This window comes from Oryzihumus sp., assembly GCF_054325275.1.
Genome location: NZ_JBTCWL010000028.1, coordinates 1 through 45,028, shown reverse-complemented (window position 1 = coordinate 45,028; position 45,028 = coordinate 1). Strand labels below are relative to the sequence as shown.

The following is a 45,028-nucleotide window of genomic DNA, read 5'->3' as shown; positions in this document are numbered from 1 at the left end:
CGGCTGCCCGTCGGCGCCGCACCACGGCAGCGGCCTGACCAGGCCGACCCCAGCAGCGCCTGTATGCCGGTCACGTGAGTCGCGCACCAGTCGCACCTTGGCTGGCTGGAGCTGCGGGGCGAGACTGGAGGCGTCGGTGGAGCCGACGTCGGAGGAGGCGGAGATGCTCGTGGACGGTGCCGCCGTGGCCCTCGCCCTCCTGCTGGCCTGGAGCGTCCTGTTCGACCACGTGCGCAGCGCCCGGGAACGGGCGCGGGAGTCGTCACCACCCCTGGCGGCCTTCCCGCCCGAGGCGCTGGAGCGGTATACGGCCAGCGGCGGCCTGACCTGCCCGGGCTACACCGGCGCCATGAGCATCTGAACCAGCCCAACCCTGTCGGCGCGCAGCCCTACAGTGCGAAGGACAAGCCGACGGAGGCAGCCATGACGTCCCTGGAGAACCGCCCCCACACCGCCCTGCTCGTCGTCGACGTGCAGAACGGCGTCGTCGGCAACGCCTACGAGCGCGACCGCGTGGTCGCCAACATCCAGTCCCTCGTGGCGAAGGCCCGGGCCGAGCACGTCCCGGTCCTGTGGGTGCAGCACTCCGACGACGAGGGCCTGACCCCGGGCTCGGAGGCGTGGGCCTACGTCGCCGGGCTCGAGCGCCACGAGTCCGAGCCGCTGGTGCCCAAGACCTACCCCGACGCCTTCGAGGCCACCGACCTCGAGGAGCACCTGGCCGCGCTCGGGATCGGGCGGCTCGTCGTCACCGGCGCGCAGACCGAGGAGTGCATCCGCTCCACCCTGCACTCGGCCCTGGTGCGCGGCTACGACGCCACCCTCGTCGCCGACGCCCACACCTCCGAGGACATGCGCGAGTGGGGCTTCCCGGTCAGCCCGGAGCAGTCGATCGCCTACACCAACACCTACTGGAGCTGGGCCAACGCCCCCGGTCGCAAGGGCACGGTGACGCCCACCGCGGAGGTCGACTTCGCCGCGACCTGAGGGTCGTCGGGCACGCGCAGCGCCGCGGACGCGCAGTCAGTCCGGCTCGCCCCCGCCGTCGAAGTCGACGCGCATGACCACCCGCCGCAGCGTCGGGTGGCTGACCTGCACGAAGCCGGCCTCCTCGAACACCTGCCGGGCACCCACGTGCAGCTCGCCCCAGGTGATCTCCTTGCCCGGCTGGGTGATCATCGGGTACGCCTCGAGCGCCCGGGCACCCCGCTCGCGGGCAAAGTCGACCGTCGCCCGCGCGAGCGGGTACATCAGCCCCCGGCCGCGGTAGCCCTTGCGCACCACGAAGCAGGTCACCGCCCACACCCCGTCGTCGTCCTTGTCCTCGTCCCGCCCGGTCCACGGGATGCGGGTGGTGCGCAGCTTCGGGTATGCCGTCCGCGGCTCCACCGCGACCCAGCCCACCGGCTCGTCCTCGCAATAGGCGACCAGCCCGCTGGTCGCCTCCGCGTCCGGCTCACCGCACGCGGTCTGCTCCTGCTGCATCCCGGTCCGCTCCTCCAGCGTGGAGTCGCGCCAGATCCAGCCGCGGACCTTGAACCGCTGGCACCGGCACTGGCTCGCGTAGTCGGCGGTGCCGAAGACCGCGGCGAGGTCCTCCCAGGACGCCTCGTTGGCGGGGACGACGCTCAGCTGCTCGTCCCGGAACGGCTCGCTCACGGGCGCCAGCCCGCCGGAGGGTCCTCCCCCACACGGCCGTCCACGGCCTCGCGCAGGAGGTCGGCGTGTCCGGTGTGCCGGCCGTACTCCTCGACCATGTCGCAGACCAGCCGGCGCAGGCTGGCGTGCTGGCCGTCCGGCGACGACGCGTGGACGGGCTGGTCGAGCCCGCCCTCAGCGAGGGCCGCCGCGACGCGCGCCCGCGAGCGCTCGACCGCGCCGTCCCAGAGCGCATAGAGCTCCGCGGGCGAGTCATCGGCGGCGGAGGCGAACTCCCAGTCGTTGCTGCCGTCCCAGCCGTTGGCGTCCCACGGGGCGCCGATGGGCTCCCCGCGCATCTTGGTGGTGAACATGTAGTCCTCGCACGCGGCCAGGTGCTTGAGCAGCCCGCCGAGAGTCAGCGTCGAGGCGCCGATGCGGGCCTGCAGGCCAGCCGCGTCCAGGCCGTCCGCCTTCCACCGGAAGGTCCAGCGCAGGCGGTCGAGCGCCCCCAGCAGCTGCTCGACGTCGGTGCCCGCGATCGGCGGCTCCCAGGGGGTGTCAGTCGTCGTAGTCGTCATGGCGTCACCGTAGGACCCATTGCGGACGCATCGCTTCCGCAAATCGTGAGACGCTCCGGGAATGGACGAGTCGAACCCCACCGCGCGGGCGCTGATGTGCCTGCAGCTGCTGCAGGACAGCCCGGGGATCACCGCCGAGAGGCTGGCCGCCAGGCTCGGCGTGTCGGACCGGGCCGCCCGGCGCTACGTCAGCATCCTGCGCGAGGCCGACATCCCGGTCGAGTCCACCAGGGGCCCCTATGGCGGCTACCGCCTCGGCCGCGGGCTGCGGCCGCCGCCGCTGATGTTCAGCCCCGCCGAGGCGCTCGGCCTCGTCATGGCCGTGCTCGACGGCCACCACGACGCCGGCGACGCCACCGGCCCGGTCGGCAGCGCGCTCGGCAAGATCGTCCGGGCCCTGCCGCAGGCGGTGGCCACGCAGGTCGAGGCGGTCCGCCGCACCGCGGCCCCGGCCCCGGACCGCGGCGCCGCCCGGCCCGACCCCGCCACCACCACCGAGCTCGTGCGCGCCTGCTCCGAGCGCCGCCAGGTGCGCCTGGGCTACCGCACCGAGGCCGGCTCGGAGTGGCTCGTCGAGGTCGATCCGTGGGCCGTCGTCGTGCGCCACGGCCGGTGGTACCTGCTGTGCCACTCCCACGCGGCCGACGCCCGGCGTGCCTACCGGGTCGACCGCGTGCACGCCGTGGAGCTGTTGGACGACACCTTCACCCCACCCACCGAGCTGGACCCGGTGGGCATGCTCGAGGACCACCTCGCCGTGGGTTGGGAGTACGACGTCGAGGTCGTCATCGACGCCGCCGCCGAGACCGCCGTGCGCTGCCTCCCCCGCGCCCTCGGGCGGGTCGAGGCGCTCGATGAGGGCACCTGCCGCCTGGTCGGCAGCACCAGCAACCCCGCGTGGTACGCCCAACAGCTCGCGGCGGTGCCCGCGGCATACCGGGTCGTCAGGTGCCCCGAGGTCCAGGAGGCCGCGCGCGTCCTCGGACAGCGGCTGCTGGCCGCTGCGACCGGCGAGGCCACGCTCCCCTGACCTGGCGGCCTCAGGCCTCCACGTCCAGGCGCACGGTCACCAGGTCACCCAGCTCGAGCCCCTCGGCGCGCCGCACGTGCGCCTTCACCGGCACGACGTAGCGCCCGTCCTTGGGGAAAAGCGAGGTGCGCCAACGGGTTTCGCCGATCCGGGCAGCGACCGGGATCATCCCCCAGCCGTAGCTGACGAGCGCGGCGCTCTCCTCCAGCGCGTCGCAGCCCTCCTCCGGCACCGTGATGAAGTGCCACGGCGCGGGGCCCTTCCAGAACCACATCTCGCCGCTGAACTCGAAATTCATGGGCTCAGGGTAGGGGCGGCGGTGTTTGATCAGGGGTGTGTCGATCGTGTTGAGCAAGCCCGGAGTCGATGGGTTCAGTGAAGTCGTGCGGGCGCTGCGGGAGTGGCAGCACGACGGGGCACCGGTGCAGCTGCACCCGGGGGACCTCGGCTGGAACTGGCGGTTCGGCGCAGAGGCGACGGTCGCGGCCGTCCGGACCTGGAGCCGCGACGGACAGGTCCTGGCCGTCGGGCTGATGGACAGTCCCGAGCTGATACGCCTGGCGATCGCGCCCGAAGCCCAGCGCGACGAGGAGCTGGCCCAGCAGCTGGTCGCCGACGTGAGCCAGCCAGAGCGCGGCGTCCTGCCGCAGGGGGACGTGGACGTCGAAGCGCGGTGTGGCGCGCTGTTCCGTGAGCTGCTCCTCGATGCAGGCTGGGTCGCCGGCGAGCCCTGGACACCGCTCCGGCGCGACCTCTCGCAGCCGGTGGAGGACTGCGGCCTGCGGATCGAGGTGACCGGTCCGGAGCAGGCCCACGCGCGGGCCGCCGTCCAGCGCGCGGCGTTCGAGCGGTCGACGTTCACGGAGGAGCGCTGGCAGACGATGGCCGCCGGGTCGCTGTACGCCGACGCCCGGTGCCTGGTCGCGTACGACGGCGAGGACACCGCGGTGGCGGCGGTGACGGTCTGGTCGGCCGGTCCGGGCAGGCCGGGGTTGCTCGAGCCGATGGGCGTGCACCCCGACCATCGCGGACACGGCTACGGCACGGCGATCACCGTCGCCGCAGCAGCCGCGCTGCGGGAGCTGGGCTCGTCGAGCGCGACCGTCTGCACCCCGAGCGCCAATGTCGGTGCTGTCGCCACCTACACGTCGGCCGGCTTCCAGCAGCTCCCGGACGTGCCGGACCTGCACCGGAGCGCCTAGCGCCCTGGTGAACCGACTTCGGCAAAACGCCGCAAACGCCTGACCTGCTGCGTCATCATCGCCGGGTGACGCTCTGGGGGGACACCGCGGCATACACCGTTGCGCCCGGAGCCCCCCGTCCCGCCGTCGACACGGCACACCGCGGTGCGCTCCTGGCGCTGGTCGAGCGTCTGGAGATGGTCAGCCTCGAGATCCCCGGTCGCGGCCCGTGGCCACCCGAGGTCGCCGAAGCCGTCAAGGCAATGCTCCCGCGGCGGCGACGGCTCTCGCCGCGACGTCGGGCACCTGTCTGCACCGACCTCGTCCCCGCGGACAGCCGCGAGCTCGCCCTGGCCGTGGCCGTGGCCCCCTACGCCGACTACGTCGTCGGGATCACCCACGACGGGACGGTCGCCTACGACACCGTGGACCAGGGCACGGACCCGCGGTTCGAGCTGACCGCGACCGAGCTGCAGGCGGCCCAGGACTACATGACCGCCCAGGGCGTCAGCCCGGACCTGCTCGTCCCCGACACCCGCCGGGACACCCACGGCTGACCGACGCCGCCGACGTTGCCCCGGCGCCGGATGGTCAGCTCCCCCAGGCGTCAGCCCGGGTCAGGCAGAACGGGTGGCCGGCCGGGTCCAGCAGCACCCGCCAGCGGCCCTCCCCAGGCTGCGCCTCCGGCCGCGTCGCGCCGAGGTCGAGGCACGCCTGCTCGGCGGCATCGAGGTCGTCCACGGCAAGGTCGAGGTGGAACTGCTTGGTGCCGTGGGGGTTCGGCCACACCGGCGCCTCGTAGCCCTCCACCCGCCCGAACCCGAGCGCGTGCTCCGGCCCGGTGAGCATGGCGTAGTTGTCGTCACCGTAGGCCTGCTGCCAGCCGAGCAGCGCGCTCCAGAACGCGGCGCTCGGACCGGGGTCACCGCAGTCGAGGGTGACCATCTTCAGGGTGGCGACAGGCGGCGGCGTGGCCATGGGCGACTTCTCCTCGCGGTAGGGACCAGGTGTCCGCCCACGCTCCTACGATCCGGCGTATGGGCGATTGGACAAACGCGACACCGACGTCGACGACGGCCGGGATCCTGCGCCCGGAGCAGCTCGCGCAGCGCACGGCCCTGGAGCGGTATGCCGCGGGGCCGGGTCTGCAGCGCTGGGTCGAGAACTACTGGGTGCTGCGGTGGGACCTGCCATCGGGGACGACCCATGCGAGCCAGGTGCTGCCGCACCCGGCGTGCACGCTCAGCGTCGAGTGGGGCAACCCCCGGCCCGAGGCACAGGGACAGCCAGTCGTGCTCACCGGTGTGGTGACCCGCCGTTTCGACGTCGCCCTCACCGGGCGGGCATGGGTCTTCGGCGTGAAGCTCCGGCCCGGTGGCCTGGCCTCGCTCACCGGCCAGTCCGCCCGCCCCTGGCGCGACGCGGTGCTCCCGGCCCGGGCGGCCGTGCCCGACAGCGTCGTCAGCCGGCTGGAGCAGGCCGGACCGGACCTGGCCGGGGAGGAGTGCGTCGCCCTGGTCGAGGACGCGCTGGCCTCCCTGGTCGCGCCGGACCGCCCGGTGGATGACCGCTACGACCGGCTGCTGACCGTGCTCGACGACATGCTCACCGACCGCAGCATCGTGCAGGTGGCCCAGCTCGAGGACCGGCACGCCATCTCCTCGCGAGGGCTCCAGCGGCTGTTCCACCACTACGTCGGGGTCGGGCCGAAGTGGGTCCTGGCCCGCTACCGCCTGCACGACGCGGTCAGTGCTCTCGACGGCGGCTGGACCGGTTCGCTCACGGACCTGGCCCACGCCCACGGGTGGTACGACCAGGCGCACTTCATCCGTGACTTCACCGCGCTGGTGGGCGTCGCGCCCAGCCAGTACCGCAGCCGGCGGGCCTAGCGCTGGAGGCGCTTGCGGCGGGCCGCCTCCACCCTGGCCGCCCGCTCCCGCCGCAGCCGCGAGCGTGGGTCGTCCCGGTCATCCAGCTGCGCCGGGCCGAACACCGACAGCCCGATGACCTTGATGCGGTAGAGCAGCCGGTAGCCCCAGGACAGCCCCTCGTGGTCGGCACTCGTGTTCACGGTGCCCACTTCCCTTGCTTCTCGTGTCCACCCCGACACCTCGACGGTACGCCCGTCTCGCCGCCTCAGGTCCGAACGCGGCTACGCGCTGCGCTGCCCGCGGGCGAGCACGACCAGCGCCACCGCGCAGCCGGCCGCAGCCAGGACGAGCGCGGCGGGGAGCGCCTCCACGGCTCCGTAGCGTCCCCCCGAGGCCACCAGCACCAGCAGCGCCACACCCACCGCCGTCCCGAGCTGGGCTCCGGTGTTGAGCACGCCGGTCGCCGTGGACACGTGCTCCTCGTTCACCGCGGTGCCCAGGTCGTTGCATCCCACCGATGACAACCCGAGGCCCAGGCCCAGCAGCCCGAGCCCCAACCCGGTCAGCACCAGCGTGCCCAGCGACACGGCGACCACGACGTTGCCCGCCGCGAGCAGGGCGGTGCCCACGAGGATCGAGGTGCGCGGCGACCAGCGCCGGGTCACGGACGCAGCCAAGGCGGATCCGGGGACGACGGCCACGCTCAGGGCCAGCAGCACGAGCCCCGCACGGAAGGCGCTCAGCCCCTGCGCCCGCTGGAGGTGGATCGCCAGCAGCACCGCCGTCGAGCTGGTGGCCGCCGTGTTGACGAACGAGCCAAGTGCCCCTGCCGCAAGCCGTGGGTGACGCAGCACGGCCGGGGGGATCGCCGGATCGGCAGCCCTGCGCAGCCACCAGCGCAGGACCCCACCCACCGCCAGCGCACCGACCAGGCACAGCACCGCCGGCACCCGCGACTCCGGGTCCTGGAGCAAGGCCGCGCCGACGACGACAGCCATCACGGCCACGGTCAGGAGCGCAGCGCCGGGCAGGTCGAGCCCCACGGCGCGGTCGCGCTGTGGTCGTGCGCGAACCCGGAGCAGCGCGCCCGCGCCCAGAGCCAGCGCAATGGGGACGTTGATCCAGAACACTGCCCGCCACCCGATGGTGTCTGTCAGGGCACCGCCGACGAAGAGCCCGCAGGCCCCGGCGGTCGCCCCGGCGGCGCTCCACAGCGCCAGGGCGCGACGCCGGGCCGTGGTCTCACCGGCGGTGGCCAGCAGCAAGGTCAGCGCCGCCGGCACGGTCATCGCTGAGGCCACCCCCTGCAGCCCGCGCGCGGCCACCAGCTGCCAGCCGCTGTGGGCCAGCGCGCCGAGCCCCCCGGCCACCGCGAACGCAGCGAGGCCGGCCAGCAAGAGGCGCAGATGACCGTACCGATGCCCCAGCCGGGCCCCCAGGACCAGCAACCCTCCGAAGAACATCGCGTAGGCCGTCGCAAGCGGACCGGCCAGCGCGGGACCGGCATGCACGCCGGCCAGCATCGCCGGGATCGCGACCACCGCGCTGGTGACGCCGAGCACGTCGACGAACTGCACCAGGCACAGCACCACGACGGCCACGGGCATGCGGCAACGCTAGACGCGGCCGCCGACAGCCGCCCGACGAGCGGGACCACGACCCGCCGCGGCTCGGCCGGTGATCGCTGGCTCGTGTCGAAACCGGCCCTCCTCGCGCGACGTACTGGTGAGGCGCGCGCACGACCGGCGGCGCCACGCGATACCGGGGAGGATCAGGACATGACCACACACGAGGGCGCGGCACCGCGCGCCGGGTACGCCGACGTCAACGGCCTGCACCTGTACTACGAGCTGCACGGCGAGGGCAGCCCGCTGGTCCTGCTGCACGGCGGGATGCTGACGATCGACCTCAACTTCGCCGGGCTCATCCCCACGCTGGCGCAGCGGCACTTCGTCATCGGGGTGGAGATGCAGGGCCACGGCCGCACTGCCGACATCGACCGCGAGATCACCCCGGCCGCCCTCGCCGGGGACGTCGTCGCCCTGCTGGACCATCTCGGCATCGACCGCGCCCACGCCCTCGGGCACAGCCTCGGCGGCGCGGTCACGCTGGAGCTCGCGGTCAGCCACCCCGACCGGGTGCGTTCGGTCGTGCCGGTCTCGGCGAGCGTGCGCCCCGACGGCATGCACGAGGACCTCACCGACCCGGCCAAGCAGGCCACCTCGACCCGGATGCCGACCCAGCAGGACTTCATCGAGTTCCGCGACGCCTACCTGCGGCTGTCCCCGCACCCGGAGCACTTCGACGCCTTCCTCGCGTCGCTGTCCCGGTCGGCGGCGGACCTGAAGGGCTGGTCGGACGAACAGCTCGCCGGCATCACCGCGCCGACGCTGATCGTGCAGGGCGACCATGACTTCGTCACCATCGAGCACGCCGCGCTCATGCAGCACCTCATCCCCGGCGCGCACCTGGCCGTCCTGCCCGACACCACCCACATGACGGTGACGCGTCGCGCCGACCTGCTGCTGCCGATCCTCGCCGCCTTCCTCGACTGAGCCCGCGAGGCTGCCGGCACGCGACGATCGTCGCGTGCGGTATGCCGCGCGCTCACCTGCGTGGCACACCACCCGCCTGCGCCGGCGACGTGGAAGGCTGGGGACAGTGAGCCCAGAGCACCCCGAACGACCCCCGCGTCCTGCGTCGAGCCCGGTCGAGCTCGTGCCGGCCACCCGCTCCGACCGGGCGGTGCTGGAGAACCTCGGCCAGCTGTTCCGCCACGACCTGTCGGAGTCCTACGGCCTGCTGCCGAACGCCGACGGCACGTTCAACAACCGGCCGCTCGACAAGTTCCGCACGGGCGCGGACCCGGAGCACCGCGCCTGGCTGATCACCGCGGCCGGAGGGCTCGGCGGCTACGTGATGACCCGGCCCCTCGAGCCGGGGGTCATGATGATCGACGGCTTCTTCGTGGTCCGCGCCCTGCGCCGGACGGGGGTGGGCAGGGAGGCGGCGCGGCAGGTGATCGCGATGTTCCCCGGCCGGTGGGCGATCGGCTTCCAGGCCTACAACCCCGGCGCCCAGCGGTTCTGGTCCCTGGTGGCCACCGATGCGGTCGGCGACGCGTGGTCCACCCACGACGACCCGCCGGTCGAGGGACGCCCGCCGGACAGCTGGGTCACCTTCAGCACCTGAGGGACGGTGTCAGCGCGACGATCGTCGCGGCCGTTTCGGCCGCTTTTCGCGTCGAAACCGTCGAGATGATCGTCGCGTGGGCCGGTATGCCGGTGCCTCGCCTCCGCGGGACCCGCAGCGGCTCTCACAGGTGCGGCGCCCATCATGGGGCGATGCCCCGCATGTCCCGCACCCTGACGGCCCTGCCCCGGCACGGCCTGCCTCGGCACGTCCTGCTGCACCACCTCCCCGGCTTCGTCACCCCCGGGCCGCAGCACGCCATCGGCATCCCCTTGGCGTTCGGTGCCCTGGTGACCTTCTTCGGCGTCGTGCTCGGGCTGATGATGCTGACCGGGCACCTGCGCCACCAGCGCCGCAACAAGGACTGACCCCCGACCCGACCCGGCGAGTCCCCCGGCTGTCGACGTCGTCGCGCGGTTGACTGCTCCCGGGATCCGCGAGTGGTCGGAGGGGGCGACGATGAACGACAACGGTGCCGCGTTCGGATGGGGGACGCTCGCGCTCATCAACGCGGGGCTGGCCCAGACGAAGGGTCGCAGTGGCGTGGCGTGGTTCCTGGTCTCGCTCCTTCTCGGCCCCTTGGCGACGCTGGCCATCGTGATGATGTCGCCGCCACCTCCGCCCCGGCCTGCCGGGCCGCCCGCCACCACTCCCGGCCCACCCCCGGCAGCCACGCCCGGGCCACAGGACTGAACGACGTAGCGCAGCTCCGCGCTGGCCTCGCCGACGGCGGCGGGATCGCGCAAGGATGGGGTGCACCCCTCGGGAAGGAGCACCCATGCCGGAGTTCGTCGGCGCCGTCGACCAGGGCACGACCAGCACGCGGTTCATGATCTTCGACCACGCGGGGCGCGAGGTGGGCAAGCACCAGCTCGAGCACGAGCAGGTCCTGCCGCGGGCCGGCTGGGTTGAGCACAACCCGCTGGAGATCTGGGAGCGCACGCAGACCGTCATCGGCACCGCGATGTCCCGGCACAACCTCTCCGCCACGGACCTGGCCGCGCTCGGCATCACCAACCAGCGCGAGACCACGGTGGTGTGGGACCGGCGGACCGGCCGGCCCTACTACAACGCGATCGTCTGGCAGGACACCCGCACCGACCGGATCGCCTCGGCGCTGGACCGGGACGGCCGCGGCGACGTCATCCGGCGCAAGGCCGGCCTGCCGCCGGCGACGTACTTCTCCGCCGGCAAGATCCAGTGGGTGCTGGAGAACGTCGACGGCGTGCGCGCGGCCGCCGAGCGCGGTGACGCGTTCTTCGGCAACACCGACACCTGGCTGCTGTGGAACCTCACCGGCGGCACGCACGGCGGGGTCCACGTCACCGACGTCACCAACGCCAGCCGCACCATGCTCATGAACCTCGAGACGCTGGACTGGGACGAGGAGCTGCTGTCCTTCTTCGACATCCCCCGCTCGATGCTGCCGGAGATCCGCCCCTCCTCCGACCCCGACCTCTACGGCCGGACCTCCGGGCGGAGTGCGATCCCGGAGGGCATCGCCCTCGCCGGCATCCTCGGCGACCAGCAGGCCGCCACGGTCGGCCAGGTCTGCTTCGCCCCCGGCGAGGCCAAGAACACCTACGGCACCGGCAACTTCATGCTGCTCAACACCGGCACCGAGATCGTGCGCTCGAAGTCCGGCCTGCTGACCACGGTGGCCTACCGGCTCGGCAAGGACCGCCCGGTCTACGCCCTCGAGGGCAGCATCGCGGTGACCGGGTCAGCGGTGCAGTGGCTGCGCGACCAGCTCGGCATCATCAGCGGCGCCGCCGAGGTCGAGCAGCTCGCCGCGCAGGTGCAGGACAGCGGCGGGATGTACTTCGTGCCCGCCTTCTCCGGCCTGTTCGCCCCGCACTGGCGCTCGGACGCCCGCGGCGCGATCGTCGGGCTGTCCCGCTACAACACCAACGCCCACCTGGCCCGGGCCACGCTGGAGTCGATCTGCTACCAGTCCCTCGACGTGGTCAAGGCGATGGAGAAGGACTCCGGGGTCCGCCTGGACGTGCTGAAGGTCGACGGCGGCGTCACCGCCAACACGCTCTGCATGCAGATGCAGGCCGACATCCTCGGCGTGCCGGTCTCCAAGCCCGTCGTCGCCGAGACCACCGCGCTCGGCGCCGCCTACGCCGCCGGGCTGGCCACCGGTTTCTGGTCGACCACCGACGAGCTGCGCGAGAACTGGCAGGAGGACCGCAGCTGGGAGCCGCAGTGGTCCGACGACCAGCGCGCCGAGGGCTACGCCGGCTGGACCAAGGCCATCGGCCGCACCCTGGACTGGGTGGACGTCGACTGAAACGACCGCGGATACAGGCGAAGGAGGCCGTCCCAGGGACGGCCTCCTTCGCTGGTATGCCGGGTGGCTCAGAGCGTGGCCATCTGCCGGACCTGGGTGAGCCGGATCGAGTTGCCGGCCGGGTCGCGGAAGCCGCAGTCGATGCCGTAGGGGCGCTCCTCGGGCTTCTCGGTGAACTCCACGCCGCGGCTGCTGAGCTCCTCGTAGGAGGCCTGGCAGTCCTCGGTGGTGAGGAACAGCGTGCCGGCGAAGCCCTTGCCCATGAGGTTGGCGATCTCGCCCTGGGTGCCGGCGTCGATCATCGGCGGCCCGGGGATCGCCATGAGCACGACGGCGATGTCCGGCTGGCCGACGGGGCCGACGGTGAGCCAGCGGAAGTTGCCCATCTCCGGGACGGTGACGTCCTCACGGACCTCGAAGCCGATCTTGCGGGTCCAGAAGTCGAGCGCCGCGTCCTGGTCGTGGACCCACAGCTGGCAGGTGCTGAGCTTGATCATGATGTCTCCCCGGTGGTGGATGTCGTTGTCCTGACTGGATGCTCACGACGCTAGGTCCGCGGTCGGCGCCGCGTCTTCTCCAAACGTGCTGCGTTGCGGACGGGTGTAGGCGCGCATCACGCAGGTCGGCACCCGGGCGTAGACCATCGGGTCGGGGTAGCGCCGGCGGTAGGCGGTGGGCGACTCCCCGAAGGTGCGGGTGAAGCTCGACGTGAAGGACCCGACGCTCTCCAGCCCGACCAGCATGCAGATGTCGGCGACCGACCGGTCGGTGCTGCGCAGCATCGCGGCGGCGCGTTCGAGCCGGCGGGTCAGCAGGTACTGGTGGGGAGACTCCCCGAACGCCCGGCGGAACTCGCGGCTGAAGTGCGCCCGGGACAGCCCGGCGGCGCGGGCCATGTCGTCGACCGTGATCGGCTCGACGTAGCGCGCGTCGGCGAGGTCCTTGGCCTTGGTCAGGTGCCGGACCGGCGGGACAGCCACCATGACCAGCAAGTATGCCGTGCCGGTCGCCCTCCGTCGCCGGCTTCGCCTCCAAGGCCGGCGCGCCGACGATGTTCATCCCGCGGGGAGGGTGCGGCCGGGCGAGGCCACGGACGAGGGTGCTGGGGTCCCCATCCGGAGACGGTCCCCACCCGGGGACGGCCAGAGGAGGTTCTCGTGCCGCGATACATGTACATCGCCCAGTACCAGCCCGAGGGTGCCAGGGGGGTGGCGTCTGCCGGCGGCGTGGCCAGGCGGACGGCCATCGAGAAGTCGTGCGCCGACGTGGGCGGGCGCCTGGTGTCCTTCGACTTCGCCTTCGGCGAGGACGACGTCTACGCGATCACCGAGCTGCCGGACCACAAGACGGCCGCGGCGCTCGCGCTGGCCATCAACGGCGCGGGCACCACGAAGGTGCGCACCGTCGTCCTGCTCACCCCCGAGGAGGTCGACGACGCCTCGCACCTCTCGGTGACGTACGTGCCGCCGGGACGCTGACCCGACCCACGCCAGGCCCCCGGTGCTCCCGGGGGCCTGGCGCCGCGCTACTGGGGGCCCGGCGCCGTCATGCGGGTGCCGGTGCGACGCAGCGGGAGCGCGATGTCGATGTCCTGGACCGGGGTGCCGAGCGAGGCGTGCCACTGGACCACGCGCCACTGCCCGTCGGTCTCGAGCCGCACGACCCCGGTGAACCGCCCGATCACCCACGCGTCGCCGCCGGCGCCGAGTATGGGTCTGTCGTCGAACCAGCAGACGTCGCCCTGTCGGTGCACCTGCAGCTCGACGCTCTCGCGCACGTCGAGACCGAGCCCGTCGGCGAAGCGCGTCGCGAACCCGGCGCAGGCCTCCTTGTAGCCGTTCCAGATGATCGCGTCGTTGACCCCGATCACGGTGGACAGGTCCTCCGACAGCAGCTCGCCCATCCGGTCGGCATCGCCACCGCGCATGGCGGCATAGACGTCGTGCACCAGCCGGGTGACCTCCGGAACCTCCATGACCCGCTCCCCCTGACGCTCGTGCCCGTACCCGCAGCAGGCCCAGGCAGACCTGCACGGTAGTCCCGGGGCGCTCACGCGGTCAGGCGGTTGCAGCCAGTCACAGGTTCGGCACAGGCCTGGGCGTCCGTGCCCCCGGTGGTGAGGGGCACGGCATACGTCCCGGACAGGGGTCAGCCGGCCGGCTTGGCGTAGGTGGACATGCCGGTGTCGTAGAGGATGCAGGGCTCCTCCCCGACCACCCAGGCGTCGTGGCCCGGCTCCATGAGGAAGGCGTCGCCGGGACCAATGGTCATCTCCGTGCCGTCATCCGCGCGGACGGTCATCTGGCCCGAGATGCACACGCCGGTGTGGCGGACCTGGCAGGAACCGGTCCCGGCGATCGGCCGGACATCCTCCGACCACTTCCACCCGGGTTCGAACGTGCCCTTTCCTATGGTGAAGTCGCCGAACGAGATGACGTCCAGGGCACCGTGCGCGCGGAACTTGCGCGTCTCGTCGGGTGAGTCGAAATGAGTCTTCTCGAGCGTGGCCATGGTGGCTCCTCCTCGCTCGGACGGGATGCGGACAGTGCCGTCCTACACCCGGACCGGAACGACCGGAACCGCTGTGCCGCGTAGGTTTCCGCTCACCACACGGGCTCGGCGGCGGCGTAGCCCCCCACCCGGTGCGGCCAGGCCAGCGGCCTGCCGTCGAGAGCCCCCGCAGGGGCGATGACGTCCAGCCGTCCGTCCGGCGACTCCACCGGGCGCAGCCACGCGTCCACCTCCTCGACGTCGGTCGGCAGCTGACCGGACGCCTCCGGGCGGGGCTGGCCGAGCAGCCACCGGGCGGTGCGGGCGAGGGCGAGCTCGCGGACCTGGGTGCCGCCCTCCCGGGACTGGGCGGTGAGCGCCTCGAGCACGGCAGCGACCGCGAGGTAGCCGGTCCCGTGGTCGAGCAGCTGGCACGGCATCGCGCCCGGCCGGTCCTCGTCACCCTCGACCACGGCGATCCCCGAGGCGGCCTGGACGATGGAGTCGAAGCCGCGCCAGGCGCCCCACGGGCCGGTCGGACCCCACGCCGACAGGGCCACGACGGCCAGCCCGGGGTGGCGCTCCGCGAGGTCGGCGGGGGTCAGGCCGAAGGCGTGGAGCGCGCCGGGGCGGTAGCCGTGCACGAGCACGTCGGCCTCGTCGAGCAGGGTGTGCAGTCGGGCGAGCCCCTCGCGGGTGCGGGCGTCGAGGACGGCGCTGCGCTTGCCGAGCACGGTGTCCCACGTGCCGTCCGGCTCGGGGCGGTGCGGCGGGTCGAGCCGCAGCACGTTCGCGCCCAGCGCGCCCAGGTAGCGGGTGCAGACCGGGCCGGCGATGACCCGCGTCAGGTCGAGCACCCGCAGCCCGTCGGCGGGGCGGTCGCCGGCGGTGCGGGTGCGGGTGCGCGGCTCGGCTCCCGGGATGCTGGTGCGCTCCACGAGGCGGCGGCCGGCCACGGCGCGGCCCTGCGGGTGCCCGTGCCACTCCTGCTCGCTGCGCACGGCGGCGGCGATGCCGCCGGCCCCGACGATGGTCGCCTCGGCCTGCTCTCCCGGCAGCTCCCGTATCGCGCGAGCCACCGACTCGGGCTCGTCTCCGGCTCCCAGCGCGCGCACCAGGGCGTCCCGGTGCCAGGGGTAGTTGGCGTGGGTGCGCAGCCAGCCGTCGGCGGTGGGCCAGAACCGCGACAGCGGGGCGAACGTCGCCGACACGGCGGGCACCCCGCCCACGCGGACGTAGCGTTCGCTGCGGACCGCGGCGGCGACGTGGCCGGCATCGAGGGTGACGGTGAGCGGTGCGCGGCCGCCACGCTCCTGCTGGAAGGAGGCCGCCGCGAGCAGCGCCGTGCTGACGGTCGCGAGGGCGGCCTCGCGGACCGGCAGGTGTGACGGCAACAGCTCGGGGCGGTCGGCGACGCGCACGCCGACCGCCGGAAACGCTGAGGGCACAACGGATCCGCTGTGCACGGCATCCCACAGCTCACGGGTCATCGCACGGCGCAGGTCGGTCACGGCTCGATCATGGACCACTCCGGCGCCGGTCACGAAACGGGACCTTCGGACCGGCGGCCGGGGCCGGGCTTCCGCTGTGCTGGCAGCGGAGGTGGGTCCCATGTCCCGTGCTGTGTCACCGGCCCGACGGCGGGTCGTCCTGGTCGCGGTCGCGGTGGTCACCGCCTTCGCCCTGAGCTCTTGCGCCGCCCAGGCCGACCCGGCAGCGCAGGCTCCCGGACCGGACGCTGCCGGCTTCTGGCTCGGCGTGTGGCAGGGGATCATCGTGCCGGTGGCCTGGGTGGTGTCGCTGTTCAACCAGAAGGTGGGGATCTACGAGGTCCACAACAACGGCGGCTGGTACGACTTCGGCTTCGTCATCGGCATCGGGCTCGGCGCCGGCATCGGCCGCGGGCTGGGGTGGGCCGGCGGCAAGCGACGGTCCTCCTGAGCGCCGACCGCTGAGGCGACACCGCAGCCGGTGACGCCTCAGCCGGCAGCACCTCAGCTGGTGACGTCCTTGCCCGCGAACCGGGCCCAGGCCGCGAGCCAGAACACCACGGCATACCCCAGTGCGAGGGTCAGGCCGCGCAGCGGGCCGTCCCAGGAGATCGGGTCGCGCAGCAGGTCGCCGAAGGACATCCACCAGTGGGTGATCAGCCACGGGTGCAGCCACCCCAGCTGCGGGATCGAGTCGGCGATGAAGCTCGCCACGTTGATCACCACGATCGCGATGGTCGCGCCGATCGGCTGCTCGGTCAGGGTCGACACGAACAGCCCGACGGCGCCCAGCGCGGCGAAGCCTGCGGCGAGGTAGAGCGAGGCGAGCACCACCCGCCACAGCGCGTCACCGAAGCCGATCTGCGTGCCCGACAGCAGCGTCATCGGACCGCCGCCGAACAGCGCCAGGCCCATGACGCAGCCGACGAAGCTGACCCAGAGCGTGGCGATGACGGTGAAGATGACGATCGCGGCGTACTTCACCGCGAGCAGGCGGGTGCGCTGCACCGGGATGGTCAGCAGGTAGCGCAGCGTGCCGATGTTGGCCTCGCCGGCCACCGCGTCGGCGGAGATCGCCGCGACGGCCAGCGGCAGGAAGAGCCCGAGCTCAATGCTCAGCGAGGCCAGCGCGACGAACAGCCCGTTGCCGGTGATCGCCGAGAGGAAGTCCGGGCCGCGGCCGTCGTTGCGCGGCGTGGAGACCTTGACCGCGACGGCCAGCAGGATCGGCACCGAGGCGAGGACGGCCATGCCGGCCAGGTTGCGCCGGCGGCCGAAGATGAGCCGCAGCTCGGACCCCAGGAAGCGCAACGACGCCCGCCGGTGCGGCCGGACGACCGACGCACCCCCGATGGCCGACTCAACCACTGACATCGAAGCCCTCCCCCGTGAGCGAGACGAACAGGTCCTCGAGGCTGGGCGCCTCGGTGGTGAAGCCGCACACCGGCACCCCGGCGCGCACCAGCTCGGCGACGACGTCCTCGGGCCGGACGGTGCCGATGAGCCCGCGGGCGTGGCCGTGGTCGACGGCGACCTCGGCCAGCCCCAGCCGGCGCAGCACGGCGGCGGCGTCCTCGGGCCGGTCGGTGTCGACCCGGGCCCGCGGCTGGGCGCCGGCCCGGACCTCCCCGACCGGGCCCTGGGCCACCAGCCGGCCGACGTGCATCACCCCGATGTGGCTGCACATCTGCTCGACCTCGGAGAGCAGGTGGCTGGACACCAGCACGGTGGCGCCCTCCTCGGCCAGTGAGGCCACCAGCGACCGGACCTCGCGGGTCCCTTGCGGGTCCAGGCCGTTGGTGGGCTCGTCGAGCACGAGCAGCTCGCGCGGGGCGAGCAGCGCCCCGGCGATGGCCAGCCGCTGGCGCATGCCCAGCGAGTAGGCGCGGTAGCGCTTGCCGGCCGCGGGGAGCAGGCCCACCCGGTCGAGTGCCGCGTCGATGCGGGCGGTGGCGGTGGCCGGGTCGGCGCAGCGGTCGGCGGCGTCGAGGCGGGCCAGGTTGGCCCGGCCGCTGAGGTAGGGGTGGAACGCCGGCCCCTCCACGAGCGAGCCGACCCGCGGGAGCACGTCAGCGGCCCGGGCCGGCATGGGCAGGCCGAGCACCTCGTGGCTGCCTGCGGTGGGCTGGATCAGCCCGAGCAGCATGCGGATCGTCGTGGTCTTGCCCGAGCCGTTCGGCCCGAGGAAGCCGTAGACCGCGCCGCGGGGCACGAGCAGGTCGATCTCGTTGACGGCGACCTGGTGGTGGAACCGCTTGGTCAGGCCGGACGTGCGGACGGCGGCGTCGAGGCCCGGGGCGTCACCGCCCCGGGCCTCGGCACCTGCCGCGCGCGACGCGACGGCGAGGTCACTCACTTCGCCGCCAACGCGGCATACAGCGCCTGCGGGGTCACCGCGCCGGCCGCGACCCGGCCGTCGTCGGTGAGGACCACCGAGAAGAGCTTGCCGGCGAGCAGCCGGCCCGAGCCCCAGGAACCGGAGACCTTCGGCAGCGCCTTGAGCAGGGCACCGAGCTGGCCCTGGTCGAGCTTGGCGGTGCTGCCGGCCGGGGTCTGGGCCACGACGACGGTGGCCCAGCCGGTGCCGACGACCTTGGGCCGGTTGGCCGGGGTGGCCTTTGTGGTGGCGTCGGGGTTGGGCTGAGCCATCCCCATCTTCTGCGCGGCCGAGGCGGTGGCGTCGGTGACCTTGGCCCCCGGCGGCGGGTTGAACGCGAACTGCGCCGCGTCCGGACGGGAGAAGTCGACCGCGGTGAAGCCGACCTCGAAGGCCGGTTCGGCCGCGCCCTTGGCGAAGACCTGCACCCGCAGCGGGACGTGCTTGACGCCGTCGACCGCGATGCGCACCTGTGAGATGAGCGAGCGGGAGTCCTTCGGCGCCAGCAGCAGCTCGTAGGCCGAGCGCCCGGCGACGGTGGCAGTGCCGCTGGTGGTGACCCTGGTGGTCGGGTCGAGCGCCGCGAGCGCCTTGTCGGCCGCCTCCTGCGGGGTCTTCGGGATGTCCGTGGCGTCGGGCGCCTTGTGCGCCGACGCGTCCTTGGACAGCGTCCGGTGGGTCGCGGTGTTGTCGCGACTGGACCAGGTCCACAGGTCGGTGCCGTTGAGGATGACGTCGGACTCGCCGAGCTCACCGAGCAGTGCCAGCCGGGCCTTGTCCGGGCCGGCGTACCAGACCCGCAGGGTGTGGGTGCCCGAGACCATCGAGGCGAGGTCGGAGCTGCCCTGACCGCCGGCGCCGGGCAGGGCAGGAATGCCGAGGTCGGAGCGCTGCACGACGGTGCCTGAGAGGCCGTCGAGCCTGGCCTGCTGCACGTCGACGAGCAGCTGGGCGGCGGTGCGGGGCTGCAGGCCGGCGTCGGCGTTGGCGGAGATGGTGCTGACCAGTGCGCCGCCACCGACGAACGTCACGGCGGCGACCCCGGGCACGGCCCAGCGCAACGCGGGCCTCTGGCTGAAGATGCTCATGAGCACATCGTGGCCGGGGCGCGCTGTGAGGCACCTGAGAAGTCACCACGGACCTGCCTCGCCGGCGTGGCTGCTCGTGACAGGCTGGGGCCGTGCGGCTGCTCGTGGTGGAGGACGAGGTGCGGCTGGCGACGGCACTGCGGCGTGGCCTGACCGCCGAGGGCTTCGTCGTGCACGTCGAGCACGACGGCCTGCTCGGCCTCGAGGCCGCCAGGCACGGCGACTACGACGCCGTCCTCCTCGACATCATGCTCCCGGGCATGTCGGGCTACACCGTGGTGAAGACCCTTCGCGCAGAGGACAACTGGGTCCCGGTGCTGATGCTGACGGCCAAGGACGGGGAGTACGACGAGGCGGACGCCCTCGACTACGGGGCCGACGACTACCTCACCAAGCCGTTCTCCTACGTCGTGCTGCTGGCACGGCTGCGCGCCCTGCTGCGCCGCGACGTGCGCGCCCGGCCCTCGGTGCTGTCGGTCGGTGCCCTGCGCCTGGACCCGGCCACCCGCGACGTGAGCGTGGCCGAGGAGCCGGTGCAGCTCACCCCGCGCGAGTTCGCGCTGCTGGAGTACCTCATGCGCCACGCCGACCGCGTGGTCAGCAAGACCGAGTTGCTCGACCACGTCTGGGACACCGGCGACCTGACCGACCCGAACGTGGTCGAGGTCTACATCGGCTACCTGCGGCGCAAGATCGGCCGCGAGCACCTCACCACCGTGCGGGGTGCGGGATACCGGCTGGCCTCATGAGGACCCGGGCGTCGGGCCTGCGCCGGCTGAGCCTGCGGGCCCGGCTGCTGCTCATCGGCGTCGCTGGCGTCGCCGTCGCCCTCGCCCTCGGCAGCGCCGCGCTCTACGGCGTGCTCGTCGTCACGGTCAACCACACCATCGACGCCGAGGCGCGGGCGAGCGCCGCCGACGTGGTCGCGCTCGTCGACAGCGGCCGGCTCTCCAGCCCGATCCCGGTCGCCGGCGCCCAGGTGGTGCAGGTGGTCGACGGGTCCGGCCGGGTGGTCAGCGCCTCGGTCAACGCCGACCGGCTCACCCCGCTGCTGCGGCCGGCCGAGCTGCGGCAGGCGCTGGCGGGGCAGACCACCGAGGTGCCGGGCGCCCGCGCCGGGGTCAACGGCCCGCTGCGCGCGGTGGCGGTGCGGGCCGGACCGGCCGCCACGCCGGTCTCGGTCGTCGTCGCGCTGCAGGTCGGGGACGTGACCCAGAGCCAGCGGGTGCTGCTGCGGACCCTCGTGCTCACCTACCCCCTGTTGCTGCTCGTGCTGGCCGTGATCGCCTGGCGGGTCATCGGGTCGGCGCTGCGGCCGGTCGAGGAGCTGCGCGCCGGCGCCGAGCGGATCAGCGGCTCCGGCCACGACGAGCGCCTGCCGGTGCCGGCCTCCGCCGACGAGATCCACGCCCTGGCGTTGACGTTGAACACCATGCTCGACCGGCTCGACGCGGCCCGCGAGCGCCAGCGCGGGTTCGTCGCCGACGCCGCGCACGAGCTGCGCAGCCCGCTGGCCTCCATGCGCACCCAGCTCGAGGTCGCCGAGCGCCTCGGCGAGGGCGGTGACCTGCCGGCCGAGCTGCTGGTCGACGTCGCCCGGCTGACCCGGCTCGTGGAGGACCTGCTGCTGCTCGCTCGCGTCGACTCCTCGGTGGCACCGGCGCAGCGGGAGTCCTTCGACGCCGTCGCGCTGCTCACCGAGGTCGCCGACCGGTATGCCGGGTCGCGGGTCCCCGTGTCGGTCACCTCCGATCCCCGGCCGGTGCCGGTCCGCGGCGACCGCGAGGAGCTGCGCCGCGCGCTGACCAACCTCGTCGACAACGCCGTGCGGCACGCCCGGTCGCGGGTGGTCCTCGCGGCGACGGCTCCCGCCGGGGTGGCCGTCCTCACGGTCACCGACGACGGTCCCGGGATCCCCGAAGCGTTGCGCGAGAACGTGTTCGAGCGGTTCACCCGACTCGACGACGCCCGCGACCGCGACGCGGGAGGGACCGGGCTGGGCCTGGCGATCGTCCGCGAGCTGGTTCGCCGCTCCGGCGGCACGGTCTGGCTGCTGGACGCCGACCCGCCGCCCGGCCTGCGCGTCGAGGTGCGGTTGCCGCACGCGCGGTGAGCGGCACGGCATACGCTCCGCGCATGGACGGGGGGACAGCGACGGTTGATGCCACGACAACCTCAGCCAGGACGGGCACGCTGCTGCGCGCCCTGGCGTGGCTGCTGCTGGCGGGTTGGGCGGTGACGCTCGGGCTGACGTTGTGGACCCGGCCGGGCGAGAGCACTCCGCAGCAGCTGCGCGCCGACGTCGCGGCCGGGCGGGTCGACCACTACGAGGTGGTCTACGGGACGCGGACCGGGCATGGGCCCTGGAACGTCTCGACGACCGACTTCAACCTCTCCCCGATCGGGCCAGGGATCGCCTGGTCGCTGCACGACGGCCGGCGCCGCTGGGCGAGCATCACGGGGGTGCCCGTCGACCTCAACTCCTCCCCGCCGCAGGCGCACGCCCCGCTCAACCCGGACGGCACACCGACCGGTGAGCCGCTGACCGACCCGTTGGTGGCGCCGCTGGTCGCCGCGCTGGACCGTGACGGGGCGACGTCGCCGGTGCCACAGCCGGAGCTGCTAGAGCCGCTGGTCGTCGTCGTGGGCCTCACCGGCCTGGTCATGCTGGTGACCGGGCCGCCGCCGCACCGGGGCACGAAGTGGTTCTGGTTCTGGCTCCTGGGAGTCTCGGCGGGCCTGGGCCTCGTGGCCTGGCTGGTGCTGGAGCACCTGTTACCACCACGGTCCAAGGTGACGAGGCGGCAACGCGGGCTCACCGGGTTCGCCCTCAGCTTCGTCGCCGCGAGCCTGGTCAACATCGGGCTGAGCTTCCTGGTCTAACCCCACCGAACGCACGAAATCCGTCGAATCGAGGCCGTGAACGGCCCGATTCGACGGATCTGGTGCGTTCGGTCGAGGTGCGGGAGACCTCAGCCGGCGGTGAGCTCCGCGGCGACCAGCTCGGCGATCTGCGCGGTGTTGAGCGCCGCGCCCTTGCGCAGGTTGTCGCCGCACACGAACAGGTCGATGGTGTTGGGGAAGTCCAGCGCCTGACGCAGACGACCCACCCACGTCGGGTCCGTGCCCACCACGTCGGCCGGGGTCGGCCACTCGCCGGCCTCAGGGTCGTCGAGGACGACCACGCTCGGCGCCTCGATGAGGGCCTGACGGGCGGCGTCGACGGTCAGCGGCTTCTCGAAGACCGCGTGGACCGCGAGCGAGTGGGTCGTCACGACCGGCACGCGCACGCAGGTCGCCGACACCTTCAGGTCGGGGATGCCGAGGATCTTGCGGGACTCGTTGCGGACCTTGAGCTCCTCCGAGCTCCAGCCGCCGTCCTTGAGCGAGCCTGCCCACGGCACGACGTTGAGGGCGAGCGGCGCCGGGAACGGGCTGTCGTCGCCGAGCTTGTCGGCGACCGAGGCGCGCACGTCACCCGTGTGCTGCCCGACCTCCCGGTGGCCGGCCACGACCTCGAGCTCGTCGTAGAGCCGGTCGACCCCGGGCTGCCCGGCGCCGGAGGCCGCCTGGTAGGAGGCGACGACGAGCTCCTTGAGCCCCCAGCCGGCGTGGAGCGCCCCGAGGGCGTCCATCATCGTCAGCGTCGTGCAGTTGGGGTTGCTGATGATGCCCTTGGGCCGGTTGCGGACCTGGGCGGGGTTGACCTCGGGCACGACGAGCGGCACCTCGGGGTCCATCCGGAACGCCCCGGAGTTGTCGACGGCAACCGCGCCGCGCTCGACGGCGACCGGCGCCCACTGGGCCGACACCTCGTCGGGCACGTCGAACATCGCGACGTCGACCCCGTCGAAGACCTCGGCCGTGAGCTCCTGCACGACGACGTCCTCGCCGCGGACCTGCAGCACCTTGCCGGCCGAGCGGGCCGAGGCGACGAGGCGGATCTCGCCCCAGACGTCCTGGCGCTGGGACAGGATCTGCAGCATCACCGAGCCGACGGCGCCGGTGGCGCCGACGACGGCCAGGGTGGGCTTGCGGGTGTTCATCGTCCGGTACCTCCGTAGACCACGGCCTCACCCTCGACGGAGTCGAGGCCGAACGCCGTGTGCACCGCGCGCACGGCGTCGTCGAGCTGGTCGTCGCGGGTGACGACCGAGATGCGGATCTCCGAGGTGGAGATCATCTCGATGTTGACGCCCGCGTCGGCGAGCGCCTGGAAGAACGTGGCGGACACACCCGGGTGGGAGCGCATGCCGGCACCGACGAGCGAGAGCTTGCCGATGTGGTCGTCGTACTGCAGCGACGCGAACCCGACGGACTCCTGCACCGCCTTGAGCGCCTGCACGCCATGCTGGCCGTCGGTCTTGGGCAGCGTGAAGGAGATGTCGGTGAGTCCGGTCTCCACGGCGGAGACGTTCTGCACGATCATGTCGATGTTGACGCCGGCCTTGGCGCACGCCTGGAAGATCTCGGCCGCCTTGCCCGGGTGGTCCGGCACCCCCACGACGGTGATCTTGGCCTCGCTGCGGTCGTGCGCGACGCCGGCGATGATCGGGGCTTCCACGGATACTCCTTCTTCCGGGTCGATGATCCACGTGCCCTCGCGGTAGGAGAACGAGGACCGGACGTGGATCGGCATGCCGAAGCGGCGGGCGTACTCGACGCACCGCAGGTGCAGGATCTTGGCGCCCGACGCGGCCATCTCCAGCATCTCCTCGTTGGAGAGCCGGTCGATCTTGCGGGCGGCGGGGACGATGCGCGGGTCGGCGGTGAACACGCCGTCGACGTCGGTGTAGATCTCGCAGACGTCGGCCTCGAGCGCGGCCGCCAGCGCGACCGCCGTGGTGTCCGAGCCACCGCGGCCCAGGGTGGTGATGTCCTTGCTGTCCTGGCTCACGCCCTGGAAGCCGGCGACGATGGCCACGTGCCCCTCGGCGAGGGCGTCGCGGATCCGGCCGGGCGTCACGTCGATGATCCGCGCCTTGCCGTGCGAGGAGTCGGTGATGACGCCGGCCTGCGAGCCGGTGAACGAGCGGGCCTGGTGGCCGAGGTTGGCGATCGCCATCGCGACCAAGGCCATCGAGATGCGCTCGCCCGCGGTGAGGAGCATGTCCATCTCGCGGCCGGGCGGCAGCGGGCTGACCTCCTCGGCGAGGTCGAGCAGCTCGTCGGTGGTGTCACCCATCGCGGAGACCACGACGCAGACCTCGTTGCCGGCGCGGCGGGTCTCGACGATCCGCCGCGCGACGCGCTTGATGCTCTCGGCATCAGCCAGGGACGAACCGCCATACTTCTGGACGATCAAGCTCAAAAGGAACTCCGGTTGGTCGTGCTGGCGGAGCGGCCAGTTTATCCGTCGCACCCCCGGGGATGGCCGGTGGCCGGATCGCGAGACTCCCCCGGTATGCCGTGTGGGGACCTCCTGCGGTGCGCCTGCCGCCTCAGCGCAGATCCTCCGGCGCCGACGGCAACCGGCCCCAGACTTTGCTCAGGGGTGGAGCGCGTCGAACTCGGCGTCGGCGACGGTCTCCTCGTCGGCGTCGAGCCGCACGTGCCGCAGCACGGTGTGCAGCACCCGCAGAGCGCGGGTCGCGCTGTCGCCCCAGGAGGACAGGTAGCTGAACTGCCACCACCACAGGGCCTCGGTGACCCGCCCCGCCTCGAGGTGCTGCAGGCCGTGGGCCAGGGCCGAGGCGATCTCGCTGAGGTCGTTGCTCAGCGAGCCGGTGGCGACCTCGAGGCTGACCAGGGGGTCGACGAGGTGGGCGTACTCGTCCAGGCCCTCGAACAGGTTGGCCAGCCCCTGCCGCAGCGGGTCGACGTCGGCCTCGGGGCCGGGGTCGGCCTCGAACCGGTCCTCGGGCACGACGTCGGTGATCGCGCCGAGCCGGGCGCCGGCCAGCGAGACCTGCGAGACAGCCAGCAGCAGCACCGGGATGGCGGTCTCCGGGGAGCTGCCGGAGGCGACCTCGGTGACCGCACCGAGGTAGCTGCGGGCGTCCCGGGCGGTCTCCTCGCTGAGAAGGGTGAGCTCGTCAGACATCCAGCAGCCTCCTGCCCTCGAACGCCCGGCCCAGGGTGACCTCGTCGGCGTACTCCAGGTCGCCACCCACCGGCAGGCCCGAGGCGAGCCGGGTGACCCGCAGCCCCATCGGGCGCAGCAGCCGCGCGAGGTAGGTCGCGGTGGCCTCCCCCTCGAGGTTGGGGTCGGTGGCGATGATGATCTCGGTGACCTCGCCGCTGGCGAGGCGCGTCATGAGCTCGCGGATCCGCAGGTCGTCGGGGCCGACGCCCTCGATCGGGCTGATCGCCCCGCCGAGCACGTGGTAGCGGCCACGGAACTCGCGCGTGCGCTCGATCGCCACGACGTCCTTGGGCTCCTCGACCACGCAGATCAGCGCGGCGTCGCGCCGGGGGTCGGAGCAGATGCGGCACTCCTCGGCCTGGGCGACGTTGCCGCAGGTGATGCAGAAGCGGACCTTGGCCTTGACCTCGGTCAGCGCGCTCACCAGCCGGTTGACGTCGGCCGGATCGGCCTGGAGCAGGTGGAAGGCGATGCGCTGCGCGCTCTTGGGACCCACGCCGGGCAGCCGGCCGAGCTCGTCGATCAGGTCCTGGACCACGCCTTCGTACACACCGTGAGCCTATGCCCTCGCCGTCACGCCGGGGGCACGGACACCCGGGCCTGTGCCGCCCGGTGTGCGGCGCGTCGTCAGGACGTGGGGGCGGCCGGGCGCTCGTTGTAGGTGCCGGCGAGCTCCTGGCCGGACAGCGCGTGGATCGCGGCCATGATCTCGTCGGTGACCTCACGCCGGGCCCGTCCCTGCGGGACCCCGGCGTAGCGGTCGGCGAAGGACATCGGCTCGCCGAACTTCACGGTGACCCGCACCGGCCGCGGCAGGCGCGAGCCGACCGGCTGCAGCCGCTGCGTCCCCTCCAGCGCCACCGGCACGACCGGCACCCCGGCGGTCAGCGCCAGCCAGGCCACGCCGGTGCGCCCGCGGTAGAGCCGGCCGTCACGCGAGCGGGTGCCCTCGGGGTAGATGCCGAACGCCTCGCCCTGGCGGAGCACCTCCAGTGCCGCGTCCAGGGAGTCCTGCGCCGCGCGGGTGTCGCCCCGCTCGACGGGGATCATGCCCAGCGCGTTGAACCACACCCGGCTGAGCGCCCCGCGGAGGCCGGTGCCGGTGAAGTACTCCGCCTTGGCCAGGAACACCACGCGCCGCGGCGCCGTCAGCGGGATCACGACGCTGTCGATGAAGGACAGGTGGTTGCTGGCGAGGATGACCGCGCCGCGCTTGGGGACGTTGGCCTTGCCGATGACGCGGGGCCGGTAGATGGCGCGGGCCAACGGCACGAGCACGAACCGGCTCACCGGGTAGAGCATTCGACCTCTTCTCGTCGCGGCACGGCCGACGACACGGACCTGTTGCAGCAGCAGGTTACTGGTCGAACTCCCCGATGACGGTCCCACCGAGCACGCTCTGGATCACCGGCAGGCCGACGCCGCCGATGTCGGCGATGTCCTCGTCGTCGGCGCTGGCCGCACTGTCGTCGGCCGGCTCCACCGCAGAGGTATGCCGGGTGCCCGCCTCGCGTGCCACGGCCTCCCGGGCGCGCTGCATCGGGCTGACCGTGGCCACGGGGGTGGGCTCGGGAGACGGGTCGGGCGAGGAGAACTCGGCGGCCGAGCCGCCTGCTGCCGACGGGACGCTGGCCCAGTCCGGGGGCGGCGCGCTGGTGTCCCAGCCCCCGCCGGAGTCCTCGCCGCGACCGGACGCGATGCCGGCGTCGTCGCGGGCCGACCGGGACGGGCCGGCCGGCTCGTCCCAGCCGCCCGAGCTCGACCCCTGGCTGGCCGGTGCGGCCGGCGTGGGCGTGGAGCCCGCGGGGCCGGCGGACGCCGCCGGCGAACCGCCGGAGGTGCCGGGCGCCGGGGCGCCCTCGGGGGTGGGGATGCCCTCGACGACCGCGTTGACGCCGAGCACCTCGACGAGCGCCTGGCGCACCAGCTCGGCGTGCTGGCCGCGGCGGAAGGTGTTGGCCAGGCCGACGGTGGAGATGCCGAGCAGCAGGCGCTGGCCGTCGTAGTCGAGGACCTGGGCGTGCTCGGACAGGAACGTCCACGTCGTGCGCTTGATCGAGAAGATCTTGGCGAGCACGTCCGGCCACGACCGGCGGATCGCGGCGGTGTCGACGCCGCCCGGCATGGGCATCGAGGCCACGGGGGCGGGGCCCTCGGCAGGCTGCTCCACGACCGGAGACTCGGCGGCCCGATGCTCGGCGGCCGGACGCTCCGGTGCGGAACGGTCCGGTGTGGGGCGCTCAGGGGCCGGTCGCTCGGGTGCGGGGCTCTCGGGCGCCGCGGCGGCGGGCGCCTGCTCGCGCGAGGGAGCGGGGTGCTCGGCCGCGGGCTCCGGGCGCTCGTCCGCCGGCGCGGGGGCCGCGGCGGGCGCAGGGCTGGCAGGGGCGGGGGACGGCGCGGGACGGCTGAACTGGACCGGCGGCGCCGAGGGGGCCGGCGCGCCACCCGCCCCGACGTCGAGGCGACGCTCGAGGCGGTCCAGGCGCGCGGCATACCCGCTCTCGCCGGAGGCGCCGGGCAGCAGCACGCGGGCGCAGATCAGCTCGAGCTGCAGGCGTGGCGCGGTGGCACCGCTCATCTCGGTCAGGCCGGCGTTGACGATGTCGGCAGCGCGGGTCAACGCCCCGGAGCCGAACGCGGCGGACTGCTGGCGCATCCGCTCAAGCTGGTCCTCGGGCAGGCCGCGCAGCACCGCGGACGCACCGTCGGGCACCGCCGCGACGACGATGAGGTCGCGCAGCCGCTCGAGCAGGTCCTCGACGAAGCGCCGGGGGTCGTGACCGGTCTCGATGACCTTGTCGACCTGGCGGAACACCGACCCCGCGTCGCCCACGGCGAGCGCGTCGATCGTGGCGTCGAGCAGCTCGCCCTCGGTGAAGCCGAGCAGCGCGGCGGCACCCTCGTAGGTCAGCCCCTCGGGCCCGGAGCCGGCGATGAGCTGGTCGAGCACCGACAGCGAGTCACGCACCGACCCACCACCGGCGCGGACGACGAAGGAGAGCACGCCCGGCGCGACCGCCACGCCCTCGGACTCGCACAGCTGGCCGAGGTAGTCGGTGAGCACCTGAGGCGGGACGAGGCGGAACGGGTAGTGGTGGGTGCGGGAGCGGATCGTGCCGATGACCTTCTCGGGCTCGGTCGTCGCGAAGACGAACTTCACGTGCTCCGGCGGCTCCTCGACGATCTTGAGCAGGGCGTTGAAGCCCTGCGGCGTCACCATGTGCGCCTCGTCGATGATGTAGATCTTGTAGCGGCTCTGGGCCGGCCCGTAGGAGGCGCGTTCGCGCAGGTCACGAGCGTCGTCGACACCACCGTGGCTGGCCGCGTCGATCTCGATGACGTCGACGGAGCCGGACCCGCCGCGGGCCAGCGCCACGCACGACTGGCACGTGCCGCACGGGATCGGGGTCGGCCCCTCCTCGCAGTTGAGGCAGCGGGCCAGGATGCGGGCGCTGGTCGTCTTGCCGCAGCCGCGCGGGCCGCTGAACAGGTAGGCGTGGTTGACCCGCCCCGTGCGCAGCGCCTGCATCAGGGGCTCGGTCACGTGCTCCTGGCCGATGACGTCGGCGAAGGACTCGGGCCGGTAGCGGCGGTACAGGGCGGTGGACACGAAGGAACCCTAACGGCGACGGGTGACATGCGGGCGGGGTACGTCCCCAGCCCGCGGCTTCCCGCCGGACCTGCGACGCTCCGGCGGAGGTGCCGGGGCCTCACCCGGCTCGGCGGCCATCGCCTCCATGGCCTCGATCGCCTCCTGCACGATCGCCCGCATCGCCTTCTCGGCGCGGGCCGGGTCGCCGCCCTGGATGGCGTCGCTGACCTCGGCGTGCAGGCGCAGCGCCTCGGGCTCGGGGCGCGCCGGCATGAGGTGGTGGTGCGTGCGGCCGGCGAGCACCTCGGCGACGACCTGGGTCAGGCCGGCGAACATCTCGTTGCCCGAGCCCTCGAGCACGGCGTGGTGGAACTCGATGTCGTGCCGCAGGTACTCCTCGAGGTCGCCCTTGCGCGCCGAGACCGACATGCCGATGACGGCCGCGGTGAGCCGGCCGCAGTGCTCGGGGGTGGCGTTGCGGGCCGCGAGCGCCGCGGCGACCGGCTCGACCGCGGTGCGCAGCTGGCTCAGCGAGGACAGCTGCTCCATCCGGTCGGCGCCGGCCAGGCGCCAGCGGATCATCCGGGGGTCGAAGATGTTCCACTCGGTGCGCGGCAGCACGGTGACCCCGACGCGGCGCCGGCTGGTGACGACGTGCATGGACTCGAGGACCTTGACGACCTCGCGGACCACCGTGCGCGAGACGCCGTAGCGGGCCTCGAGCTGTTCGAGCCGCAGCACCTCGCCCGGAGCGGGCTCGCCCGCGACGATGGCAGGGCCGAGGCGTGAGAGGACCCGCTCATGCAGGCCCGGCGTCGTCATGAGACCACTGTAGTCGGGATTACGTCATATCAATTCTGGGTTAAGTCTTGATTTCATGACATCAACAGCGGACAGTGGTCCGCAGCCATCAACCCCCTGGAGCACCGCATGACCCTCACCACGCCCCCGGCCCGCCGCCCGATCGCGGTCGTCATGGGTGTCTCCGGCTCGGGCAAGACCACGGTCGGCCAGGAGCTCGCGGCACGGCTGGGGGTCCCGTACGCCGACGCCGACGAGTTCCACCCGCCGGCCAACATCGCCAAGATGTCGGCCGGCGTCCCGCTCGACGACACCGACCGCGCACCGTGGCTGCGGGCCATCGCCGGCTGGCTGGCCGACCACCGGGCCACCGGCGCAGTGGTCAGCTGCTCGGCCCTCAAGCGCCGGTATCGCGACGTGCTGCGCGCGCCCGTCGGTCACCTGCCGTTCCTGCACCTGGACGGCGACCCCGGTGTGGTCGCGCAGCGGGTGGCCGGGCGCCCCGGCCACTTCATGCCGGCCTCGCTGGTCGCCTCCCAGTTCGCCGACCTCGAGCCGCTCGGGTCCGACGAGGAGGGCATGGTCGCCGACCTCGCCGCCCCCGTCGACGACGTGGTGGCGCGCTTCACGGCATACCTGTCGGACCACCCGGTCCCGGCCTGACCCACGCCACCGACCAACCCCACCGACCCACCTACCCGACCACCCACCAGGAGAAGACGTGAGCACTTCCGCCCTCGTCGCCGCAGCGGCCCCTGCCGCCAGCGACCCGCGGCTGATCGCCGCCGCCCTCATCGGCATCGGCCTCATCGTGCTGCTGATCACCAAGGTCAAGCTGCACCCCTTCCTCAGCCTGACCCTCGGGGCGGTCGCGGTCGGCGCCATCGCCGGGATGCCGCTGGCCGACACCCTCGACAGCTACGGCAAGGGCGTCGGCGCCACCGTCGCCAGCGTCGGCACCCTGATCGCGCTCGGGGCGGTGCTCGGCCGGCTGCTGGCCGACTCCGGCGGCGCCGACCAGATCGTCGACACGATCGTGGGCCGGGCCAGCACCCGCGCGCTGCCGTGGGCGATGGCGCTCGTCGGCGCGCTGATCGGCCTGCCGATGTTCTTCGAGATCGGGCTGGTCCTGCTGATCCCGGTCATCCTGCTGGTCTCCCGGCGCTCGGGCCTGCCGCTGATGCGCGTCGGCATCCCCGCCCTCGCCGGCCTGTCGGTGATGCACGGCCTCGTGCCGCCGCACCCCGGCCCGCTCGTCGCGGTCGCCGCGCTCAAGGCCGACCTCGGCATCACCCTGGGCCTCGGCGTCCTCGTCGCCATCCCGACGGTCATCATCGCCGGCCCGCTCTTCTCCCGGTATGCCGCACGCTGGGTCCCGGTCCAGGCTCCCGACCTGTTCGTGTCGCGGTCGGAGGCCGACGCCGGGCACCGCGTCAGCGACGGCCCCGGCACGCTCGCGGCCGAGGCTGCCACGCAGACCCGCCGCCCGAGCTTCGGCGCCACGCTGTTCACCGTCCTGCTGCCCGTCGTGCTCATGCTCGGCAAGGCGCTGGCCGACATCTTCCTGCCCAAGGCCGACGGCACCCGCGTGGTCCTCGACTTCCTCGGCACCCCGCTGGTCGCGCTGATGCTGGCCGTCCTCGTCGCCATGGTCACCCTCGGTCGTGGCGCCGGCCTGACCCGTGAGGGCATCGCGAAGTCGGTGGAGCAGTCGTTCCCGCCGATCGCCGGCATCCTGCTGATCGTCGCCGCCGGCGGGGGCTTCAAGCAGGTGCTCGTCGACACCGGCATCGGCGACATCATCGCCAAGGCGGTCGCCGGCAACGGCGCCTCGCCGCTGCTGCTCGCCTGGGTCGTCGCGGTGCTGATCCGGCTCGCGACCGGCTCGGCCACCGTCGCCACGATCACCGCCTCGGGCATCCTCGCCCCGGTGGCCGCCGGCCTCTCGCCGACGCACACCTCGCTGCTGGTGCTGGCGATCGGCGCCGGGTCGCTGTTCTTCAGCCACGTCAACGACGCCGGCTTCTGGCTGGTGAAGGAGTACTTCAAGGTCGACGTGGTGCAGAACGTCAAGACGTGGTCGGTCATGGAGACGCTGATCTCCGTCGTCGGCATCGTCCTGGTGCTGCTGCTCGGCCTGGTGCTGTAGGCGGGTGCCCGCCTGACGCGCGGCCCCGGACCCGTTGTGGTCCGGGGCCGTTCGCGTGTCGGCGCGTGCCGGCCCGGCACTCCTGAGACTTGTGCGGGTCAGGACACCGAAAAGCCTCAGGGCTGACCTGCTCAGGGCATGAAAGGACCCCCCGCGTACCTGGAAGAGCTCACCTGCCCTTGCTGCCTTCCGGCCCTGGGGGAGTTCAGTGAGGTACCACCACACGGGGGGTCTGCGCCCACTCTAGAGCAGGGGTCCGGCGGCGCCGAAATCGGCCACGCGGCGGGGCTGCCCGGGGCCGCCGGGGCCGATTGGGGAACTGGCCCCGGTGTCGGGTAACCTCCTCCGCGGAGGATTCGCATAGCGGCCTAGTGCGCACGATTGGAAATCGTGTTGGGATAAAACCCTCGGGGGTTCAAATCCCCCATCCTCCGCCATCGAGAACGGTCCCCGGCGCTTGCTTCGGGGACCGTTCTCGTTTGCGGAGCGCTCGGGATTTGGGAGGAGCGCAGCGACGGCTCCCCATCCTCCGCCTCAGCGACGCAGCTGCTGGCCGTCCCGCAGGCCACGGCGCAGCACCACGCCGGCAACCACGAGTGCGGGCAGCACGAGCAGGTCGCCCGGGGTCACCGCGTGGGACTCCATGAACGTCCACAGGCTCGGCTCGTGCACGGGGTCGGCCAGCAGCCACACCCCCGAGGCCGCCACGACCGTCAGGGCCACCCACAGGCTCCGACCCCGCCGCCAGGCCCACACCGTGACGGCGACGAGCAGCAGCAGCGCCGGCACGGCGAACCACAGCTGCCCCGTGTCCAGCGCCGGGTCGTGGTGCAGCTCCCCCGCCAGGACCAGACCCATTCCCACGCTCCCTCGTCCCTGCATCGACTCCCCTGCCTGCAAACCGGCGTCCACTGTGCAGGGGTTCTCGGCGCACGGGTTCCGCCAATCGGGTGAGCAAGGGGTCCCACGGCCCTCCCCCCGGGGGCCGCAAGTCCCTGTCCCGCCGCTGCCGCGCCCACGGATGCTTCAGGCATGAGCCAGACCCAGCACACCCCCGTCGTCGTGGTCGGCGTCGACGCTTCCGAGAACGGCCAGATCGCGCTGCGCTGGGCCCTCCAGCAGGCCCGCCTGACGGGTGCCGAGCTGCACGCCGTGACGGCGTGGGAGGTGTCCGCGGCCTACGGCTACGTGCCGATGTACACCGACGTCGACCTCGAGGGCGACGCCCGCAAGCAGCAGGACGTCGCCCTGGAGCAGGTGGCGCGTGAGGCCGAGGGCGTGCCAGTGGTGCGCCAGATCGTGCGCGGCCACGCCGCCGAGGCGCTGCTGGACGCGGCCCGCGACGCGGACCTGCTCGTCGTGGGCAGCCGTGGGCACGGCACGTTCGCCGGCACCCTGCTCGGGTCGGTCAGCCTGCAGTGCGTCCACCACGCCCACTGCCCGGTCGTGGTGGTCCCCCGCCGCTGAACCCGGCACGAACGGCAGCGGTCAGGACAGCAGCAGGTATGGCGGGTGCGCGGCGAGCGCGCGCCCCTCACCGACGTGGCGACCCAGGGCGAGCGCGCCGTCCAGCGCGGTGCCGAGCGCCGGCGCCAGGTCGAGCCCGAGCAGGCCGACCGCGTCGTCGAAGGCGGCGCGGACCGCCGGCAGCTCCAGCAGCCCGCCGACGGCGAACAGGGTCGCCCCACGCACCGCCGCGGCTCCGGCGGCCAGCGTGCGGGCCAGCTCGTGTCCCGCCTCGCGGCAGATCGCCGCCGCCGCCGGGTCGGTGGGCGCCAGCGCGCCGACCACGGGGGCCAGCGCCGCGAGCTCGGCCGGCGCGCTGCGGCCGGTCATCACCGCCCGCGGCCAGGTGTAGGGGTCTCCCCACAGGTCGGTGACCGTCTCGAGCAGGTCGGCCGAGCCGTCGTCGAGGCCGTCGCGGTGGCGCAGCGCGGCCTGCAGCCCCTGCAGGCCGATCCACGCACCCGAGCCCCGGTCACCCAGCACGTGGCCCCAGCCGTCGCCGCGGTGCCACACAGCGTCGAAGTCGGTGGCGAGCATGACCGCGCCGGTGCCGGCTGCCAGCACCGCGCCCGGCCGGACCTCCCCCAGCGCCCCGACGAGGCTGGCGACAGCGTCGCTGGTGACGACCACCCGCCGGGCAGCGACCGCTGACGCGACGTGCTTGAGCACCTCGCCGGGTTCCGCCAGCGTGGTCAGGCCCCGCATGGACCAGACCACCACGTCCGGCGGGGAGGTGAGCTGCGCGGCATACGAGGACAGGACGGGCAGCAGCGCGGGGACGTCGATGCCGCCCTCGCCGATGTGCGCCCCGTCGGCGAGCACCGTTGCGCCGCGGGCAGATCCGTTGGCCCAGGCGACACGCATGCCGGAGCCGCCGACGTCGACGCCGAGGACGACGGTCACGGGGTCACTTGCTCATGCCGGCGGTGAGCCCGGCGACGATCTGCTTGGTGGCGACGAGGAAGAGCAGGATCAGCGGCACGGTCGCGATGACCAGCCCGGCGAACAGCGCCGACCAGTTGGTGGAGTACTCGCCGAAGAAGCTGGTGAGGCCGACCGGCACGGTGTACTTCTCCCGGGAGCGCAGCAGCACCAGCGGGAAGAGGAAGTCGTTCCAGATCGGCACGAAGCGGAAGACGACAACGGTCGCCACGGCCGGCTTGACCAGCGGCACCATGATCCGCACGAACGTCTGCCACGTGTTCGCGCCGTCGATGGTCGCGGCCTCCTCCAGCTCCGGCGGCAGCTGGCGGAAGAACGTGGTGAGCACGAAGACCGAGAACGGCACCCCGGCCGCGGCGTAGACCAGCATCAGCCCGAAGCGGGAGTCGACCAGGCGCATGCCGTCGAGCAGGTAGAACACCGGCAGGATCGCCAGGTGGATCGGCAGCATCAGCCCGCTGACGAACACCGACTCAAGCACCGAGAAGATCCGCGATCGGGTCCGGGCCAGGGCGTAGGCGGCCATCGTCGAGACCGCGGTGGACAGCACCACCGCACCGACCGTGACGAGAAGCGAGTTGAGGAAGTAGTCGCCGAAGTGCCCTTCGGTCCAGGCGACCTTGTAGCTGTCGACCGACGGCGGCCACGGCATCGACAGCGGCTTGTTGTAGAGGTCGGCGGTGGTGCGGAAGGAGTTGAGCACCATCAGGACCAGCGGCACCAGCGCGCCGACGGCGTAGGCCCACAGCGCGACACTGCCGACCAGGCCACCCACCGGGCGCGGCTTGCGCCCGCGCGGCGACGGGCCCGGTATGCCGGTGGGCCGGCTCGCGCGGTCGGTGCCGGGTGCGAGGGTGGTGGTCATCCGGCGATCCGCTCCTCGGTGCGACGCAGCACCCGCGTCGCGATGACGGCCCCGCCGAAGATGACGAGGAACAGCAGCGTGGCCATCGCCGAGGACACCCCGATCGCGTTGGTCGAGCCGTTCTCGAAGGCCGTGCGGTAGAACAGCAGCGACATGAAGTCCGTTGCGCCGGCAGGGTTTCCGGTCGACCCGCCGAGGGCGTAAGGCAGCGCGAACGCCTCCATCGCGAAGATGAACGTCAGCACGCTGACCGTGCCGATCGCCGGGACCAGCAGGGGGAAGACGATCGAGCGGAACGTCTGCCAGTGGCTGGCGCCGTCGACCCGCGCGGCCTCGGACAGCTCCTCGGGCACGCCGCCGAGGGCCGCGCCGTAGAGCAGGACGGGGAAGCCGACCCACTGCCAGGCACTGACCAGGATGACGACCCACATGGCCGTGCCGGGGTCACCCAGCCACGGGACCGCGAGGCTGCTCAGGCCGACCTGCCGGAGCAGGGCGTTGACCGGGCCGAACGTCGGCGACAGCAGCAGCGTCCACAGGTAGCCGATGACGATCGGGCTGACCAGGTAGGGCATCGCGTAGAGCGTCTGCAGCGCCCGCCGGGTCCGTGGCCGGCGGTGCAGCAGGACGGCGATGCCCAGCCCGAGGGTGTTCTGCACGACCATCGTGCCGGCGAAGAACGCCAGGTTGTGGCCGAAGGCCCGCGGCAGCTGGCTCCTGAACGGCTCCTGCGTGAAGAGCGCGTGGAAGTTGTCCAGTCCCGCGAAGCCCCCGCGCGCCGTGCCCTGCCACGAGAAGAACGCGTAGCTGAGGGCGGACGCCATCGGGTAGAGCACGAAGATCCCGAAGAGGATCAGCGCGGGGGCGACGAAGAACAGGCCGCTGCGGCGGGTCATGCGCTCACTCTCAGGCCTGGGGCTTGAACCACTGGGAGACGCCGGTCTGCAGGTCCTTGCTGACCGCGGGGGCGTCCTTCTTGCCGAGCAGCAGCTCCTGGATGCCGGTGCCGAGCAGGTCGGTGCCGGTGGGGGTCCCGTAGCGGAAGTCGGTCAGCAGCAGGTACGGCGAAGGGTTCTTGGCGTAGGCGTCGGCCATCTGCTTGAGCAGCGGGTCGTTGTAGGTCACGCCGGGCACGGCGGAGAGCTGCTTGACCTTGTCGGCGACGAGCTGGCCGAACTCCTTGGTCGACATCCACTTGACCAGGTCGAGGCTGGCCTTCTGGGCGTCCGACTTCGCCGAGACACCGAAGGAGCCGTCGGCGTAGCCGGGCGTGCTCGGGGTGGACTCGGCCGGGCCGGGCACCTGGAAGACGCCGAGCTTCAGGCCCGGGTTCTGCTTCTGGAAGAAGCCGAGCTCGAAGGAGCCACCGGGGAACATCGCGGCCTTGCCGGAGCTGAACAGGACCTGGGCGTCGGTGTAGGCCACGCCGACCGCGCTGTCCGGCAGGTAGGGCTTGAGGTCGCTGATCGCCTTGACCGAGGCCACCCAGGCCGGGTCGGCGAAGGTCTTCTGCCCGGACATCACGGCCTTCTCGAAGCTCGCGCCGCCGAAAGTCGAGGCACCGACGACCTCCTGCACGATCGGCAGGGTCCAGGAGTCCTTGGCGCCGACCGCCATCGGCGTGACGCCCTGCTCCTTCAGCCGGGCGTTGAGCGCGATGAACTCGGCCCACGTGGTCGGCGGCTTCACGCCGACCTGGGTGAAGAGGTCCTTGTTGTAGAACATCTGCAGCGTCTGCTTGGCCAGCGGCACGGCATAGGTCTTGCCGTCCTTGCCCTGCGCGCTCTTGACGACGTTGGCGTCCCAGCCGGACAGGTCGACCTTGCCGTCCAGCGGCACCAGGCTGCCGGCGGCGACGGTCGGCTGGAGCTGGCCGTAGGAGCGGACCTGGGCGACGTCGGGGCCGCTGGAGCCGGCGAGGCCGGTGGTGAGGATCTGGTTGTACTCGGTGTTCTTGAACGCCTTGAAGTCGACCTTCACCCCGGGGTGGGCCTTCTCGTAGACGGCGAAGATGTCGTTGTACGCCGCGACGTCCTCGGTCCGCCACGACCACACCGAGATCGTGGTGTCGCCGCCGGAGCCCGAGCCGCTGGTCGACGAGCTCGAGGGCGCGCACGCCGAGAGCGCCAGCGCGCCCGCAACCATCGCGACCGCGGCCCAGCCACGTCGGTTCGTCATTGCCATTGCCCTGTCTCCTGTTCGTGTGCCTGCGCAGTGTGCTGGACGGCCCGCAAGGCTGCGGCAACCGACCCGTGGTGTGTCTCGATCGCCTCGCGTGCCCCGTCGACCGGTATGCCGGCCAGCAGGCTCACGAGCGCGGGCTTGAGCTCGCCCTCGGCCGCCACGAGGGCGGACCGGGCGGAGGCCTCGTCGGCGCCGCTGGCCTCGCACAGGATGCGGACCACCCGCCCGCGGAGCTTGGCGTTGGTGGCGACGACGTCGACCATGAGGTTGGACCAGGTGCGGCCGAGGCGGACCATGACGGCGGTCGAGAAGCTGTTGAGCACCAGCTTCTGGGCGGTGCCGGCCTTGAGCCGGGTGGAGCCGGTGATGACCTCGGGGCCGGTGTCGGGGGCCAGCAGGTGGTCGGCCAGCCCGCCCAGCTCGGCGTGGGGGTGGGCGGTCACCAGCACGGTGAGCGCACCGCGGGCGCGGGCCGCCTCGAGCGCTCCCCCGACGAACGGGGTGCGGCCGGAGGCGGTCAGGCCGACCGCGACGTCGCCGGGGGTCAGCGCGGACGCCTCCCGGGCGCCGAGCGCGGCGTCGTCCTCGACGTTCTCCACCGCGCGCAGCAGGGCCTCCTGGCCGCCGGCGTGGTGGGCGACGAAGAGGCCCTCGGGAGCGTTGAACGTGGGCAGCAGCTCGGCTGCGTCGAGGACGGCCAGGCGGCCGGAGGTGCCGGCGCCGAAGTAGTGCACCGAGCCGCCGGAGCGGAGCCGGGCGACGGTCCCGTCGACGGCGCGGGCCAGCTCGGGCAGGACGTCGGCCACGGCCGGGGCCACGCGGGCGTCCTCGGCGTTGATCGTGCGCAGCAGCTCCAGCGTGCTCATCGCGTCGATCGCGTGCGTGCCCGGGTGACGCTCCTCGGTCGGAGCCGTCACCGAGACCTCGGGAGCTCCGGCCACCGCGTCGTTGATCACGACCCGGAGGTTACTTTCTCACCAATCACCCGTCAATGATGTCAATGACTTTCGAGATGGTGGCCCGAGACGGCGCTGCGGGTGGACCGCACGGCCTGCAGCGCGTCGGGCAGGTTCCGCTGCGCCACGGCGATGTAGAGGCAGTCCACGACGGTCAGCGCGGCGATCCGGCTGGCGGTGGCGCCCGAGCGCAGCGAGGTCTCGCGGGCCGCGGTGGTCAGGACGAGATCGGCGGCCCGGGCCAGCGGGGAGTACGGGAAGTTGGTGATGGCCACGGTCGTCGCACCGCGGGACTTGGCCAGCTCCAGGGCCTCCAGGGTCTCGCGGGTCGTGCCGCTGTGCGAGACGCCCACTGCGACGTCGCCCTTCTGCAGCAGGGCCGCGCTGGTCAGGGCGATGTGCGGGTCGCTCCAGGCGAACGTCACCACGCCGATGCGGTGCAGCTTCTGCTGGAGGTCGGCGGCCACGACCGCGCTGGCCCCCGAGCCGCACACGTCCACCCGGCGGGCCGCGGCGATGCACCGGGCGGCCTCGGTCAGGGTCGCGCGGTCGAGCTGGTCGGCGGTCTCCTCCACCGCGCTGGCGTCGGCGAAGGCGATCTTGCGGATGACGTCGTCGACGGAGTCCTCGGCGCTGATGTCGCTCTTGGGCGCCGAGACGGTGCGCGGCTGGGCCGACTCCTCGGCCAGGGCCAGGCGCAGCTGCGGGTAGCCGGGCAGCCCCAGCCGCTTGCAGAACCGCAGGACGGTGGTCTCCGACGTCTCGGCGGCGGCCGCCAGCTCGCTGATCGTCAGCGCGGCAGCGGCACGGGCGTCGGCCAGGACCCGTTCGGCGACACGGTCCTCCGCGGGGGACAGGGTCGGCCGCACGGCGCGCAGGCGCACCAGCAACGACGTCGCCCCGGTCGGGGAGGCCACGGGCTGGGGGTCCGATGTGGAGGTCACGACTCGACCCTACGACCTACCGGCTCACCACGGACCAGCCTTGCGCAACAAGGGCATCGGGCTGGCGCTCGGAGTCCAGCAGCACCCCCCGGCCGCCCACGACCCGGACCCCGTCGACGAAGACCCCGCGACCGGCATACAGGGCATCGGTGGCGTAGCGCCACCGCAACTGGACCGGTCCGGCCGGCACCTCGGCGGCCGCCTGCACCCACCGTCGGGTGCCGCTGGTGGCGACCGTGCCGTCGGTGCTGTGGAGCTCGCCGCGGTCCCGGACGGTGAACGGCAGCGACGTCCACGTCTGCCCGCCGTCGGTGCTGGACTCCAGGGTCAGCGGGTCGCTCTCCTCGGTGTCGACGAAGAGGTCGAAGGACAGCCGGGAGGGGTCGGCGTCGGCCAGGACCGGCGTGGTCAGCGTCGCCGTCGTGGCGTCGGCCGTGCCGCTCCACCACTCGGTCCGCCCGTGCCGGGGCTCAACGCCCAGCGAGAGCGCCAGGCCCTGCGCGATCTCCCGGCGCGCCGGGTTGTTGCTGCCCCAGCCGCGGCTCGGGTGGACCCGGTTGGTCAGCAGGATCGCGAACGAGCGCGACATGAAGTCGATGACGATCGACGTGCCGGTGAAGCCGGTGTGCCCGGCGGTGGTCGGGCTGGACAGGCCGGACATGTACCAGCGCTGGTCGAGCTCGAAGCCCAGGCCGTGCGAGTCACCGGGGAAGGCCTGGTTCATGTTGGTGATCATCTGGCGCACGCTGTCCCCGCTCAGGACGCGGTGGCCGCGGTAGGTGCCGCCGTTGAGCAGCGCCTGGGCGAGGACGGCCAGGTCGTGCGCGGTGGAGAACACCCCGGCGTGGCCGGCGACGCCGCCGAGGGACCAGGCGTTCTCGTCGTGGACCTCGCCCTGCACCATCCCCCGCGGCGGGCTGGCCTCGAACTCGGTGGCCGCGGCGCGTTGCTTGTCCAGCGGGTTGTAGCCGGTGTCGCTCATGCCCAGCGGTCCGGTGACCCGCTCGCGCAGCACCTGGTCCAGTCCCTGGCCGGTCTGCTGCTCGACGAGGACGCCCAGCGTGATGAGGTTGAGGTCCGAGTAGAGGTAGGTCGTGCCGGGCGCGTGGGACGGCTTGGCGTCCATCACCATCTGGATCCGGGAGGCCTTGTCGGGGCGGGCGCTCCACAGCGGCAGCCAGGCCGGCAGGCCCGAGGTGTGCGTCAGCAGCTGGCGCACCGTGATGGCGTCCTTGCCGTTGGCGGCGAACGCCGGCAGGTAGGTCGCGACCGGGGCGTCGAGGTCGATCGCGCCGCGCTCGACCTGCTGCATCACCATGATCGAGGTGAACAGCTTGGACACCGAGGCCAGGTCGAAGAGGGTGTCCTCGCGCATCGGCTGCCACTGGTCGCGCGGCAGCTCGGTGCCCTGCGCGTCGGCGTAGCGCAGCGCCCAGCCGCTCGCCTCGCTGCGCACGACGGCCCCGTCGTGGCCCACGAGGGCGACCGCGCCGGCATACAGCGGGTGGGTGGAGCCGCTCGGCTCCTCCCACCCCCGGATCCGGGCGAAGCTGGCGTCGAGGGGTGCGGGGTCCATGCCGAGCTGCTCCGGGGTGCGCTGCCGCAGCACCGTGCCGGCGGGCGCGAACCCGGTGAAGGGCGCGTCGAACCGGCCGCTGCGGCGGGCGTCGTCGTGGGCGTGCGCGCTCGCGGCGGTGGAGGCGGTCGCGGGGGTGCTGGCCATCAGCGAGCAGCCAACCACGAGGGCGAGCAGGCCGGCGCCGAGGGTGCGTCGCGGGGTCATCGCCGGCTCACGCCCCGGGGTAGAGCAGGTAGGGCCTGCGGGCGCGCTCGAACGCGCTGAGCTCCTGCGCCCAGGCCCCGGTCACGTCGTCGGCGGTGGCGCCCGCGCTGACCATGTCACGCAGGCGGGTCGAGCCGGTGACCTTGTCGATCCAGTAGGGCCGCGCCAGGTCGTAGCTGTCGTAGCGCCACCCGAACTGGGGGTAGAGGGCCTTGGCCGCGACGAGCATCTCGACGCCGACCCGCAGCGGGTCGAACCGGCGCGGGTCGGTGACCTCGACCTGCACCCCGCCGCAGACGGTGTTGACGAACTTGTTGAAGGTCGGGGTGAAGTAGGCCTCGCGGAAGGCGGTGCCGGGCAGGTCCAGTGCACTGAGCCGCTCGGCCCAGCGGTAGTCGACCCACGGCGCCCCGATGAGCTCGAACGGGCGGGTCGTGCCCCGCCCCTCGGACAGGAGGGTGCCTTCGAACATGCCCATGCCCGGGTAGACCAGGGCGGTGTCGGGCGTGGGCATGTTGGGGCTGGGCATGACCCACGGCAGCCCGGTGCCGGCATACGGCAGGTCCCGACGCCAGCCGCGGACGGCGACGACGGTGAGCTCCGCGAGGCGACCCCCTGCGTCCCCCTCGAGGAACTCGCCGTCGAAGAAGCGGGCCAGCTCGCCGACGGACATGCCGTGCGCCTGGACGATCTCCTTCAGTCCCACGCCGCTGGTCCAAGGGGGCGTCATCATCGGGCCGCGGGCGGTGCCGCCGACCGGGTTGGGCCGGTCGAGGACGACGAAGCGTGCCCCGGTCGCGACAGCGGCGCGCATGGCCGTGTACATGGTCCAGATGTAGGTGTAGAAGCGGGCGCCGACGTCCTGGATGTCGAAGACGACGGTCTCGACCCGGGCGGTGCGGAACATCCCGGCGAGCTTGTCGGCGGAGGCGCCGTAGGTGTCGTAGACGGTGACCCCGGTGCGCAGGTCGGTGCTCGTGCCCTCGCTCGAGCCGGCCTGGGCCGTGCCGCGGAAGCCGTGCTCCGGGCCGAACACCGCGACCACGTTGACCGCGCCGGAGCCGACCATCTCGTCGACGATGCTGCGGCGGTCGCGCAGGATCCCGGTCGGGTTGGTGATGATGCCGACCCGTTGACCGCGCAGCTCCGACCAGCCGTCGCGGGCCTGTCGCTCGGCACCGGTGGTGACCGTGCCGTGGCCGAGGCCTGTGCGCCCGTGGTCGTCAGGCTCGTCGATGCCGGTGTCGCTGCGCGTGTCACCGGCGGCGCGCGCCGAGGCGGCGGACAGGGGCATTGCGGCCAGGCCGAGCCCGGCGGCGCCGAGCAGCCGGCGGCGGTTGATCTCGCTCATGGTGGAGACGTCCTCGAGGTCGGTGGGTCGTCAGTAGGTGAGGCCGTGGCCGAAGGGGTAGAGGACCGACTGCGGGTCGCCCTTGGCCGGGATGTCGACGGGGAGCTTGCCGCTCGGCGCGACCTCGCCGGTGATGAGCCGCACCGCGGACTCGATCGCCACAGGGCTGTAGGAGTAGGTCGCCAGGTAGGTCTTGACGCCCGGCAGGTAGGCGATGTCGTAGGGGTCGCGGACCGCGACGACGATGACCGGCTTGCCGGTGGCGAGCAGCTGCTGGACGAGCCGCTGCTGACCGGCCTTGGGGTCGGTGACCGTGGTGTCCCAGGCCTTCATCGTGGTGACGACGACGGCGTCCTTGTCGGCCGCCGCGGCCACCGCGGAGGCGATCGCCGCGTCGCTGGGCGCACTGCCGGTCTGGACGGTCTGGGGCGTGGCGCCGCGCCGGGCGAGCCCGTCGGCGAGGGTCTGCGTGGTGCCCACCCCGTAGCCGGTGACGAGCACCTTCTTGCCGCCCGCCGCATACGGCAGGGTCTTGTCGTCGTTGGCGACCAGCGTGCCGGTGCGGTCGGTGACGGCGTCGGCGGCCGCGAGGTGCGCGGGGGTGCCGACGACGCCGGAGACCTTGGCGGGGTCGGTCCAGGAGTGGGTGATGACGCCGCGCTTCCACTTCAGCGTGAGGATCCGGCCGACGCTCTCGTCGAGCCGCTTCTGGCTGATCCGGCCGGAGCGCACCGCGCCCAGGACCGCGTTGTAGGCGTCGTCCATCGCCGGGGCCATCAGCAGCTGGTCGGCGCCGGCGAGGATCGCCCGGACCGCCACCTCGGCGTCGCCGTACTTGTCCCGAACCCCTTGCATGGCAAGGGAGTCCGTCGTGATGACGCCGTTGAAGTGGAGCTGGTCGCGCAGGATGCCGGTGAGGATCGGCTTGCTCAGCGTGGCCGGGTCACCCGAGGGGTCCAGCGCCGGCACGAGCAGGTGCGCGGTCATGATCTCGTCGACCCCGGCCTTGATCGCGGCCTGGAACGGCGGGGCGTCGATCGTCTCCCACTGCTGGCGCGTGTGGGTGATGACCGGCAGGCCGGTGTGGCTGTCGGTGGCGGTGTCACCGTGGCCGGGAAAGTGCTTGGCCGTGGCCGAGATCCGCCCGTCCTCCTGGTAGCCCTTCACCTGCGCGGTGACCATCTGGGAGACGAGGTCGGTGTGCGAGGAGAACGAGCGCGTGCCGATCACCGGGTTGAGCGGGTTGACGTTGACGTCGGCGTCCGGGGCGTAGTCGGTGGTGATGCCCATGGCCTTGAGCTCCTGGCCGGTGATCGCGGCGGCGGTGCGCGCGTCGTCGGTGGAGCGCCCGGCGCCGAGCGCCATGGACCCCGGGAACTGCGTGGCCGGCGGGCCGATGCGCGTGACGACACCCTGCTCCTGGTCGGTGCCGATGAGCAGCGGGATGTGGGCGCCGCTCTCGCGCGCCGCCTGCTGGAGCCCGTTGGACAGGCCGGTGATCTGCTGCGGGTCCTTCACGCTGTCGGTCCACGCGAAGTAGATGACGCCGCCGAGGTGGTACTTCTTCACGACCTCGGCCGGGCTGGCCACGCCGTAGAGCGGGATGTTGCGGGAGTCGGGCGTGGTCGCGTCGGAGCCGTAGACGTTCTGGACGAAGAGCTGACCGACCTTCTCCTCCAACGACATCCGACTCAGGGCCTGCTGCAGGGGACCGTGGGGGCCATGCTCCTCATGGGCCTGGGCGGGAGCCACGGAGGTGGCCGCGAGGGCGAGGCCGAGACCGCCGGCAAGCGCCGCGGAGACGAGCCGTCGGGACGGGAAGGACTGCGGCATGACGCCTCCGGGATGTCAACGATTCACGCATCGTGCGTTCGCTGCGGAAGTTACTCACGTCACAGAATCGGGGTCAACGGTCGGCGGCCAGCCCTGACCAACCCTTTACCTCACCATCCCTGCGACCTCCCGGTATGCCGCGGCCGTCACCGGCATGCCACCCCTCCGGCATGCCGCCCCGCACCAGGGCAGCCTTCGCTCGCACGGTGAATACCAGCCGGGGCCTGTCGGTGGTCGAATGTATGTTCGAACCATGCACCAGGGGGATCATCGTCAGGGGCCCGCGGCCAGCGGGTCCGGTGGCGTGCCCGCTTCGGGGTCGGGTGGTGGTGCGGCGGTGGGGTTCGCGGACCGGTTGGCGGTGGTGGACGCGGCGCGGGAGTCCTTGGTCGGGATCGAGCAGGTGCTGCACCAGTGCCAGGGGCCGGACCTGGGTCCGGCGATGGGTCTGCTGGATGCGCTGGCCTGCCGGGTCGAGGCGGCCAAGGTGGCGGTGCCCGGCGAGGCGTTGGAGCGGGGCGAGGTGGCCTCGTCGTGTGCGACGGCGGCGGGGTGGGTGCTGGAGTGGGCGCCGTCCTACCGGGCCGGTGGGGCCGGTGACCTGGTCAAGGTCGCCCAGGCCTGCATCGGGCGCCCGGTCGGGGCGGGCGCGGCGCACGTGCTGGACCACGGGTCGGTGCAGCGGCTGCGCTCGTGCGTGCTGGACGGCCGGGTCGGGGTGCGCTGCGCCGCGGTGGCGTTGGCGGAGATGGCCAAGCTGGGGCCGCGGCTGACGCCGGCGGCGCTGCCCACGGTGTGGGACG

Annotated in this window: 50 protein-coding genes, 1 tRNA gene, 1 other RNA gene and 1 pseudogene; 21 read left to right on the top strand and 32 right to left on the bottom strand. The window is 72.9% G+C overall.

Features of this window, described 5'->3' with window-relative positions; translation table 11 throughout:
- The first annotated feature begins 136 nt into the window (after positions 1 to 136).
- Entirely contained in the window at positions 137 to 361 is a 225-nt protein-coding gene (locus tag ACXVGS_RS09445) for a hypothetical protein (RefSeq protein WP_458530061.1), read from the top strand.
- 62 nt (positions 362 to 423) lie between these two features.
- Positions 424 to 987 (top strand): cysteine hydrolase family protein, encoded by a 564-nt coding sequence (locus ACXVGS_RS09440; RefSeq protein WP_458530060.1) that lies wholly within the window; start codon positions 424 to 426, stop codon positions 985 to 987.
- Between the two features lie 36 nt (positions 988 to 1,023).
- Here ACXVGS_RS09440 and ACXVGS_RS09435 read toward each other — a convergent pair whose 3' ends face one another.
- A complete protein-coding gene (locus ACXVGS_RS09435; protein WP_458531722.1) occupies positions 1,024 to 1,659 on the bottom strand; it encodes a GNAT family N-acetyltransferase in 636 nt (211 codons plus the stop codon).
- Positions 1,656 to 2,219, bottom strand: a complete 564-nt coding sequence (locus ACXVGS_RS09430; protein ID WP_458533195.1) for a mycothiol transferase — start codon at positions 2,217 to 2,219, stop codon at positions 1,656 to 1,658. Before ACXVGS_RS09430 ends, ACXVGS_RS09435 begins: the two co-directional genes overlap by 4 nt.
- 61 nt (positions 2,220 to 2,280) lie before the next feature.
- Between ACXVGS_RS09430 and ACXVGS_RS09425 the strand changes: the two genes are divergently transcribed.
- A complete protein-coding gene (locus ACXVGS_RS09425; protein ID WP_458530057.1) occupies positions 2,281 to 3,249 on the top strand; it encodes a helix-turn-helix transcriptional regulator in 969 nt (322 codons plus the stop codon).
- Positions 3,250 to 3,259: 10 nt separating this feature from the next.
- On the opposite strand, the gene ACXVGS_RS09420 is transcribed toward ACXVGS_RS09425, so the two are convergent.
- Entirely contained in the window at positions 3,260 to 3,547 is a 288-nt protein-coding gene (locus ACXVGS_RS09420) for a DUF1905 domain-containing protein (RefSeq protein ID WP_458530056.1), read from the bottom strand.
- A 37-nt stretch (positions 3,548 to 3,584) separates the two neighbouring features.
- Here ACXVGS_RS09420 and ACXVGS_RS09415 point away from each other — a divergent pair, with 37 nt between their 5' ends.
- The gene (locus ACXVGS_RS09415) at positions 3,585 to 4,451 is read left to right on the top strand and encodes a GNAT family N-acetyltransferase (protein WP_458531721.1); all 867 of its coding nucleotides are present in this window, start codon (positions 3,585 to 3,587) and stop codon (positions 4,449 to 4,451) included.
- 65 nt (positions 4,452 to 4,516) lie between these two features.
- Complete coding sequence (locus ACXVGS_RS09410; RefSeq protein WP_458530054.1) at positions 4,517 to 4,987, top strand: hypothetical protein; 471 nt, start codon at positions 4,517 to 4,519, stop codon at positions 4,985 to 4,987.
- Positions 4,988 to 5,021: 34 nt separating this feature from the next.
- On the opposite strand, the gene ACXVGS_RS09405 is transcribed toward ACXVGS_RS09410, so the two are convergent.
- On the bottom strand, positions 5,022 to 5,408 hold the full coding sequence (locus ACXVGS_RS09405; RefSeq protein WP_458530053.1) for a VOC family protein: 387 nt from the start codon (positions 5,406 to 5,408) through the stop codon (positions 5,022 to 5,024).
- Between the two features lie 59 nt (positions 5,409 to 5,467).
- Here ACXVGS_RS09405 and ACXVGS_RS09400 point away from each other — a divergent pair, with 59 nt between their 5' ends.
- Positions 5,468 to 6,319 (top strand): DUF6597 domain-containing transcriptional factor, encoded by an 852-nt coding sequence (locus ACXVGS_RS09400; RefSeq protein ID WP_458531720.1) that lies wholly within the window; start codon positions 5,468 to 5,470, stop codon positions 6,317 to 6,319.
- Here ACXVGS_RS09400 and ACXVGS_RS09395 read toward each other — a convergent pair.
- Both ACXVGS_RS09395 and ACXVGS_RS09390 read right to left on the bottom strand, forming a co-directional pair.
- A complete protein-coding gene (locus tag ACXVGS_RS09395; RefSeq protein ID WP_458530051.1) occupies positions 6,316 to 6,501 on the bottom strand; it encodes a hypothetical protein in 186 nt (61 codons plus the stop codon). The genes ACXVGS_RS09400 and ACXVGS_RS09395 overlap by 4 nt on opposite strands.
- Positions 6,502 to 6,582: 81 nt before the next feature.
- On the bottom strand, positions 6,583 to 7,908 hold the full coding sequence (locus tag ACXVGS_RS09390) for an MFS transporter (RefSeq protein WP_458536872.1): 1,326 nt from the start codon (positions 7,906 to 7,908) through the stop codon (positions 6,583 to 6,585).
- Positions 7,909 to 8,079: 171 nt separating this feature from the next.
- On the opposite strand from ACXVGS_RS09390, the gene ACXVGS_RS09385 reads away from it, so the two are divergent.
- From ACXVGS_RS09385 to glpK, 5 genes are all read left to right on the top strand, one after another.
- Entirely contained in the window at positions 8,080 to 8,856 is a 777-nt protein-coding gene (locus tag ACXVGS_RS09385; protein WP_458530049.1) for an alpha/beta fold hydrolase, read from the top strand.
- 106 nt (positions 8,857 to 8,962) lie between these two features.
- Entirely contained in the window at positions 8,963 to 9,493 is a 531-nt protein-coding gene (locus ACXVGS_RS09380; protein WP_458530048.1) for a GNAT family N-acetyltransferase, read from the top strand.
- Positions 9,494 to 9,654: 161 nt separating this feature from the next.
- A complete protein-coding gene (locus ACXVGS_RS09375) occupies positions 9,655 to 9,861 on the top strand; it encodes a hypothetical protein (RefSeq protein ID WP_458531719.1) in 207 nt (68 codons plus the stop codon).
- 91 nt (positions 9,862 to 9,952) lie between these two features.
- Positions 9,953 to 10,186, top strand: coding sequence for a hypothetical protein (locus ACXVGS_RS09370; RefSeq protein WP_458533198.1), 234 nt, complete (start codon positions 9,953 to 9,955; stop codon positions 10,184 to 10,186).
- 85 nt (positions 10,187 to 10,271) lie between these two features.
- The gene (gene glpK / locus ACXVGS_RS09365) at positions 10,272 to 11,789 is read left to right on the top strand and encodes a glycerol kinase GlpK (RefSeq protein ID WP_458531717.1); all 1,518 of its coding nucleotides are present in this window, start codon (positions 10,272 to 10,274) and stop codon (positions 11,787 to 11,789) included.
- A 68-nt stretch (positions 11,790 to 11,857) separates the two neighbouring features.
- Here glpK and ACXVGS_RS09360 read toward each other — a convergent pair whose 3' ends face one another.
- Both ACXVGS_RS09360 and ACXVGS_RS09355 read right to left on the bottom strand, forming a co-directional pair.
- Entirely contained in the window at positions 11,858 to 12,286 is a 429-nt protein-coding gene (locus ACXVGS_RS09360) for a VOC family protein (RefSeq protein WP_458536871.1), read from the bottom strand.
- 42 nt (positions 12,287 to 12,328) lie between these two features.
- The gene (locus ACXVGS_RS09355; RefSeq protein ID WP_458530043.1) at positions 12,329 to 12,772 is read right to left on the bottom strand and encodes a helix-turn-helix domain-containing protein; all 444 of its coding nucleotides are present in this window, start codon (positions 12,770 to 12,772) and stop codon (positions 12,329 to 12,331) included.
- Between the two features lie 174 nt (positions 12,773 to 12,946).
- Between ACXVGS_RS09355 and ACXVGS_RS09350 the strand changes: the two genes are divergently transcribed.
- Entirely contained in the window at positions 12,947 to 13,267 is a 321-nt protein-coding gene (locus ACXVGS_RS09350) for a GYD domain-containing protein (RefSeq protein WP_141790390.1), read from the top strand.
- A 47-nt stretch (positions 13,268 to 13,314) separates the two neighbouring features.
- On the opposite strand, the gene ACXVGS_RS09345 is transcribed toward ACXVGS_RS09350, so the two are convergent.
- The 3 genes from ACXVGS_RS09345 to ACXVGS_RS09335 all read right to left on the bottom strand — a co-directional run bounded on the left by ACXVGS_RS09345 (position 13,315) and on the right by ACXVGS_RS09335 (position 15,790).
- Positions 13,315 to 13,764, bottom strand: coding sequence for a nuclear transport factor 2 family protein (locus ACXVGS_RS09345; protein ID WP_458530042.1), 450 nt, complete (start codon positions 13,762 to 13,764; stop codon positions 13,315 to 13,317).
- 173 nt (positions 13,765 to 13,937) lie between these two features.
- On the bottom strand, positions 13,938 to 14,300 hold the full coding sequence (locus tag ACXVGS_RS09340; RefSeq protein WP_458530041.1) for a cupin domain-containing protein: 363 nt from the start codon (positions 14,298 to 14,300) through the stop codon (positions 13,938 to 13,940).
- A 92-nt stretch (positions 14,301 to 14,392) separates the two neighbouring features.
- Positions 14,393 to 15,790, bottom strand: a complete 1,398-nt coding sequence (locus tag ACXVGS_RS09335; protein WP_458536870.1) for a CoA transferase — start codon at positions 15,788 to 15,790, stop codon at positions 14,393 to 14,395.
- A 100-nt stretch (positions 15,791 to 15,890) separates the two neighbouring features.
- Here ACXVGS_RS09335 and ACXVGS_RS09330 point away from each other — a divergent pair, with 100 nt between their 5' ends.
- Entirely contained in the window at positions 15,891 to 16,220 is a 330-nt protein-coding gene (locus ACXVGS_RS09330) for a hypothetical protein (protein WP_458530039.1), read from the top strand.
- Between the two features lie 53 nt (positions 16,221 to 16,273).
- Here the strand turns inward: ACXVGS_RS09330 and ACXVGS_RS09325 are convergent, their stop codons facing one another.
- The 3 genes from ACXVGS_RS09325 to ACXVGS_RS09315 are packed head-to-tail and all read right to left on the bottom strand — an operon-like array spanning position 16,274 to position 19,234.
- Positions 16,274 to 17,143, bottom strand: coding sequence for an ABC transporter permease (locus ACXVGS_RS09325; RefSeq protein WP_458530038.1), 870 nt, complete (start codon positions 17,141 to 17,143; stop codon positions 16,274 to 16,276).
- A complete protein-coding gene (locus tag ACXVGS_RS09320; protein WP_458536869.1) occupies positions 17,130 to 18,125 on the bottom strand; it encodes an ATP-binding cassette domain-containing protein in 996 nt (331 codons plus the stop codon). Before ACXVGS_RS09320 ends, ACXVGS_RS09325 begins: the two co-directional genes overlap by 14 nt.
- Entirely contained in the window at positions 18,122 to 19,234 is a 1,113-nt protein-coding gene (locus tag ACXVGS_RS09315; protein ID WP_458531715.1) for a LolA family protein, read from the bottom strand. The genes ACXVGS_RS09320 and ACXVGS_RS09315 overlap by 4 nt, the downstream gene beginning before the upstream one ends.
- 92 nt (positions 19,235 to 19,326) lie before the next feature.
- Between ACXVGS_RS09315 and ACXVGS_RS09310 the strand changes: the two genes are divergently transcribed.
- The 3 genes from ACXVGS_RS09310 to ACXVGS_RS09300 are packed head-to-tail and all read left to right on the top strand — an operon-like array spanning position 19,327 to position 22,117.
- Entirely contained in the window at positions 19,327 to 19,983 is a 657-nt protein-coding gene (locus tag ACXVGS_RS09310; RefSeq protein WP_458530035.1) for a response regulator transcription factor, read from the top strand.
- Positions 19,980 to 21,347, top strand: a complete 1,368-nt coding sequence (locus ACXVGS_RS09305) for a sensor histidine kinase (protein ID WP_458530034.1) — start codon at positions 19,980 to 19,982, stop codon at positions 21,345 to 21,347. Before ACXVGS_RS09310 ends, ACXVGS_RS09305 begins: the two co-directional genes overlap by 4 nt.
- A 23-nt stretch (positions 21,348 to 21,370) precedes the next feature.
- Positions 21,371 to 22,117, top strand: a complete 747-nt coding sequence (locus tag ACXVGS_RS09300; RefSeq protein ID WP_458533200.1) for a hypothetical protein — start codon at positions 21,371 to 21,373, stop codon at positions 22,115 to 22,117.
- Positions 22,118 to 22,206: 89 nt separating this feature from the next.
- On the opposite strand, the gene ACXVGS_RS09295 is transcribed toward ACXVGS_RS09300, so the two are convergent.
- The 7 genes from ACXVGS_RS09295 to ACXVGS_RS09265 all read right to left on the bottom strand — a co-directional run bounded on the left by ACXVGS_RS09295 (position 22,207) and on the right by ACXVGS_RS09265 (position 29,733).
- On the bottom strand, positions 22,207 to 23,280 hold the full coding sequence (locus ACXVGS_RS09295; RefSeq protein WP_141790382.1) for an aspartate-semialdehyde dehydrogenase: 1,074 nt from the start codon (positions 23,278 to 23,280) through the stop codon (positions 22,207 to 22,209).
- On the bottom strand, positions 23,277 to 24,545 hold the full coding sequence (locus ACXVGS_RS09290; RefSeq protein ID WP_458530031.1) for an aspartate kinase: 1,269 nt from the start codon (positions 24,543 to 24,545) through the stop codon (positions 23,277 to 23,279). The genes ACXVGS_RS09295 and ACXVGS_RS09290 overlap by 4 nt, the downstream gene beginning before the upstream one ends.
- A gap of 177 nt (positions 24,546 to 24,722) precedes the next feature.
- Entirely contained in the window at positions 24,723 to 25,277 is a 555-nt protein-coding gene (locus tag ACXVGS_RS09285) for a DUF5063 domain-containing protein (RefSeq protein ID WP_458531714.1), read from the bottom strand.
- Positions 25,270 to 25,869 (bottom strand): recombination mediator RecR, encoded by a 600-nt coding sequence (recR, locus tag ACXVGS_RS09280; protein WP_458533201.1) that lies wholly within the window; start codon positions 25,867 to 25,869, stop codon positions 25,270 to 25,272. Before recR ends, ACXVGS_RS09285 begins: the two co-directional genes overlap by 8 nt.
- Positions 25,870 to 25,946: 77 nt before the next feature.
- Positions 25,947 to 26,621, bottom strand: coding sequence for a lysophospholipid acyltransferase family protein (locus tag ACXVGS_RS09275; RefSeq protein WP_458530028.1), 675 nt, complete (start codon positions 26,619 to 26,621; stop codon positions 25,947 to 25,949).
- A 55-nt stretch (positions 26,622 to 26,676) separates the two neighbouring features.
- Positions 26,677 to 28,929: a DNA polymerase III subunit gamma and tau gene (locus ACXVGS_RS09270; RefSeq protein WP_458536868.1), complete on the bottom strand. Its 2,253-nt coding sequence runs from the start codon at positions 28,927 to 28,929 to the stop codon at positions 26,677 to 26,679.
- A gap of 9 nt (positions 28,930 to 28,938) precedes the next feature.
- Entirely contained in the window at positions 28,939 to 29,733 is a 795-nt protein-coding gene (locus ACXVGS_RS09265) for a FadR/GntR family transcriptional regulator (RefSeq protein ID WP_458530609.1), read from the bottom strand.
- A 108-nt stretch (positions 29,734 to 29,841) separates the two neighbouring features.
- Between ACXVGS_RS09265 and ACXVGS_RS09260 the strand changes: the two genes are divergently transcribed.
- Both ACXVGS_RS09260 and ACXVGS_RS09255 read left to right on the top strand, forming a co-directional pair.
- The gene (locus ACXVGS_RS09260; protein WP_458530608.1) at positions 29,842 to 30,375 is read left to right on the top strand and encodes a gluconokinase; all 534 of its coding nucleotides are present in this window, start codon (positions 29,842 to 29,844) and stop codon (positions 30,373 to 30,375) included.
- A 58-nt stretch (positions 30,376 to 30,433) separates the two neighbouring features.
- Positions 30,434 to 31,861, top strand: coding sequence for a GntP family permease (locus ACXVGS_RS09255; RefSeq protein WP_458530607.1), 1,428 nt, complete (start codon positions 30,434 to 30,436; stop codon positions 31,859 to 31,861).
- Between the two features lie 139 nt (positions 31,862 to 32,000).
- Here the strand turns inward: ACXVGS_RS09255 and ffs are convergent.
- Positions 32,001 to 32,097, bottom strand: an RNA gene (gene ffs, locus ACXVGS_RS09250) — signal recognition particle sRNA small type.
- A 113-nt stretch (positions 32,098 to 32,210) separates the two neighbouring features.
- Between ffs and ACXVGS_RS09245 the strand changes: the two genes are divergently transcribed.
- Positions 32,211 to 32,298: transfer RNA gene (locus ACXVGS_RS09245), tRNA-Ser, on the top strand.
- Between the two features lie 97 nt (positions 32,299 to 32,395).
- Here the strand turns inward: ACXVGS_RS09245 and ACXVGS_RS09240 are convergent.
- Positions 32,396 to 32,719: a hypothetical protein gene (locus ACXVGS_RS09240; protein ID WP_458530606.1), complete on the bottom strand. Its 324-nt coding sequence runs from the start codon at positions 32,717 to 32,719 to the stop codon at positions 32,396 to 32,398.
- A 174-nt stretch (positions 32,720 to 32,893) separates the two neighbouring features.
- Here ACXVGS_RS09240 and ACXVGS_RS09235 point away from each other — a divergent pair, with 174 nt between their 5' ends.
- On the top strand, positions 32,894 to 33,328 hold the full coding sequence (locus tag ACXVGS_RS09235) for a universal stress protein (protein ID WP_458530605.1): 435 nt from the start codon (positions 32,894 to 32,896) through the stop codon (positions 33,326 to 33,328).
- Positions 33,329 to 33,349: 21 nt separating this feature from the next.
- On the opposite strand, the gene ACXVGS_RS09230 is transcribed toward ACXVGS_RS09235, so the two are convergent.
- The 9 genes from ACXVGS_RS09230 to ACXVGS_RS09190 are packed head-to-tail and all read right to left on the bottom strand — an operon-like array spanning position 33,350 to position 44,225.
- Positions 33,350 to 34,270: a BadF/BadG/BcrA/BcrD ATPase family protein gene (locus ACXVGS_RS09230; RefSeq protein ID WP_458536867.1), complete on the bottom strand. Its 921-nt coding sequence runs from the start codon at positions 34,268 to 34,270 to the stop codon at positions 33,350 to 33,352.
- A gap of 4 nt (positions 34,271 to 34,274) precedes the next feature.
- Complete coding sequence (locus tag ACXVGS_RS09225; RefSeq protein WP_458530603.1) at positions 34,275 to 35,174, bottom strand: carbohydrate ABC transporter permease; 900 nt, start codon at positions 35,172 to 35,174, stop codon at positions 34,275 to 34,277.
- Positions 35,171 to 36,070 (bottom strand): carbohydrate ABC transporter permease, encoded by a 900-nt coding sequence (locus ACXVGS_RS09220; RefSeq protein ID WP_458530602.1) that lies wholly within the window; start codon positions 36,068 to 36,070, stop codon positions 35,171 to 35,173. Before ACXVGS_RS09220 ends, ACXVGS_RS09225 begins: the two co-directional genes overlap by 4 nt.
- A 10-nt stretch (positions 36,071 to 36,080) precedes the next feature.
- Positions 36,081 to 37,352: an extracellular solute-binding protein gene (locus tag ACXVGS_RS09215; RefSeq protein WP_458531711.1), complete on the bottom strand. Its 1,272-nt coding sequence runs from the start codon at positions 37,350 to 37,352 to the stop codon at positions 36,081 to 36,083.
- Positions 37,349 to 38,314, bottom strand: coding sequence for an N-acetylmuramic acid 6-phosphate etherase (locus ACXVGS_RS09210; RefSeq protein WP_458530600.1), 966 nt, complete (start codon positions 38,312 to 38,314; stop codon positions 37,349 to 37,351). The genes ACXVGS_RS09215 and ACXVGS_RS09210 overlap by 4 nt, the downstream gene beginning before the upstream one ends.
- Before the next feature lie 41 nt (positions 38,315 to 38,355).
- Complete coding sequence (locus ACXVGS_RS09205) at positions 38,356 to 39,258, bottom strand: MurR/RpiR family transcriptional regulator (RefSeq protein ID WP_458530599.1); 903 nt, start codon at positions 39,256 to 39,258, stop codon at positions 38,356 to 38,358.
- Between the two features lie 16 nt (positions 39,259 to 39,274).
- Positions 39,275 to 41,041, bottom strand: a complete 1,767-nt coding sequence (locus ACXVGS_RS09200) for a serine hydrolase (RefSeq protein WP_458536866.1) — start codon at positions 41,039 to 41,041, stop codon at positions 39,275 to 39,277.
- Between the two features lie 7 nt (positions 41,042 to 41,048).
- Positions 41,049 to 42,392 (bottom strand): exo-beta-N-acetylmuramidase NamZ family protein, encoded by a 1,344-nt coding sequence (locus ACXVGS_RS09195; RefSeq protein WP_458536865.1) that lies wholly within the window; start codon positions 42,390 to 42,392, stop codon positions 41,049 to 41,051.
- A gap of 30 nt (positions 42,393 to 42,422) precedes the next feature.
- Positions 42,423 to 44,225, bottom strand: coding sequence for a glycoside hydrolase family 3 protein (locus ACXVGS_RS09190; RefSeq protein WP_458536864.1), 1,803 nt, complete (start codon positions 44,223 to 44,225; stop codon positions 42,423 to 42,425).
- A gap of 337 nt (positions 44,226 to 44,562) precedes the next feature.
- Here ACXVGS_RS09190 and ACXVGS_RS09185 point away from each other — a divergent pair.
- Positions 44,563 to 45,028: pseudogene (locus tag ACXVGS_RS09185) on the top strand (hypothetical protein); the annotation flags it as partial.

Bases quoted from the DNA above. Each gene is read 5' to 3' on its own strand.
- ACXVGS_RS09440 (WP_458530060.1), top strand. From the start codon at position 424: ATGACGTCCCTGGAGAACCGCCCCCACACCGCCCTGCTCGTCGTCGAC.
- ACXVGS_RS09430 (WP_458533195.1), bottom strand. From the start codon at position 2,219: ATGACGACTACGACGACTGACACCCCCTGGGAGCCGCCGATCGCGGGC.
- ACXVGS_RS09425 (WP_458530057.1), top strand. From the start codon at position 2,281: ATGGACGAGTCGAACCCCACCGCGCGGGCGCTGATGTGCCTGCAGCTG.
- ACXVGS_RS09420 (WP_458530056.1), bottom strand. From the start codon at position 3,547: ATGAATTTCGAGTTCAGCGGCGAGATGTGGTTCTGGAAGGGCCCCGCG.
- ACXVGS_RS09405 (WP_458530053.1), bottom strand. From the start codon at position 5,408: ATGGCCACGCCGCCGCCTGTCGCCACCCTGAAGATGGTCACCCTCGAC.
- ACXVGS_RS09400 (WP_458531720.1), top strand. From the start codon at position 5,468: ATGGGCGATTGGACAAACGCGACACCGACGTCGACGACGGCCGGGATC.
- ACXVGS_RS09390 (WP_458536872.1), bottom strand. From the start codon at position 7,908: ATGCCCGTGGCCGTCGTGGTGCTGTGCCTGGTGCAGTTCGTCGACGTG.
- ACXVGS_RS09385 (WP_458530049.1), top strand. From the start codon at position 8,080: ATGACCACACACGAGGGCGCGGCACCGCGCGCCGGGTACGCCGACGTC.
- ACXVGS_RS09375 (WP_458531719.1), top strand. From the start codon at position 9,655: ATGTCCCGCACCCTGACGGCCCTGCCCCGGCACGGCCTGCCTCGGCAC.
- ACXVGS_RS09370 (WP_458533198.1), top strand. From the start codon at position 9,953: ATGAACGACAACGGTGCCGCGTTCGGATGGGGGACGCTCGCGCTCATC.
- glpK (WP_458531717.1), top strand. From the start codon at position 10,272: ATGCCGGAGTTCGTCGGCGCCGTCGACCAGGGCACGACCAGCACGCGG.
- ACXVGS_RS09360 (WP_458536871.1), bottom strand. From the start codon at position 12,286: ATGATCAAGCTCAGCACCTGCCAGCTGTGGGTCCACGACCAGGACGCG.
- ACXVGS_RS09355 (WP_458530043.1), bottom strand. From the start codon at position 12,772: ATGGTGGCTGTCCCGCCGGTCCGGCACCTGACCAAGGCCAAGGACCTC.
- ACXVGS_RS09345 (WP_458530042.1), bottom strand. From the start codon at position 13,764: ATGGAGGTTCCGGAGGTCACCCGGCTGGTGCACGACGTCTATGCCGCC.
- ACXVGS_RS09340 (WP_458530041.1), bottom strand. From the start codon at position 14,300: ATGGCCACGCTCGAGAAGACTCATTTCGACTCACCCGACGAGACGCGC.
- ACXVGS_RS09330 (WP_458530039.1), top strand. From the start codon at position 15,891: ATGTCCCGTGCTGTGTCACCGGCCCGACGGCGGGTCGTCCTGGTCGCG.
- ACXVGS_RS09325 (WP_458530038.1), bottom strand. From the start codon at position 17,143: ATGTCAGTGGTTGAGTCGGCCATCGGGGGTGCGTCGGTCGTCCGGCCG.
- ACXVGS_RS09315 (WP_458531715.1), bottom strand. From the start codon at position 19,234: ATGAGCATCTTCAGCCAGAGGCCCGCGTTGCGCTGGGCCGTGCCCGGG.
- ACXVGS_RS09305 (WP_458530034.1), top strand. From the start codon at position 19,980: ATGAGGACCCGGGCGTCGGGCCTGCGCCGGCTGAGCCTGCGGGCCCGG.
- ACXVGS_RS09300 (WP_458533200.1), top strand. From the start codon at position 21,371: ATGGACGGGGGGACAGCGACGGTTGATGCCACGACAACCTCAGCCAGG.
- ACXVGS_RS09295 (WP_141790382.1), bottom strand. From the start codon at position 23,280: ATGAACACCCGCAAGCCCACCCTGGCCGTCGTCGGCGCCACCGGCGCC.
- ACXVGS_RS09285 (WP_458531714.1), bottom strand. From the start codon at position 25,277: ATGTCTGACGAGCTCACCCTTCTCAGCGAGGAGACCGCCCGGGACGCC.
- ACXVGS_RS09275 (WP_458530028.1), bottom strand. From the start codon at position 26,621: ATGCTCTACCCGGTGAGCCGGTTCGTGCTCGTGCCGTTGGCCCGCGCC.
- ACXVGS_RS09265 (WP_458530609.1), bottom strand. From the start codon at position 29,733: ATGACGACGCCGGGCCTGCATGAGCGGGTCCTCTCACGCCTCGGCCCT.
- ACXVGS_RS09260 (WP_458530608.1), top strand. From the start codon at position 29,842: ATGACCCTCACCACGCCCCCGGCCCGCCGCCCGATCGCGGTCGTCATG.
- ACXVGS_RS09240 (WP_458530606.1), bottom strand. From the start codon at position 32,719: ATGGGTCTGGTCCTGGCGGGGGAGCTGCACCACGACCCGGCGCTGGAC.
- ACXVGS_RS09235 (WP_458530605.1), top strand. From the start codon at position 32,894: ATGAGCCAGACCCAGCACACCCCCGTCGTCGTGGTCGGCGTCGACGCT.
- ACXVGS_RS09225 (WP_458530603.1), bottom strand. From the start codon at position 35,174: ATGACCACCACCCTCGCACCCGGCACCGACCGCGCGAGCCGGCCCACC.
- ACXVGS_RS09220 (WP_458530602.1), bottom strand. From the start codon at position 36,070: ATGACCCGCCGCAGCGGCCTGTTCTTCGTCGCCCCCGCGCTGATCCTC.
- ACXVGS_RS09215 (WP_458531711.1), bottom strand. From the start codon at position 37,352: ATGACGAACCGACGTGGCTGGGCCGCGGTCGCGATGGTTGCGGGCGCG.
- ACXVGS_RS09200 (WP_458536866.1), bottom strand. From the start codon at position 41,041: ATGACCCCGCGACGCACCCTCGGCGCCGGCCTGCTCGCCCTCGTGGTT.
- ACXVGS_RS09195 (WP_458536865.1), bottom strand. From the start codon at position 42,392: ATGAGCGAGATCAACCGCCGCCGGCTGCTCGGCGCCGCCGGGCTCGGC.
- ACXVGS_RS09190 (WP_458536864.1), bottom strand. From the start codon at position 44,225: ATGCCGCAGTCCTTCCCGTCCCGACGGCTCGTCTCCGCGGCGCTTGCC.